General features: G+C 42.9%; 53 protein-coding genes and 3 tRNA genes (1 of these 56 running past the window's edge). 26 read left to right on the top strand and 30 right to left on the bottom strand.

Features of this window, described 5'->3' with window-relative positions; all coding sequences use genetic code 11:
* Together AAW12_RS04955 and AAW12_RS04950 are read left to right on the top strand one after the other, a co-directional pair.
* Positions 1–2,742, top strand: partial view of a SusC/RagA family TonB-linked outer membrane protein gene (locus AAW12_RS04955; protein ID WP_046672498.1) — the 3' portion only. 444 nt of this gene lie to the left of the window's left edge; 2,742 of the gene's 3,186 nt are visible here — the last part of the coding sequence; its start codon lies off the left edge, out of view; the stop codon is at positions 2,740–2,742.
* A gap of 6 nt (positions 2,743–2,748) precedes the next feature.
* On the top strand, positions 2,749–4,089 hold the full coding sequence (locus tag AAW12_RS04950; RefSeq protein ID WP_046672497.1) for a RagB/SusD family nutrient uptake outer membrane protein: 1,341 nt from the start codon (positions 2,749–2,751) through the stop codon (positions 4,087–4,089).
* Positions 4,090–4,179: 90 nt separating this feature from the next.
* On the opposite strand, the gene AAW12_RS04945 is transcribed toward AAW12_RS04950, so the two are convergent.
* The 4 genes from AAW12_RS04945 to AAW12_RS04930 form a co-directional block, all read right to left on the bottom strand.
* Entirely contained in the window at positions 4,180–4,500 is a 321-nt protein-coding gene (locus AAW12_RS04945; protein ID WP_046672496.1) for a hypothetical protein, read from the bottom strand.
* Between the two features lie 109 nt (positions 4,501–4,609).
* Positions 4,610–5,278, bottom strand: coding sequence for a MauE/DoxX family redox-associated membrane protein (locus AAW12_RS04940; protein WP_156167545.1), 669 nt, complete (start codon positions 5,276–5,278; stop codon positions 4,610–4,612).
* A gap of 125 nt (positions 5,279–5,403) precedes the next feature.
* Positions 5,404–6,417 (bottom strand): AraC family transcriptional regulator, encoded by a 1,014-nt coding sequence (locus tag AAW12_RS04935; RefSeq protein WP_046672494.1) that lies wholly within the window; start codon positions 6,415–6,417, stop codon positions 5,404–5,406.
* A gap of 84 nt (positions 6,418–6,501) precedes the next feature.
* Positions 6,502–6,855 (bottom strand): hypothetical protein, encoded by a 354-nt coding sequence (locus AAW12_RS04930; protein ID WP_197083977.1) that lies wholly within the window; start codon positions 6,853–6,855, stop codon positions 6,502–6,504.
* A 215-nt stretch (positions 6,856–7,070) separates the two neighbouring features.
* Between AAW12_RS04930 and AAW12_RS04925 the strand changes: the two genes are divergently transcribed.
* The 7 genes from AAW12_RS04925 (at position 7,071) to AAW12_RS26180 (ending at position 11,206) form a co-directional block, all read left to right on the top strand.
* The gene (locus AAW12_RS04925) at positions 7,071–8,081 is read left to right on the top strand and encodes a hypothetical protein (RefSeq protein ID WP_156167543.1); all 1,011 of its coding nucleotides are present in this window, start codon (positions 7,071–7,073) and stop codon (positions 8,079–8,081) included.
* Positions 8,082–8,182: 101 nt separating this feature from the next.
* The gene (locus AAW12_RS04920) at positions 8,183–8,566 is read left to right on the top strand and encodes a hypothetical protein (RefSeq protein WP_046672491.1); all 384 of its coding nucleotides are present in this window, start codon (positions 8,183–8,185) and stop codon (positions 8,564–8,566) included.
* Positions 8,567–9,015: 449 nt separating this feature from the next.
* Entirely contained in the window at positions 9,016–9,660 is a 645-nt protein-coding gene (locus AAW12_RS04915; protein WP_046672490.1) for a DUF6266 family protein, read from the top strand.
* Between the two features lie 30 nt (positions 9,661–9,690).
* A complete protein-coding gene (locus AAW12_RS04910; RefSeq protein ID WP_046672489.1) occupies positions 9,691–10,287 on the top strand; it encodes a DUF6266 family protein in 597 nt (198 codons plus the stop codon).
* A 14-nt stretch (positions 10,288–10,301) separates the two neighbouring features.
* Entirely contained in the window at positions 10,302–10,745 is a 444-nt protein-coding gene (locus tag AAW12_RS04905; RefSeq protein WP_046672488.1) for a DUF5675 family protein, read from the top strand.
* 46 nt (positions 10,746–10,791) lie between these two features.
* Positions 10,792–11,049 carry a hypothetical protein gene (locus AAW12_RS04900; RefSeq protein WP_046672487.1) on the top strand — a complete coding sequence of 86 codons (258 nt, stop codon included), beginning with the start codon at positions 10,792–10,794 and terminating at the stop codon, positions 11,047–11,049.
* Positions 11,000–11,206 (top strand): hypothetical protein, encoded by a 207-nt coding sequence (locus tag AAW12_RS26180; protein ID WP_156167541.1) that lies wholly within the window; start codon positions 11,000–11,002, stop codon positions 11,204–11,206. The genes AAW12_RS04900 and AAW12_RS26180 overlap by 50 nt, the downstream gene beginning before the upstream one ends.
* Before the next feature lie 574 nt (positions 11,207–11,780).
* Here AAW12_RS26180 and AAW12_RS04895 read toward each other — a convergent pair.
* From AAW12_RS04895 to AAW12_RS04860, 8 genes are all read right to left on the bottom strand, one after another.
* Positions 11,781–12,284, bottom strand: a complete 504-nt coding sequence (locus AAW12_RS04895; RefSeq protein ID WP_046672486.1) for a DUF2938 domain-containing protein — start codon at positions 12,282–12,284, stop codon at positions 11,781–11,783.
* A 9-nt stretch (positions 12,285–12,293) separates the two neighbouring features.
* Positions 12,294–13,304 carry an NAD(P)/FAD-dependent oxidoreductase gene (locus AAW12_RS04890; protein WP_046672485.1) on the bottom strand — a complete coding sequence of 337 codons (1,011 nt, stop codon included), beginning with the start codon at positions 13,302–13,304 and terminating at the stop codon, positions 12,294–12,296.
* A gap of 9 nt (positions 13,305–13,313) precedes the next feature.
* Positions 13,314–14,351, bottom strand: a complete 1,038-nt coding sequence (trxB, locus tag AAW12_RS04885) for a thioredoxin-disulfide reductase (RefSeq protein ID WP_084823077.1) — start codon at positions 14,349–14,351, stop codon at positions 13,314–13,316.
* 34 nt (positions 14,352–14,385) lie between these two features.
* A complete protein-coding gene (locus AAW12_RS04880) occupies positions 14,386–14,679 on the bottom strand; it encodes a thioredoxin family protein (protein WP_046672484.1) in 294 nt (97 codons plus the stop codon).
* A gap of 28 nt (positions 14,680–14,707) precedes the next feature.
* Complete coding sequence (locus AAW12_RS04875) at positions 14,708–15,010, bottom strand: thioredoxin family protein (protein ID WP_046672483.1); 303 nt, start codon at positions 15,008–15,010, stop codon at positions 14,708–14,710.
* A 268-nt stretch (positions 15,011–15,278) separates the two neighbouring features.
* Positions 15,279–16,232 carry a helix-turn-helix domain-containing protein gene (locus tag AAW12_RS04870; RefSeq protein ID WP_046672482.1) on the bottom strand — a complete coding sequence of 318 codons (954 nt, stop codon included), beginning with the start codon at positions 16,230–16,232 and terminating at the stop codon, positions 15,279–15,281.
* A gap of 63 nt (positions 16,233–16,295) precedes the next feature.
* Positions 16,296–16,496, bottom strand: coding sequence for an aminotransferase class V-fold PLP-dependent enzyme (locus AAW12_RS04865; RefSeq protein WP_046672481.1), 201 nt, complete (start codon positions 16,494–16,496; stop codon positions 16,296–16,298).
* A 764-nt stretch (positions 16,497–17,260) separates the two neighbouring features.
* The gene (locus AAW12_RS04860) at positions 17,261–18,196 is read right to left on the bottom strand and encodes a 1-phosphofructokinase family hexose kinase (protein WP_046672480.1); all 936 of its coding nucleotides are present in this window, start codon (positions 18,194–18,196) and stop codon (positions 17,261–17,263) included.
* A gap of 582 nt (positions 18,197–18,778) precedes the next feature.
* Between AAW12_RS04860 and AAW12_RS04855 the strand changes: the two genes are divergently transcribed.
* Positions 18,779–19,759: an Rpn family recombination-promoting nuclease/putative transposase gene (locus AAW12_RS04855; protein WP_046672479.1), complete on the top strand. Its 981-nt coding sequence runs from the start codon at positions 18,779–18,781 to the stop codon at positions 19,757–19,759.
* Positions 19,760–19,890: 131 nt separating this feature from the next.
* On the opposite strand, the gene AAW12_RS04850 is transcribed toward AAW12_RS04855, so the two are convergent.
* From AAW12_RS04850 to AAW12_RS04840, 3 genes are all read right to left on the bottom strand, one after another.
* Positions 19,891–21,303 carry a DHA2 family efflux MFS transporter permease subunit gene (locus AAW12_RS04850; protein WP_046672478.1) on the bottom strand — a complete coding sequence of 471 codons (1,413 nt, stop codon included), beginning with the start codon at positions 21,301–21,303 and terminating at the stop codon, positions 19,891–19,893.
* Positions 21,304–21,395: 92 nt separating this feature from the next.
* Positions 21,396–22,307, bottom strand: a complete 912-nt coding sequence (locus AAW12_RS04845) for a helix-turn-helix domain-containing protein (protein ID WP_046672477.1) — start codon at positions 22,305–22,307, stop codon at positions 21,396–21,398.
* 64 nt (positions 22,308–22,371) lie between these two features.
* Entirely contained in the window at positions 22,372–23,175 is an 804-nt protein-coding gene (locus AAW12_RS04840; RefSeq protein ID WP_046672550.1) for an SDR family oxidoreductase, read from the bottom strand.
* Between the two features lie 424 nt (positions 23,176–23,599).
* On the opposite strand from AAW12_RS04840, the gene AAW12_RS04835 reads away from it, so the two are divergent.
* Both AAW12_RS04835 and AAW12_RS04830 read left to right on the top strand, forming a co-directional pair.
* A complete protein-coding gene (locus AAW12_RS04835; RefSeq protein ID WP_046672476.1) occupies positions 23,600–24,175 on the top strand; it encodes a Crp/Fnr family transcriptional regulator in 576 nt (191 codons plus the stop codon).
* Positions 24,176–24,238: 63 nt separating this feature from the next.
* Positions 24,239–25,246, top strand: a complete 1,008-nt coding sequence (locus AAW12_RS04830; protein WP_046672475.1) for an NAD-dependent epimerase/dehydratase family protein — start codon at positions 24,239–24,241, stop codon at positions 25,244–25,246.
* 159 nt (positions 25,247–25,405) lie between these two features.
* On the opposite strand, the gene AAW12_RS04825 is transcribed toward AAW12_RS04830, so the two are convergent.
* The 3 genes from AAW12_RS04825 to AAW12_RS04815 all read right to left on the bottom strand — a co-directional run bounded on the left by AAW12_RS04825 (position 25,406) and on the right by AAW12_RS04815 (position 31,987).
* Positions 25,406–27,538, bottom strand: coding sequence for an ATP-binding protein (locus AAW12_RS04825; RefSeq protein ID WP_046672474.1), 2,133 nt, complete (start codon positions 27,536–27,538; stop codon positions 25,406–25,408).
* 145 nt (positions 27,539–27,683) lie between these two features.
* A complete protein-coding gene (locus AAW12_RS04820) occupies positions 27,684–30,011 on the bottom strand; it encodes a hypothetical protein (protein WP_046672473.1) in 2,328 nt (775 codons plus the stop codon).
* 170 nt (positions 30,012–30,181) lie between these two features.
* Positions 30,182–31,987, bottom strand: coding sequence for an IPT/TIG domain-containing protein (locus tag AAW12_RS04815; protein WP_046672472.1), 1,806 nt, complete (start codon positions 31,985–31,987; stop codon positions 30,182–30,184).
* Positions 31,988–32,405: 418 nt separating this feature from the next.
* Here AAW12_RS04815 and AAW12_RS25315 point away from each other — a divergent pair, with 418 nt between their 5' ends.
* Both AAW12_RS25315 and AAW12_RS04805 read left to right on the top strand, forming a co-directional pair.
* A complete protein-coding gene (locus tag AAW12_RS25315) occupies positions 32,406–33,167 on the top strand; it encodes a helix-turn-helix transcriptional regulator (RefSeq protein ID WP_197083976.1) in 762 nt (253 codons plus the stop codon).
* Between the two features lie 22 nt (positions 33,168–33,189).
* The gene (locus tag AAW12_RS04805) at positions 33,190–33,810 is read left to right on the top strand and encodes a hypothetical protein (RefSeq protein ID WP_046672471.1); all 621 of its coding nucleotides are present in this window, start codon (positions 33,190–33,192) and stop codon (positions 33,808–33,810) included.
* A 27-nt stretch (positions 33,811–33,837) separates the two neighbouring features.
* On the opposite strand, the gene AAW12_RS04800 is transcribed toward AAW12_RS04805, so the two are convergent.
* Positions 33,838–34,152: a beta-lactamase family protein gene (locus AAW12_RS04800; RefSeq protein ID WP_262506836.1), complete on the bottom strand. Its 315-nt coding sequence runs from the start codon at positions 34,150–34,152 to the stop codon at positions 33,838–33,840.
* Positions 34,153–34,259: 107 nt separating this feature from the next.
* Here AAW12_RS04800 and AAW12_RS04795 point away from each other — a divergent pair, with 107 nt between their 5' ends.
* The 3 genes from AAW12_RS04795 to AAW12_RS04785 all read left to right on the top strand — a co-directional run bounded on the left by AAW12_RS04795 (position 34,260) and on the right by AAW12_RS04785 (position 35,796).
* Positions 34,260–34,589 carry an ArsR/SmtB family transcription factor gene (locus AAW12_RS04795; RefSeq protein ID WP_046672469.1) on the top strand — a complete coding sequence of 110 codons (330 nt, stop codon included), beginning with the start codon at positions 34,260–34,262 and terminating at the stop codon, positions 34,587–34,589.
* 79 nt (positions 34,590–34,668) lie between these two features.
* Positions 34,669–35,142, top strand: coding sequence for a DUF6428 family protein (locus AAW12_RS04790; RefSeq protein WP_046672468.1), 474 nt, complete (start codon positions 34,669–34,671; stop codon positions 35,140–35,142).
* A gap of 18 nt (positions 35,143–35,160) precedes the next feature.
* Positions 35,161–35,796: a low molecular weight phosphatase family protein gene (locus AAW12_RS04785; RefSeq protein ID WP_046672548.1), complete on the top strand. Its 636-nt coding sequence runs from the start codon at positions 35,161–35,163 to the stop codon at positions 35,794–35,796.
* 73 nt (positions 35,797–35,869) lie between these two features.
* Here AAW12_RS04785 and AAW12_RS04780 read toward each other — a convergent pair whose 3' ends face one another.
* From AAW12_RS04780 to pfkA, 7 genes are all read right to left on the bottom strand, one after another.
* Complete coding sequence (locus tag AAW12_RS04780; protein ID WP_053003526.1) at positions 35,870–36,778, bottom strand: SMP-30/gluconolactonase/LRE family protein; 909 nt, start codon at positions 36,776–36,778, stop codon at positions 35,870–35,872.
* Between the two features lie 118 nt (positions 36,779–36,896).
* A tRNA-Leu gene (locus AAW12_RS04775) sits at positions 36,897–36,981 on the bottom strand.
* Positions 36,982–36,986: 5 nt separating this feature from the next.
* Positions 36,987–37,059 (bottom strand) — tRNA-Gly (locus AAW12_RS04770).
* Positions 37,060–37,112: 53 nt separating this feature from the next.
* Positions 37,113–37,185 (bottom strand) — tRNA-Phe (locus tag AAW12_RS04765).
* A 175-nt stretch (positions 37,186–37,360) separates the two neighbouring features.
* Positions 37,361–38,359: a type I glyceraldehyde-3-phosphate dehydrogenase gene (gene gap / locus AAW12_RS04760; RefSeq protein WP_046672467.1), complete on the bottom strand. Its 999-nt coding sequence runs from the start codon at positions 38,357–38,359 to the stop codon at positions 37,361–37,363.
* Positions 38,360–38,363: 4 nt separating this feature from the next.
* Positions 38,364–39,215 (bottom strand): hypothetical protein, encoded by an 852-nt coding sequence (locus tag AAW12_RS04755; protein ID WP_046672466.1) that lies wholly within the window; start codon positions 39,213–39,215, stop codon positions 38,364–38,366.
* 17 nt (positions 39,216–39,232) lie between these two features.
* Positions 39,233–40,213: a 6-phosphofructokinase gene (pfkA, locus tag AAW12_RS04750; protein ID WP_156167537.1), complete on the bottom strand. Its 981-nt coding sequence runs from the start codon at positions 40,211–40,213 to the stop codon at positions 39,233–39,235.
* A 182-nt stretch (positions 40,214–40,395) separates the two neighbouring features.
* On the opposite strand from pfkA, the gene AAW12_RS04745 reads away from it, so the two are divergent.
* From AAW12_RS04745 to AAW12_RS04715, 7 genes are all read left to right on the top strand, one after another.
* Positions 40,396–41,067, top strand: a complete 672-nt coding sequence (locus AAW12_RS04745; protein WP_075992906.1) for an NUDIX hydrolase — start codon at positions 40,396–40,398, stop codon at positions 41,065–41,067.
* 256 nt (positions 41,068–41,323) lie between these two features.
* Entirely contained in the window at positions 41,324–41,923 is a 600-nt protein-coding gene (locus tag AAW12_RS04740) for a TetR/AcrR family transcriptional regulator (RefSeq protein ID WP_046672464.1), read from the top strand.
* 28 nt (positions 41,924–41,951) lie between these two features.
* Positions 41,952–43,268, top strand: a complete 1,317-nt coding sequence (locus AAW12_RS04735; protein ID WP_046672463.1) for a TolC family protein — start codon at positions 41,952–41,954, stop codon at positions 43,266–43,268.
* 14 nt (positions 43,269–43,282) lie between these two features.
* Positions 43,283–44,338, top strand: coding sequence for an efflux RND transporter periplasmic adaptor subunit (locus AAW12_RS04730; RefSeq protein ID WP_046672462.1), 1,056 nt, complete (start codon positions 43,283–43,285; stop codon positions 44,336–44,338).
* A 64-nt stretch (positions 44,339–44,402) separates the two neighbouring features.
* A complete protein-coding gene (locus tag AAW12_RS04725) occupies positions 44,403–47,585 on the top strand; it encodes an efflux RND transporter permease subunit (RefSeq protein ID WP_046672461.1) in 3,183 nt (1,060 codons plus the stop codon).
* Between the two features lie 150 nt (positions 47,586–47,735).
* On the top strand, positions 47,736–49,577 hold the full coding sequence (gene glmS, locus AAW12_RS04720) for a glutamine--fructose-6-phosphate transaminase (isomerizing) (protein ID WP_046672460.1): 1,842 nt from the start codon (positions 47,736–47,738) through the stop codon (positions 49,575–49,577).
* Positions 49,578–49,585: 8 nt separating this feature from the next.
* Complete coding sequence (locus AAW12_RS04715; RefSeq protein WP_046672459.1) at positions 49,586–51,766, top strand: DUF4954 family protein; 2,181 nt, start codon at positions 49,586–49,588, stop codon at positions 51,764–51,766.
* Between the two features lie 100 nt (positions 51,767–51,866).
* Here the strand turns inward: AAW12_RS04715 and AAW12_RS04710 are convergent, their stop codons facing one another.
* The 4 genes from AAW12_RS04710 to lgt all read right to left on the bottom strand — a co-directional run bounded on the left by AAW12_RS04710 (position 51,867) and on the right by lgt (position 55,626).
* The gene (locus AAW12_RS04710; protein WP_046672545.1) at positions 51,867–52,433 is read right to left on the bottom strand and encodes a helix-turn-helix domain-containing protein; all 567 of its coding nucleotides are present in this window, start codon (positions 52,431–52,433) and stop codon (positions 51,867–51,869) included.
* Between the two features lie 398 nt (positions 52,434–52,831).
* A complete protein-coding gene (locus AAW12_RS04705; protein WP_046672458.1) occupies positions 52,832–53,374 on the bottom strand; it encodes a murein L,D-transpeptidase family protein in 543 nt (180 codons plus the stop codon).
* Between the two features lie 93 nt (positions 53,375–53,467).
* Positions 53,468–54,658, bottom strand: a complete 1,191-nt coding sequence (gene trpB, locus AAW12_RS04700) for a tryptophan synthase subunit beta (protein ID WP_231585208.1) — start codon at positions 54,656–54,658, stop codon at positions 53,468–53,470.
* Positions 54,659–54,810: 152 nt separating this feature from the next.
* Complete coding sequence (lgt, locus tag AAW12_RS04695) at positions 54,811–55,626, bottom strand: prolipoprotein diacylglyceryl transferase (RefSeq protein WP_046672457.1); 816 nt, start codon at positions 55,624–55,626, stop codon at positions 54,811–54,813.
* A gap of 272 nt (positions 55,627–55,898) precedes the next feature.
* On the opposite strand from lgt, the gene AAW12_RS04690 reads away from it, so the two are divergent.
* A complete protein-coding gene (locus tag AAW12_RS04690) occupies positions 55,899–57,017 on the top strand; it encodes a M42 family metallopeptidase (protein ID WP_046672456.1) in 1,119 nt (372 codons plus the stop codon).
* A 36-nt stretch (positions 57,018–57,053) separates the two neighbouring features.
* Entirely contained in the window at positions 57,054–57,395 is a 342-nt protein-coding gene (locus AAW12_RS04685; protein WP_046672455.1) for a DUF3467 domain-containing protein, read from the top strand.
* The last annotated feature ends 276 nt before the right edge of the window (positions 57,396–57,671 follow it).

Raw genomic sequence — 57,671 nt, 5'->3', positions numbered from 1 at the left:
AGTGGCTTAACCATTGATTCGCGCTTATCTGGCCGAAATGCACTGATGCTGCGCGGATATGCAACGATCAAGTCAGACAATACGCCGTTAATCATTTTGGATGGTGCTCCATTTGAAGGTGACATCACGGCACTTGATCCGAATGCACTGGAATCTATTACCTTTTTAAAAGATGCTGCTGCTTCTTCCATATGGGGTGCCCGTGCGGGTAATGGCGTATTGGTCATTACGTCCAAATCGGCAAAACTGAACGAGGGCACCAAGGTGAACCTTAGCCTGAACAATACATGGGAAGCTGCTCCTGAGCGCTATTATTCTAAATTTTTGCTCAATAGCAGCGATTTTATCGGCTTTGAACAGTACCTCTATGATAATGGCTACTATAACGCCCAAAAAGCAAATCCGGGTTACCGGAAGTTTACGCCAGTAGTTGAATTGCTGCTCAAACGGGATAAAGGGCTGCTGAGCGCAGAGGAAGTGTCAAATCAGATCGCGGGACTGGCACAGCAGGATGTCCGAAAGGATCTTGATCGTTATTACTTCGGCACAGGGTATAAACAGCAGTACAATGCTCAGATCAGCAATGGGAATGCAAAGGCGGCAAATTTGCTTTCCCTGACTTGGAATAAAGCCAATACTTCGGCTGACAGACAGAAAGACAACAGAATACTGCTGCAGTTCAATTCGACATTTAAACCTGCGGAATGGCTGGATTTCAATCCGACCTTATCCTGGAATCTGGGCAACGAAAACAACAGATTACTGAATTATGCGGATTACATTTATCCTTATGCCAAGCTTGCAGATGAAAATGGAAATTATCTGCCTGTTATACACGATTATAATGGGATATTTTTGGATGCACAAAAGCAATCGGGGCGATTAGATTGGGACTATAGTCCATTGGACGAAATGGACAAAAGACTGTTTGCCAATGAGCATAATGAGTTTATAGCAGGTTTTAATTCCAATATACGGTTGGGGTACGGGCTCACGGCACAGCTCTTGTATAACTATCAGAATATAAGCAATCTGCAGACCTTCAATTATGACCGCGATAGCTATTATGCGCGCAATATGGTCAATAGCTTTGCCTATGAAAATAATGGTCAGCTCCTATTTCCGATTCGGGAAGGTGCTATATTGGATAAGTCGAGGAGCAAAACACAAGCGCATATGGGAAGGGCGCAGCTGAACTATTCGGCGACCATCGGACTATCGAACATCAATCTCTTACTGGGAGCGGAAGTCAAACAGACGACTCAGGTAGGGGATAAGTCTACCGTGTATGGTTTTGATCCCGAAACGTTGACGTATCAGGATATGGATTTCAGTACACGTTTTACACGCTTTCCGACAGGTTCAAAATCCAATATTCCCTCAGGAATTGGCTTTACGGATCGTATCGATCGTTTTGTATCGTATTACTTCAACGGTAGCTATCTCTACAGGCAACGGTATCTGCTTTCCTTTAGTGCACGCAAGGATGCATCCAATCTTTTTGGTGTCAATACCAACCAACGTGCTGTTCCGCTCTGGTCTTCGGGCTTGGCATGGACGGCCTCGGAGGAGCGCTTCTGGCCAAAGGATTTTATTGTCGACTACCTCAAACTACGCACAACCTTTGGTTACAGCGGAAATGTAAATAAATCGCTTACGCGGTACAGTACGGCTAGCTACGGTACATCCTTACTGACGGGTTTGCCTGCTGCACAGATCCAAACTCCACCCAATGAAGACCTGCGTTGGGAAAAAGTAAGCACAGTCAATATAGGCTTGGATCTGGCGACTAAAAACCGAGCTGTCAGTGTTTCGTTTGATTATTATCAGAAGAAAGGCCGTGATCTGATCGGGGAGTCTGCCCTTGACCCGACGACTGGCTTCTTTGTTGGTCAGCGTTTTTCCTTTACAGGCAATACGGCCTCACTCAATACCGAAGGGATCGATCTGCGAATAGATGGCCGAAAGAACTTTGGTGCAGTAGAGTGGATGCCAAGCCTACTCTTCAATTGGAACCGAAATAAGGTCATGAAATTCAGTGGTACCGCACCGAGCAGTTTATTGGCCTCATCATTTGCGGTTCCGGTGGAGGGCAAGCCCATGAGTCCATTATATTCAGTCCCCTGGGCGGGTTTAGATCCGGTAGATGGAAGCCCGCGTTTTTGGTATAAAGGCGAGATCAGCAAAGATTATACAGCCATCCGGTCCAAGATGACATTTGACGACCTGCAATATCACGGCTCAGCACTTCCTTTGTACACGGGGTCACTTATAAATCGCCTGAAATACAAGTCTTTTGATCTTTCTTTTTCAATGCTTTATGCGTTTGGTGGTTACCTCCGTAGACCAACGATTAATTATTCAACATTGGCGACAAATTGGTTTGGCCACGAGGATTATACAAAGCGCTGGATCAAACCTGGCGACGAGCTGGCGACAGATGTTCCAGCTATTCCAAAAGTGGCTGATCTGGACAAATGGAGTATTTTAAACAGCTACTCAAGTGTACTTGTCGAAAAAGCCGATTATATCTTTTTAAAAGATGTACGGTTGGGTATTGACCTCCGTACATTGAATAACACATGGCTTAACAGGTCATTTAAAAATGCTTCTTTCTTTGTGTTGGTCAATAATATCGGGCAGCTTTGGGTGGCCAACAGTGCCAAGATCGATCCGATGACAAATGAGAGTTATTTGGGAAGACCCCGATTGTGGTCTATAGGTATTAACGTAGGATTGTAACATACAATGAAAAGAATTATCGTACTATTGTTGGTCATCACGCTGGGCGGATGCACCAAAGATTTTCTATCGGTCAAATCGGACAAAAAGCTGGTGATACCGAGCACATTGAAGGATTTTAGGGCTTTGATGGACCGAACCGAAACAATGAACGAAGCACTGCCTCATCTTGCTCATCTTTCTGCCGACGATCATTACTTGAGTAAAGAGGTTTACGATGGTCTTACAAGTTTGATCGAGCGTAATACTTATATCTGGAATAAAGATATCTATGAGGGTTCGCTAGACATTGTGTGGAGCAATTCCTACCAACAGATCTTCTACGCCAATAATGTGCTGGATGGTCTGGAAGTATTGGCTAGCAAGCAGAATGAAGCGTATTATCTAAAAGGAACAGCCTTGTTTTTTAGAGCCTTTGGTTATTTTAACCTGTCGCAGATTTATTGCGACACGTATACGGTAGGCGCTGAAAATGGAGGGCTTGGCCTTCCATTACGCCTGAAAAGTGACATCAATGAAAAGGTGGGGCGAAGCACGGTCGGACAGACCTATGCACAAATAGAAAAAGACCTAAAGGATGCTATTGAGCTGCTGTCAACAACGGTATCTGTCAAAACCAGGCCGAGCAAATATGCCGCACAAGCTCTTTTGGCAAGACTATATCTCATCATGGGGCGATATGAAGAATGTTTAGCGTTATGCCAGTCCATATTGCCGAATTTCAAATTGATCGACTACACGAAAGTAAATACTTCCGTTGCTTATCCGATGGTACAATTCAATGAGGAAGTGATTTTTCACAGCATTATGTCTTATGCTTCCCATAAAGATTCAAAAGCCTTGGTCGATACTAACCTTATGCGGGCCTATGCAGATGATGATTTAAGATTGAAGGCATTTTTTGCTCCTCGGGGGGAGAACGCGGCTTTTATCGGTAATTATTCGGGCTCTTTATCCTTGTTTAACGGACTGGCTATTGACGAGGTCTATCTTATGGCGATGGAGTGTTTAACACGAACAAATAAACTTGATGAAGCGAAATCCATGTATCAGACATTTATGGCGTCAAGGCTTCGCGATCACCGAATTGTGGTATTAAAGGAAAGTATCACACAAGCTGAGCTGTTAAATATTGTCTTACTTGAAAGGAGGAAGAGCTTGCTCTATCGTGGAATTCGATTTTCAGATATACGGAGACTGAACCGAAACGAAAAGGCAGAAATAACAATGATGAGAGTGCTTGGTGATAGAAAGATAGAGATCAAGCCCAATTCACCGAATTATATTTTGCCCATCCCAGATAATGTGATTGATCTGTCGGGTATTGAGCAAAATCTACGGGAGTAGCTTGATTAATAGGGGGATCTTTGTTTTAAATCAAAAGGGTGGCTGTCTCGAGTTGAAACAGCCACCCTTTCTTTTTAATAAGCAGTGAATTTACATCGTTTTTGTGCGATAGTCCACGTAATTGGACTCATGGCCCGAAATGACTACTCTTTCGTTGGAAGGAGTCAGTTCAGTATCTTCATCTTTATATCTACGAGCACAATTTGGATTCTCAAGTTTTGGACAATTCGGATCAGGTTGTTCAATTTCCTGTCCCGGCTGACCTCCGGACATTTCAAACCAGTATTCTTCGCTTGCAGTTTGCTTTTTAATTGTACTTGCAGACATTAACGATACAGTGGTTAATCCTGCTGCTATGCCTAATCCTAAGATTGGCAATACATTTGTTTTGATGATTTTAAAGATTTTCATAATCTTCGATTTAAAACGTGATATTAAAATTTGTTATTCTGTTTATGTCTTTTGGCAGACGCGCCCTTCTCGCTGACAACCTAGCATCAGCGTTTCGATGTGTAGGTTATCATTTTATCTTATTATGCCCATGGAAGAGGCTATCTTTATGCTTTGAAAATGATCTATAGCTCAATCGTGGAATTGAACAGGCTATCTTTCCCCGACATGGCATGTATCTACCATGTATAGTAGGTCTTTTTTGAATACAACGTGCTAAAATATAGGGCCAAATGCAGATTATTGTCAAGTAAATATTTAATATGAAATGGGATTTCCAGCCAATTTGAATGATCAGGCCACAGCTACAGGGCAGTTCGTCGCTCCATACATGAAGCAAAGCCAGTCCCACGTATCCGGTGAAAGCGAGCATCATAAGCGATGAAAGTATGAAGCCGATTAATCGCGTCGATTTAATCCCGATCAATACTGCTGCAAGGATCTCACTTGTCGGTATCAAATAAGCTAATACGATGGCTAGAGGCCTTGGTAGTGGCTGGCGCAGCATCGCATCCATATTGCCGTTGAAATCAGAAAATTTATTGTAAGCAACAAATATCCAAAGTCCCATCATAAACGAACCATAAAAAGTAAGGGTTATATCCCGCCAATGCACTAAACAAAAACGGACTACGATCCTAAGCCATCGCAGCAATCGCCGAAGTGTCTTAGGAGAATCGATCGTAGTCCTTTGGGCTAGATAATTATTGGGAACGGTATGTCTATTTGTATTTTCCATTTTGTTACTTACATTGTAAATCAAAGTTCGGCAGTACAATCGAAAGGGGCTGTTCCAAGATGCGGTCAAAGTATTGTCCAAATCCTACCGTTTATGATTAGTTTACAGGCTTTGTTTTCCTTTTCTTACGAATGGCTTAAGTAGTGTATGCTGATGTCTTTGTAATCCGTAGGAGTCATACCAGTTCTTCTTTTGAAAAATTTGCAGAAGGCAGATTCACTATTGAACCCGCATTCAAATGCAGTTTCTTTAGAGCTGAGCCCCGTAAGAAGCTTACGTATAGCTAAAGCTTCTACTTGTTTCATCTTAAATTCCACAAGGCTCTGACCAAAGGATTTTTTATGAACTTCATTGAGATAACCTGGATTCTTTTGCAGTTGGTCTGCAACATCGCTCAACTTAAAATCCTGTCCATGGTCAGTTACAAATATGACAATCAGATCATGGGCATGCTGTGCACAGATGACTGATTCCGAAAGCTGTTCGTATTCTTGATGGACTTTGGTGTTTGACAGTTTGATCAACTGATTGAGCTGTTCATAGATAAAATGATCATTGCCCAAATCGCCTTTTTTAAGGTTTGAAACTAAATGTCGGATGCGGGCTATGGTAATTGGACCAGCCCGAAAATCAATGCTACAGCATGATTTTGTATCTCTGCTGCGATAGGCATCAACCAAATGATGTAAGAATCGGAAAGGACGTTCGTTGCCATTCCGAAAGATACTTCCACGGAAATAAAAGTTAACGATGGTGTACCTGCCAGCAGGTACATGTAATTCATAATCACCTGTGGTTAAATAGATATAACAGCCTCTACTGGAAGATACGCTGTAACTCAAATCTTGTTGTAGGTCTTTGATCTGCACAGCTCCATGAGCTCCCAACAGGTAAAAGATATGGATATCTGCCTGTTCGACACGTAAGGGGACAACAATACCTTTGGATAGCTCAAAATCTAAGAGATTGATATAGCCCATCAGTCCGTCGAATTGCTGCAGGCAGACTTGCCCAACCTGATTGCGATAATACCGGATATCTCCATTCGACATGGCAATTAGGGGTTCAAGTGCTGATACTGAAGGACGGCATGCCGCGTCAAAAACAGCCGTTAGATTAATCTGTAATGCTTTTTTCATAATGGATTATAGGTTATTTTAATCCCGCCGGCCTGGATTTCGGAAAGACCGACGGGATTTGAATCTGGATAACGTAGGATTGGATTAACGTTGCGGATCGCTGTATGAAATCCGTATAAAAAGAGGAGTAAAGGTCACCTTCACGACATCATCCTGCCATTGATCAAGGCCGTGAACGCTAAGTTCCTTGAAATCCGGATCTTCTTCTTTTTGGTCTTTTTGAAACTGCAGCGTATACCCTTGCATGAGATAATTGCTGATAGCCGTGCTAAGTTGTTTCCGAAGCTCAGCAGGAAGATTGTTAAGCTGCACCACCTGATGGGGCTGCAGGTTAAAATGGTGTTCCATCCACGCCGTAAAATTGTCTTTCATCACCTGTAGCTCTAGTGCGCGATCTGCTAACGGTAGCGCGAGAAGGGTGGCTACTTTTTGCGCCACACCTGCATTGTCAAAATTTTCTTTCATACATTTTAAATTTTGACAAATGTTTATGTTACTGGTCGTTAAACCTAGTGTTTCAAAATAACCTACCACATTTAGTAGGTTAATCTTTTTGAAGAGCCAGATATATTTCCTAGAACTTGAAAATTTTGATTAATTTAGATGTTCAAACATGTAGATATAACCTAAATATTGGCGCTTGACGGACTAATATGAAGCATTTTTTTAAGCTATGCCTGGGGAGCTTATGCTTTTCCATGTTGTTTAATTTGATTGGAAATAAAGGAATTAAATTGGAACGGTTCGGGACCTGTACGTATCGCGTCTGGACAGTAACTTTTGCTTTAGCCATTATTATTGCAGGGCTGTTGATCCGCATCTGCCTAAAAATAGCCTGGATCGAATGGCAAAAAAAATATCCTGAATTGGAACTGCTGAAAGAGGGGCGCTTACAGATCAAAGGTATACCCAAGTCGCAGAGAGCATGGGCCGTCCTTTCGACGACAATGGTACTGTTGCTTGTCTACCTTTGTTTTATCTATCTGATCGCGTACGTGCGCCGAAATAACAACAGCACCAATTTATTTCGGAGTTATTTATTGCATTACATGCCTTTGGTGAGTGTATGCTGCTACTGCTATGTCGGCTATGTTTTTAAACAAGGTCATTTATGGTGGTGTACACCTCAAAACGCAATTTCACTATTCGGTAGGCAGCTGCCCGAAAGAATAGTACACGTCGTTCATCCAACTATTTTAGATGAAAAGATCGTCATCGGATCGCTTTACGACATTCTCTATAGCCACGCTAAATTTGAAACCGACTTTACAAGAAAACTGGCCGTGCGCATGTTTGATGTGCCGTTTTACTTTTCGAGCAAAGGGGAGAAGGAAGTCATTTTGATGGACGGGACAAGACGGAAAGCGGACCGGTTTATGGAGAAACTGGAGGCAATCGGACTGGATAAATGGTATTTCCGCATCAGCAGCGGCTGCCGCGTCAACATGATGCTTATCCGCTATCCCGTGCCCCCAAATACATCTAAGCTTGAATTGCGCAAAGAGGCATTTGATAGCCTGCGGAATGCAATGACTGAAATGGATATTGAAAAGCTATTGGTGGCAACGCAATGGGTACGGAAGAGTAGAAATCTAACAAAATTTTTGGATAACGTTAATAAGCTGGAGCATAAGGGATGGGATTACCTTATTCCGCTCAATTGAATCATCCCACTAGTATGAACTTAGATAGACCGAGCGCAATAGACCACAGGTCTGCTGCTGATCTGGATTTCGGCGGTTAGTCGAGCTAACCATGCCCATGTATGTTTTTTATCAAAGGATCTCCTGATCAAAAGGGGATCATTACTCGTTTTGTGTCCAATGCGACAGGTATTCATCTAAAAATCCACTATTCTTTTCAACTAAAACCAAGCGTCGGATATACGCCGCTAGAAACTAAGCTGGACCGTATCCTGGACCTGCTGCAGGAACCGCAGTATACGGAGCTCCACAGGCTGACGGGTACAATGACCATCCACGAAGTCGCTTATTTTTTGAGCAAAAGTGTGCGCACCATCGAGCGCCGTATTGCCAAAGGCCTGCTCAAAGCTACCTATAAAGAGGGCAATGCGGATCTCTTTCTCAAAAAAGATGTGGTGCAGCTGTATGTGGCTGAATATAAAAAATGGCCGCGGCAAATGCCTTAAATCCCTATGCTGTTCGTACCTGCTTCGTATTGCCTTCGGAGATGAACAAGAGAGCAGCCACTGTTGACCCGTTGCTGAACAGTGTTTCCCTGTTCGGCGGCTGGTCAAGGTCTGTTCGGCATCTGTACAGGATCTATTGCTGATCCGAAGCAGGTACGGAGCTGGTCCGAAACAAAGGCCTGAGACGGCAGCTCAACCCCGTAATTTTTGAAGGGCCAGACGACTCCGTCTCTGGGATGTGCCCGATTGTGCAGCTTATTTTATGCCCGCTATCCTATGGTCTCCGACAGCGCGCCGACAAAAGCCGGGATACCGCCGACCAGTCTCCGCCAACTTGTTTTGCGCTATTGACAAGGGGCTGTTTGATGTGGTATGTTTGTCGAAGTAAAGCAATACATACCGGTATAAATGAAAGCTTTATGGTGGTTAAATTTTAAATAAAAAACAACATGGCAACAATCAACAATGGTGTAATCGGAAGAGCAAGTGGTAAAGTCGGCGCGGTGATCGCCTCGTCCTGGAAATCTATCAACTACCTCAAGGGCTTGCCCAAAAAGCGGACGAAAGGGATGTCCGAAGAACAGCTGATCCAACAGGAGCGTTTTCTGAAAATTTCCAAATTCCTGATGCCGATCACGCCAATCCTGCAGGTCGGGTTTGGGCTCTCGAAAACCGAAAAGATGACACCGACCAACGTGGCACTGCAGCTCAATATCGCCCAGGCGGTAACCGGTACTTATCCAAACTTTAGCTTGGATTACAGTAAGATCGAAATCAGTACGGGCTCTTACCTCAACGGCGGTGGCATGGAAGCTGCTGTGAGTGGCGGAATTCTTTCCCTCTACTGGGATACCATCCTCAACAGCCTTTACAAAACCAAGGCCGATGATCAGGTCATTATCTTGGTCTATTCACCCGAAAAGGATGAATTTATGACAGCGCCAACTCCGCCGACCCGTGCCGCCGGTACAATAGACATCGCGATTCCGGCACACTTGCTTGGTAGCAAGGGGCACGTATGGATCTTCTTTACCGACCGCAAGGCCGAAAAAGTGTCCAAAAGTACCTATCTGGGAGAATTTGACCTGGCTTAGCCACTGATGGAGTAATTGAACGGGAGGAGCATGTGGCTCCTCCCGATTTTTAAAACACAAAACGATACGATTATGCTGGTGATTTCTGAGTTTAAAAAGCAGGTTAAAGATCCGACACGTAGGCAGGCGGCACAGGAGCGCTTTCGACTGGCACGCCGGTTTTTAAATCCACTGTATCCGCTTATCCTTAAAGGTTTTGCCCATAGCAAGTGCACGGTGCAGGCGGCTTTTGGCCGGGCCATGTCGCATACGCTGACCAATGTGATACAGGGTGAATATCCGGATTTTCAGATAGCGCCCGCCCTGGCAAAAATCAGCAATGGTATGCTGTCTCCACTCGCGGTGAATACCTGCATACGTATGTCCAATACAATTCGGCTGAGCTGGGATGCAACCGAATCCAACATCAAAGATTATAGCCAATGGGACGACCAGGTCATGCTCTGTGCTTATGATATTATTGGCGAGCAGGCGGCCATCAACGAACAGCAGGTGCTGCGGAAGGATCTCCAGATGACGATCGAGCTGCCATCCATGCTGCATGATAGGCCGGTGCACCTGTACCTGCTCCTACATGATCGTGATGAAAACCTGTACTCCAGAAGTCAATACCTCGGTCTTTTCTAATTTAAATTTTGCGTATGAAATCAACGATAAAAGTACTTCGCACAAAACAGGGCAAGCATAGCACGCTGTCCGAGATTTACGTGAACAATCAATTGATCTGCTACGGTCTGGAGAATATTCCGCGTCCCGTGAAGATAAGGGGAGAGACCGCCATACCAGCCGGGCACTACACCCTGGGATTTAACCGCGAGGGGGCGATGAATGGCCGTTACTACGACGATTACCCCAAAATGCACCGCGGTATGCTTGAAATACGTGATATTCATAATTTTAGCTATGTCTACTTCCACAAGGGGAGTAGCTATAAAGAGACTGCTGGCTGTGTGCTGGTGGGCAATCAGTGTGTACTGGAAGATGGCGACTACCGCCTGCTAGCCTCGGGCGTCGCGTACAAAAAGTTCTATCAACTTGTGGCCGAACTGATGCTGCACGGGCTTGTCGAAGTGCAGGTCGAATGAGCGTCGCCCGATACAGGGCAAGTGAACATTGTTAAATAGAATAAGCATGAAAAAGATCTTCAATAAAATAGGACAGGTGCTGCAGCTGCTGTTGGCTTCACCTGTTAAGCTGCCGGGTAAGGTGGGGAATGCATTAAAATACCTGGCCTTGGGGCTCGGTATCGTGGAAACGGTATTGGATGAAGCTGAGCAGCGGCCGGAGGTAGATGATAAGGATCCCTCGGACGGCACGCGGGAGCATAGGTCCGTAAAAAATGAGACCGAAAATACCGAAGAAAGGAGCGCGATGGATGAAAGTGAATGATATGCGCGTCTCGGCCATCGGCGGTACCATCTGTTCCATCTGGGCCAGCATCTCGCTGGGCGATGTATTGCAGACCGCCCTGACGGCTGCCTTGGGTACCCTGGTCAGTTTCGCGACAAGTAGGCTACTAGCCAAACTGGGTAAACGGAAAAGATGAGTAGAACAAAAAGGTGCACAGGATTGTGCGCCTTTTTGTAAGGCAACATCTTCATTTGTAAGGTAAAATCCTCAATTTTTACCTTCTTTTAATTTCCGAAAACAGCCTATCGACATCTTTCCGCACCTCAATTCACCGACAATTTCACTATACAGAAAGTGTTAGTAGTTGATATTTAGTCTTTTATTTTTCAATAAATACGAATAAGTGTCGATTTTGTAATATTTTTTAGGTTTGTTAAGTCGTACTAAATTTTTAATGAATTTCGTTGTGTAATATAGAGAAACCTTAAAATGTAGCATTTGTCAAATCGAATTATCTTGAACTAATTCCTAAAAGTAACATGAAGTTTCGTGGGGTAGAAATGGTTGAATACGAAAGCTTTTGCTGGATTTTAATCCGCTGCTAAATTCAAATTTGACTTAAAGTATACTGGACAGTATACTAAAAAAGGGTTTAATGGTATTATTAAGCAAAGAGAGTATCCCCGGAGGATACTCAAAATTGTATTTGCAAAGCATAGGGAAAGAAAAGTAGGGCTCTGTCCAACTTCAGCTTGCTCTTTTGTATCATCCTAATATAGGTTTACCGTTTTAAATAAAAGAGCGGCTAAATACAAACCGATTCCGTAAACAGCGTGTGCCTGTAAACTAAGTAATCTTGAGACTGTGGGATTAGGTGTTTTGGATGCAGCAATACCGAAGCCAAATGCGGGTTGCATCATAAACCAAGGTGCTGCTGTTGTGGCTAAGCCAATAAGGATACAAGGTAAAAAAGTAGGATTTCGTGCCCAATCTAACCCACAAATCAGTAAGAGTAAAAACGCAAAAGAAATGCCGATGAAATAATGAGCAGTCCAACCAATGACTTTTTCGCCATTGATTTTTTTGGCCTGTAAAATATTGTTGTGAGCAAATTTCCCATTTTTGAAATTTCCAATCCAACGTCCTACAATGGCAAAATCCAAAGATTGAATATTGAAAACTTTTTTGAGGAAAACCGTAAACAAATCCATCACGATCGTAGCTCCTACGCCGATGAATATGGAATAAATAATGTAATGAATGATCATGTTCATTGGAAATTGTTATTTTAAAAAGTTAAATTTTTCTATTGACAATGCTGCACTGATCGCTGCACCGGCAATGGAACCTGTTGATACGGCTATGGCAATGGAACGAAATGCGGAATTGTCGCCACAAGCATACACACCTGAAATGTTGGTTTGCTGGCTATTATCCAATACCAATAATCCCTGCTCATTGGTGTCACAGCCCAAGGTCATCGGAATTTTGCAATTTTGCTCAAAACCAGGTCGAGCATACAATGCAACCAATGGAAATGCAGTTTGATTGGCTAAATGCAAACATTTTAAATTTCCGTTTTGGTGTTCCAATGCTGTAATCTTTTCTTCCACCACTTTTACATTATTGCGTTTTAATAATTCATTTTGTTCTGCAGAAAAGTCTGATTTTCCATTGGTAAAAACGGTTAATTTTTGGGTTAGGTTGGAAATCAACTGTGCGTAATGAAATGCTAAATTTCCGTTGCCTAAAATGCCTGTTTCTTCGCCCCTCAATTCATAACCGTGGCAATAAGGGCAATGTAAAACCGAAATGCCCCAACATTCCGAATAACCTTTGATACCAGGTATTAAATCCTTTAGTCCTGTAGCAAATAAAATCTTTTTTGCAGTAATTTCTTTTCCTTTTTTCGTTTTTAAAACAAAAATATCATTAGACTTTTTAGCTTCCAAAGCTGTGTCCTGATGATAAAAGACGGTTTCGTATTTCAAGATTTGTTTTCTACCTTTTTCAGAAATACTGCTGGGTACTTCGCCATCTTGCGTGATGAAATTATGAGAACGGGGGGCAAATCTGTTACAAGGTTCTCCATTATCAATGATAAGCACTTTTCGCAAAGAACGACCCAATGCCAGTGCAGCAGAAAGACCAGAATAACTCCCACCAACAATGATAACATCAAAAAACTCCTTGTCGTCTTTTTCGTTCCACCTAGCAAATAACATCAAACTATCCGGTATAAAGGAAGCTGACGCAATTAAGCCGCTTTTGGTAATAAATTTTCTCCTGTCCATAAATATTGATCAATTAATTTCAGAAATAATTAATGAGTCTTCAATACAACGCATTCCGTTTTTTGTTATGATTGTGGATATTTGCAAAGGCGAATCCACACAAGTAATTCCATTTTTCTGAATACGTGAAGATAGAAAACGCTCTGCATCTATCGCTGCCATACAACCGGAACCAGCTGCTGTAACCGCTTGCCGGTATTCATTGTCCTGCACATCGCCACAGGCAAACACACCGGAAATATTGGTTTTGGAACTAGCAGAAATAGTTTTGATATATCCCGTTTCATCCAACAAAATATCTTGTGCAAACAATTGAGTATTGGGCGTATGGCCAATGGCAATAAAAACTCCGCTTACATTTAATTGGGCTTCTTTCTTGGAGATATTGTTATAAATTTTGGCAGCATTCACACCAGATTCATCGCCCAAAATATCTTTGAGTTCGGTATTGAATAAGACTTCTATATTCGAAATATTTTGAACTCTTTTCTGCATAATCAGCGAAGCACGAAAAGTATTTTTCCTTACCAGAAGATAAACCTTCTCCACGATATTGGCGAGAAAAACCGCTTCCTCCATTGCCGTGTCGCCACCACCGACCACAACAACTTCTTTGCCTCGATAAAAAAATCCGTCGCAAGTAGCACAGGCCGAGACACCACGACCATTGTATTTGGTTTCGCTAGGTAAACCCAACCATTTGGCTGAAGCTCCTGTGGCAATGATTAAAGTCTCGGCTAAAAACTCTTTTTTACTTTCCGTAATGGCTCTAAAAGGACGGTCAGAAAAATCGATATCTGTAATTACTTCGTTCACAATTTCAGTACCGAATCGTTCAGCCTGCCGACGTAGATCGTCCATCATGGCAGGACCTTGAACACCATCAGAGTAACCTGGAAAATTATCAACATCAGTCGTCTCTGTAAGCTGTCCGCCTACTTGAACACCTGTAAATAGTAAAGGGTTTAAGCCGGAGCGTGAAGCATATATAGCTGCTGTATATCCTGCGGGGCCCGAACCGATAATCAAGCATTTTGTAGTATTCATAGTTGAAAAATTTAATTGTATATTTTGTTGGGGGCTATTTCAAACGTTCTATTTGTTTTAGCAAATCTTTTTCTGAAATCAGTCCTGAATTACGCCAAAATATATTTCCGTTTTTATCTAAAAGGATTAACGTTGGAACCCCTCTAACATGAAAGTCAACCGTCAACTCTCCTTCCTGGTCGACATCCACACGTTTTACATCGGCTATTTCTTTAATTTTCTCTTCTACTTGATTAACGATTGGAGCAAGTAACTTACATGGTCCACACCACTCTGCGGTGAACTGAAGTAACAGTGGTTTTTGAATATCTTTAAATTGATTTGACATAATTTTACTGTAGTTTAATATTAATAAATTATTTATCGAGCGACTTTAAAATGTCCAGAAAAGCATGTTCAGAGAGCATGCCTGTTTTTCTCCATATTTCTTCATTATTTTTTAATACTACAAAAGTTGGGATTGAACGAATTTGATATTTACCAGAAAGTTCGGAGTTCTCGTCAACATCAATTTGTTTTACGGTTAACCAATTGATTGACTTTTGCTTTATCAACTCTACAATTGGCATCATCATTTTACAAGGCTGACACCATTCGGCGTAGAATTGTAAGAGTTCTAAATTGTTAACTTGCGCTGTATCTTGCATTTCGTTTTTCATTGTTTAAAAATTTCCAATGATACAAAGGTAGGATGGACTTAAACTACAATCCTTAGACTTATCCTTGAGAAAATTGTACAAATCAAAGATTTGATAGATTCATGGAATTCAGAGTTAGATCCAGTCCTTATTTAGAAGGAATAGCTCAATTCAAGAAAATAGCGGTTGATGGGTAAAGAGATATTGTTCTGGTTCCAAAATAATCATTTTCAGTGTGATTAAACAATTTTGGTTTGGCTATTCCCGTTACAGATAAAATTGGTAAAGTTTAATGTTTATGATTTTTACGAAACATCAAAGGAGTTAATCCTGTTTGTTTTTTAAAGAAACGATTCAAATAAGAATCGTCTGTAAAATTAAGTTCCGATGCAATCATCGAAACGGTATCGCTCGTTTGCAATAGTCTTGATTTGGCTTCTTGCAATAACTGTTTTTGGATAAAATGGCTTGCGGTATGACCCGTAACTTCTTTTACCAAATCATTTAAATAATTCGGATGGACAAACAACATGTTGGCATAATCATTCACTTGTTTTTTCTCTATAAAATGCTGTGTTACCAAAAGCTGAAACTCTGAAACAATTAGGTCTTTACGAGACAATGAATAATTTTCCTGTATAGTTTGTCTGTTGTAAATCCGTTCTGCTTCGAGCAAAATTACATTGAGAAACATCCTGGTCAGTAAATCATCATTGAAGGTTGTTTTCATACATTTTTCACTGTTGAGTTTCCAGAACAAATGCTCTATCATTTCCATTTCTCTTTTGGATAGTTGTATGTATGGCTTTTTATCAATTTGGAAAAAAGGGAACTGATTGAGCTTAATCTGATGCTTGATGCAAAGCAAAAAATAATCTGCATCGAACATACAGTAAATGCCTTTCACGTCATCGCTCCAACATTCAATGGCGTGCAATTGACTTTCGCTCACGAAGTACATCGTTTGCGGTTTGAAATTGAACTTTTGGTGTCCGATGGTTTCTATAATTTCGCCTTCCGCCAATAAAATCATTGAATAAAATCTACGCCGAGTTTGCTGTCCTTTGGTATTTTTCTGTTGTTTTTTTAAATCTTCCAATCGGGCAATTTCCAAAAAGCCGCTGCCGTGTTCATACGCAATATTGCCGCACTCTTCACAAAAACTCGCTGGCGCTTCTTTCAGATAAAAATCTTTGAAATCCTGTTGGTTACTTAATAATTTTATGTTGGATTTTTTTATCATTCAAATTTCATTTTCATTAATTTTTCCAATTCATTTATATATTCAGATGTGCATGTATCTTAATTAGTTACGCCCTATTTTTGCTGTAAAATGCTGGCTTGCCCCGCCTGCTAGAAAAAGTACTGCATAATCTTCCGTTACGGAAAGAAGTTCACGGAGCAGCTGTTCGGTTTCCCTAAGGATTTCAGCAAAAGCTGCAGACCTATGAGATGTTTCGAGTAAAGAAAGCCCGGTTCCATTATAGTTTTTGATTGCATCAGCCAACTTGTCCTAGACAAATTGAGGCAAGACTGCGGGACCGCCGCTAAAATTATGAATTTTCATTTCCAATGATGTATTTATTTAAGCAAAATTCGTGAATAGAAATAAATCAATACAGTTACAGTTTTTAATATTTAAATGGTTACAGTTAAATTTACACTATGAAAAAGATTTTCTTTACAATGAAATATCGGGAAATATTGCCGACAAAATAAGGCCGGCGTGCTGAAAGCAGGGGTACGACTGCCTTCTGTTAAAATGCTGCAAACACGGTTTAAGTAGCAATACAGCCAAACGGATTTTTCTTGAACTGGAAATACAATCACTTGTACAGTCTAAACCACAATCAGGCTATTTTGTTAGTCTTTTAAATTATTTAAAACTTCCATTACCCGAAGCAAGTCAGCTTGTCCCCATTGCAAATAACAGAGAGCCTGATGAATTGATGAACAGTATTTACTGCACAATGGGAAGTAGAGATTTGACACTATTTTCAATCGGTGTGCACTCTGGTAATCTTTTGCAGTTAGCAAAGCTGAGGAAATTGTGCTTGCGACTTGGGAACTTAATGTGAGAGGAACGGAATATAAACCCTTACAGGTTAATTTTTTTGGGACGGCTGCCTTGGGCACGCTGGTCAGTTTCGCGACAAGTAGGCTATTGGCCAGATTGGGTAAACGGAAAAGATGAGTGGAACAAAAAGGTGCACAGGATTGTGCGCCTTTTTGTAAGGTAACATCTTCATTTGTAAGGCAAAATCCTCAATTTTATCTTTTTTTTATTTCCGAAAACAACCGGTCGACATCTTTCTTGGCGAATAGCCCGGTTCCTTCTGCCATCGTGGTCGCCGAGCCGCAGGCGATTCCCATCTGAAGGACATGCTCCAGATCGCCTTGCTGAGCTAAAACAGACACCATTCCAGCGACCATACTGTCACCTGCTCCGACGGTACTGCGCACCTTCACCACTGGGGAAGGTAGCTGGATTTTTTCTGTTTTTGAATATAATATAGCGCCCTGGGCACCTAGCGAGACCACGATTAGCGTTGCTTTCCCCTCCGAAATTAGCTGTTGGGCGGCTATATCCAGATCGGAATGCCCCAGTTCTTCTTTTCCCACAAGAGCCGCGAGCTCGCCCGCGTTCGGTTTGATTAAAAAGACACCTTCATCCAGTGCAAGGCGAAGTGCATCGCCAGATGTATCAATTAGTATTTTACTGCCCTTCGTTTTGTACGTGTTAATCAGTGACCGTATAAATTCGGGCGGTACTCCAGCTGGCATACTACCGCTGATAACGACAAAATCCGGGATATCCGTGAGTTCATCAATTGAAGTCCTAATCCCTTCCAGCTCGTTGGATTCAACTTGTTCGCCTGGAAACCCGAATCGATATTGCTGATTCGTTGCGCTGTCAACCACGATAAAGTTTTCGCGGGTCTCGCCATTCACCCGAATAGGATCTATAGCAATATCTTCCAGCTTCAATAAGCTTTCGAGCAGACTGCCGGTCTTTCCCCCGGATGTAAACAGAGCAGTCGAAGCCAAACCAAGTCTTTTCAGGGCACGAGATACGTTAATTCCGCCGCCACCGGGTTCATATACAGGTTTTTCGCAGCGTAATTTCTTTTCAGGAACGATATGTTGTACGCTGGTACTCTTGTCTACGGATGGGTTCAGGGTTATTGTTAAAATAGATTTTGCCATTTGCCTATGTTATAAAGCTGTTCAGAGATAAAATAGTTCATTGTCGAAATGCACTAGTCAGTAATTTAAATAAAGCTAATAATTATTATTGACAGTGTACAGCGCAAAATCCCTACCTGCCTTCGGTTTCGTCAACATTGCTTACCCCGTTATTTGAATCATTCCTGTTAGTAGACGAGGTCTTTGCTCAGACAATGTTCTTCCCAGGGTAGTGTTATAGGACGGCTATGCGCGTTTTCCACTTCTCAAGGTATCGCTTAGATCGGGGATCTTTTTGAGATTGCACTGCAAGGCGGTAAAAAATGCTTTTGCGGACTTGTCCGTTTGCTTCATGATCTGCCGCAGGTGACTCACCACACAACTCAATCGCGTTCCTGATAACCTTATGGTACCAGTTGTTTTTAGCCGGACGCCCAATGGGGATGTACTCAGTGGCAGCCTAAATGTAACGGAAGTTATCAATACAGCCTTTGCATAGTCGTTGACGGTAGCTCTTCGGGAATCTGTATTTTTTTACTAAAAATATTAGTTTTATTAAGTTCTTTTTTCGAAATTTACAGTCAACAACCAATTATTATATTTATGAACGAGCCCGTTTATATAGATCTAGTTTCAGATTATGCATTTAAGCGCATTTTTGGATCTGAACCTAATAAGGATTTACTGATTTCCCTATTGAATGAGTTATTCCGTGGACGGAAAAGTATTGTCGATTTATTGTACGAAAAGAATGAATATGTAGGGGATAGTGAGGAGATCGGGACCGTGATCTTTGACCTGATCTGTACAGCTGATAATGGAGAGAAGTTTGTGATTGAAGTACAGCGTACTGCACAGATAAATTTGAAAAAGCGTATGCTTTACTACGGCAGTAAGCTTATTGCGGATCAGGCTCCCAAAGGAAAACGGCGAGCGTGGAATTATGCGATAACCGAAGTGTATATCGTTGTACTTATGGATGGATTTACTTTTTCACAGGCGGATGAATCCAGCGCTGTTATTCACGATATTTGCTTGTGTAACAGGAAGACAGGTCGCGTTTTTTATGAAGAGTTAGGGTTTATTTACGTTCAATTGCGTAACTTTACAAAAGTAGAGGCGGAATTAGAAACTGATCTTGATCGTTGGCTTTATGTTTTACGTAATATGTCCAAGCTGAACAAGATACCGGGCTATCTGAAAAAGCCTATATTTGAAAAATTATTTAAAATAGCGGAATACGCAAAGTTGAATAAGGAGGAACGAGCAATGTATGATGTAAGTCTAAAACGTAAATGGGATGCTGAAGCAGTGCGCCAATATCAGGAGCAACAGCTTAACGAGGCTATTCAGAAAGGCATTAAACAAGGCATTAAACAAGGCATTAAACAAGGCATTGAACAAGGCATTGAACAAGGTGTCGAACAAGGATTGGAACGGGGCGCTGAGGCAAAAAGCTATGAGGTAGTGGAAAATTTGATTACCGAACTTAAGCTTGCTGATGATGTTATCGTGCGTGTTGCGAAGGTTTCGCTTGCTTTTGTACAGAAAGTACGGGAAGATCTAACCAGAGACATAAAGTAATTATTCCCAATTATACAAACATAACAAACAGCTGTTCATATTTTTGAGCAGCTGTTTTTGCACTAACTAAAGCTGTATCTGCTGGAGCTTTCCGGCAAACAGTTTGCCTACAGCCCGAAAAATCTAAAGGACTAAGCGGCCTTCTGCACTTCTTTTGGTGAAGGCAAACCTCTTAGATTGGCACCGTCACTTGGCTTAATTTTGAAATACTCGATTAAGGATAGCAGGGATAAGCCAGCAATTAACTGCAAGGCCAAGCTAAAATCCCGCATCTGATAAACGGTATCCTGATAATAGCTGCTTGCCAGGTGAAGTGTTACCGCTCCCAGGGCGATACCCATACCCAGTGCCATTTGCTGTGCCGTATTATACAGCGTATTCGCATTGCTGAGCTGTCCATTGGGTACGTCTGCGTAGGCCAAGGTATTCAGACTGGTAAACTGGAGCGACCGTGTAAGCCCCGAGAAAAAGAATACGATGGCCACAAGCCAGATCGGCGTTTGCAGGGAAAGCAGGGAAAGTCCGGCCGTAAAAATTGTTAAAATAATACCGTTCCCAATCAAAACCTTACGGAAGTCAAACCGCCGTGTGATCCAAATAGCTACCGGTTTCATGCTCATACTGCCCAGCATGTTGGCCATATAGAGGAGGCCTGCATGAAATGGACTCAATCCAAAACCCAGCTGTAGCATAAGGGGCAAGATAAAAGGAGCAACATTGATCACCATACGGGTAATCGAGCCGGAATAGACTGTAACCCGGAAAGTCTTTATTTTGAGGATACGATAATCGATCAAGGGGTACTGGATACGTTTGGAGTGCCATACTGCGACAGCCATCAGGGCAAAGCTTGCCAGGATAGTAGCAAGCGGTTTGGTATAATCTCCGTTGGCTGCGCCGATCATTTCGGTGCCCAGCATGATGCCGGCAAGGCCAATTCCGCTGATTAAAAAACCGATGATATCAAGTGGACGGCTATTTTCAGATTCCATTGCCGGGATAAATGTATGCACGGCCCACAGCGCAAATACGCCGAAGGGTATGTTGATAAAGAAGATCCAGTGCCAGCTAAAATAGGTCGTAAAAAATCCGCCCAGTACGGGACCAACAATAGGGCCTAATAATCCGGCCCAGGCAATATAACCGATCGCATCGACCAGATCTTTCTTTGCGGTATGCTTCAGTACGATGAGACGACCAACCGGTACCATAAGTGCCCCGGCTGTACCCTGACAGATGCGCGCTATAACGAAAGATGTCAAGTTGGTACTCAGTCCACAAGCGATCGACGAAAGTATAAATCCTATAATTGCGGTATTGAACACTTTTTTTGCGCCGTAGCGGTCGGCGATCCACCCGCTGATCGGTATAAACACGGCCAGCATGACGGTGTATGAAGTAATGCCCGCACTGAGGTGTACCACATTACTCTCAAAATCATGTGCCATTTTGGGTAAGGCTGTGGATATCGCTGTGGTGTCGAGCATCTCCATAAACAGTGTGCCACCAACAATGAGCGATATGATGCGTGATTCTTTCTTCATTTTGCTCTTCTTCAATCCCGAACGGGATAAATCTGCGACAAAAGTAAAGCTATATTAAAAAAGAAAAGTCATTTAAAGGCAATTAAACGGGATCAATTAAACGATTGCCTGAATGCTAGCGGTGAAACATTGGTTTTTTTCTTAAACAGTTTGTTGAACGATTGTGGATGTTCAAAACCGAGTTTGTAGGCAATCTCTGCCACGGAAAGGCTTGTCGCCGTGAGCTTTTCCTTGGCTTCCTCAATTAACTTGTCGTGGATGTGCTGTTGTGTGTTTTTACCGGTAACGGAACGGAGTAAATCGCTTAGATAACGAGCCGATACATGAAGGCTTTCTGCCAAATACTCTACCGTTGGAAGTCCTTGTTTTAAGGTTTCCTCGCTGTCGAAATAATCATCGAGTAATTTTTCCAATTGAGTTAGCAACGCATGGTTAACGGCTTTCCGGGTAATGAATTGACGCTCATAGAACCGGTTGCTGTATTGCAAGAGCATGTCAATTTGTGACAGAATAATTCCTTGGGTATGTTTGTCGATATGCTGATATTCCTGTTCGATTTTAAGAAAAATTTCTATAATGTCTTTTTCTTCGCGTTCGGAGAGATGTAATGCTTCGTTTAGCGCATACGAAAAGAAATTGTAGTTTTTTATTTTGGTGGCCAGGGGGTGGGTATACAAAAAATCGGGGTGAAATAGCAGCATGTAACCTTTTCCGCATTCGGCATTCATCTTTCTGATTTCAGCAATCGTTAACGATTGGATCTGCTTGGGCGCGATGAAATTCATCGTTCCTTTGTCGAAATCATAATAGTGTTGGCCGTACTTTAATGTTGCAGTAACGTCTTTTTTAAGCGAAATACTGTAGAAATTCACACAGAACTGCTCCCAGATGTCGCTTTCAGCAGGTTTTATTCCAGCGACATCAATTACACTGACGAGCGGATGTAAAGGGGCCGGCAAGGACAATTGCCGGTGAAATTCGGATATGGAATTGATCGTATGCATCCTGTTTTTGTTTTACAAATTTACAAAAAACAACTGCCTTAGCGGCAGTTGCTTAATTAAAAAATCAGGCGCCAAATTGTTTTGCGATTTCTTGCCTGAACGCTTCCTTTCCGATTTGTAGTCGTCTTTCATAGAGTGCATGTGCGTCGTCGCCTGCCAGATAGCGTACTTGATCTTTATTGTCCGTTGCAGCTTCATACACCACTTGGGCAATCTGCTCTGCCGTGGATGCATTTTGCATCATCAGACCCATTTGTTCGAACAGTTTGTCTTCAATGTCCTGATAATCGGAAGTTCGGTTCATATCCAAAGAGCGACCTGCAAAATCTGTCGCTATTCCGCCCGGAGCAACTGTTTTGATAGCTATTCCAAATTGTTTCAATTCAAAGGACATGCTTTCGCTCCAGCCCTCCAAAGCGAATTTTGTCGCATGATACATGGAATGTAGCGGGAATCCCATAAAGCCGCCAATGGATGTGGTCGAAATAAATAAACCACCTTTCTTCGCTCTAAAATAAGGGATAAATGCTTGTGTAACGCGCAATACGCCCAATAGATTGGTGTTGATTTGACGAAGTATTTTTTCGTCGCTCAAGGTTTCAAAGGCACCCATTAATCCATAACCTGCATTATTGAAAACGACATCAATGTTGCTTAAAGAGATCGCTTTATCTACAGTATCTTTGATTTGGGCAGGATCGGTAACATCTAGTTTTAATAGCGTTATGTTTTCGATCTCGGTAAGTTCGGTTTCATTTTCGGGATTTCGCATGGTTGCGATCACATTCCAACCTGCCTGTTGAAAGAGTTTGGCCGTCGCTTTTCCCAATCCGGAAGAAGCTCCTGTAATGAAAATTGTCTTTTGCATTGTTTTATTGTTTGATTCCATATAACAAATGTCTAAAGAAAGCATAGGGTACCTGTTGCCAAATTGAGCTTGATTGTAGCCAAAATGACGAAAGCGAGGTGTGTAGACAAATCATCGACTTTGGTACGATTATTTGGTGATATTCGTTATAAAAATGATGCGATGTTACGCTGATTTTTACGTGATGAGTGTACTTTTTAGCGTATCCGTTTTGGCGAGGCTACTGGCAAATTGGGTCAGCTGAAACGGTGGATAGGATGAGCCGTTTATATAAAGTAAAATTTATTTACTAATTTTATTAGTATTCAGGTCGTTTTTAGTATATTTGTTAGGTGAATGTGGGATTCCCAGCGATGCAACACTTAGACAAGAATATGCCTAATGAACGTATGAGAAAGCTTGGGGGCCAATTAAAACAGATATAATGCACACAAAGTTTATTCAGCTGATCAAACAACACAGTCCGTTATCGGAATCCGAGATTGAACTGTGTAAATCTTATATGGAGCCCGTGCGCTATGCCAAACATCAGCTCATTGAAGAGGAGGGAAAGGTACCGGCTTACCTGTATTTTGTGGTGTCGGGTTTTGTTCGCCTGTTCCATTATAATGATAAGGGCGACGAGCTGACGACACATATCAACTGCCCACCGGGATTTATCTGCTCTTACCAGCATTTCAACCACCAGACCTGCACGGAAGAAAACCTGGAAAGTATCACCGACAGTGAACTGCTGCGCATCAGCAAGGCAAACCTCGATCTGCTGACAAGGCAATTGCCTGCATTTAAGGATTTTAGTATGTATGTGTTTCAGCAGTCCTTGACCTATAATGAGAAGAGAGCAAAAGAGCTTGCCACGCTTACGGCCGAAAAACGTTACCTCAAACTCATGGCCGAGCAGCCGGAATTGCTGTACAACGTGCCCATGCAATATATCGCTTCTTTCCTTGGTATGAACCCCAAAAGTTTGAGCCGCATCCGCAAACAGATCATTAGGTAACATTTGTGAACTGATTTTGAATGGCCAAAGCAGAACTTTGTGCTATCATTTAAAATCAAACACATGACAACAAAAAAATTGGTATTGGTGTCGGGTGCAAATGGGCACCTGGGAAATAACCTGGTCAGACTACTGTTAGCAAAGGGTTTTCGGGTACGTGCTTCGGTCCGGAATCTTGGCAACTGCGCCGCGCTGAAAGGTTTGCCCTGCGATCTCGTGGCGGCAGATATCACCGATAAGGCTTCTTTCGTCAAGGCGCTGCAGGGCGTGGATACGTTCTATGCCGTGGGCGCAGCTTTTAAGCTATGGGCCCGCGATCCACAAAAGGAAATCTACGACGTCAATATGCAGGGTACCCGCAATACCATCGAAGCTGCGGCGGAGGCAGGTGTCAAAAAAATCATCTATGTAAGCTCCATTGCTGCACTGGATTATACGCATACGCCCACAAAGGAGAGCAATGGCTACAACCCCGACCGGAGGGATGCTTATTACAATTCCAAAAACGATGGCGAAAAGCTGGCGTTTAAACTGGCCGCCGAACTGGGCATCGAGCTGGTGTCGGTCATGCCCGGTGCCATGATCGGAAGCGAAGCCGCTCTGCCCCTCAACGTTTCCTACGATGTGCTGCGCCTTATTCTGACCAAGCAGATTCCCGTAGATACCGGTATAGCCCTCAACTGGGTGGACGTCAAAGATGTCGCCGAAGGCTGTTATCTCGCCGCCCTGCACGGAAAAGCAGGCGAACGTTATATTTTAGCCAATGAAAAGTGCATGACGATAACCGATACGACCAAATTGGCACAAAAGTTATATCCCGAATTACGGCTCAAGATTCCGGCAGCTGTTCCCAAAATGTTACTCTATGGAGTAGCAGGGCTTATGGAGCTCGCGGGGCGGCTGAAAGGTACGGCGCCAACGATTACCCGCAAAGATATTGCGATGTTTTCGGGGCTGCAGCAGGATTTTGATATCAGCAAAGCACGCACGGAACTGGGCTTTAATCCCAAAAGCAGCAAAGAGGCGGTACGTGAGGCATTGGCCTACCTAATGGAACATCGCCTGCTTTGAAGCCGGCCGAGGCCAAGGACGCTTGATGTACTGGCTTATCAGGCGGAACATCGAATGGTTTAAAGCGGACTTAGCCCTTGTTTTAAGCCGAATTAAACGTATATCCGATGTGATATCGAATTGCTTAAATCTGGATAAAACCTTGACTCGGGCCTTTGTTTAAAGGCTTCCATCAGGATGCGATTCGGCAAGCGGTATGGTAAACCAGAAATTGCTGCCTTGGCCGGGACTGCTGTCCACACCGATCTCACCGCCATGACGCTTGACAATTTCTGCCGAGATATACAGCCCCAGTCCAAGTCCCGAGTACTTTTTGCCATCGGGATAGACCCTGTAATAGCGCTCGAAGATCTGCTGCTGTAGCTCAGCTGGAATGCCTTCGCCATAATCCCTTACATGGATCTTGACAGATCGGGGGAGCTGCTCGATACGCACGTCAATGGTATGCGAAGCCGGTGCATATTTGATGGCATTGTTGATCAGGTTCGAAACCACCTGTTCGATGCGCTGTTCGTCGGCATGGAGTGTGGCCTCGAGGTCGCCATCCAGGTTGAGCTGATGCTTGCCGATCATATTGATGTCGCGAAAGCAGGATCGGATCATCTTGGCTGCCGCAAAGGTTGTGGTATTCAATTCGAGCTGCCCCAGGCTGATGCGGTGCATATTCAATAGGTCATCTACCAGTGCGGTTATTTTTTTGATACTGGCGCCCGACATGTCAATCAGTTTGCCAATGGTAGCATCGGCCGATTTGTCTTTCAGCATCTCCAGCATCTGTATCGTTCCCCGAAGGCTGGTAATGGGGGTTTTGAGCTCGTGGCTGGCGATACTCAGAAAGTCCTCTTTCTGCGCCTCGTAATTTTTGCGGGTGGTTACATCCACCGTTACCCCGATCAGGTCGATTGGGGTGCCTTCGGCATCATAGTGCGTCAGTCCCGAGGAATTAATCCAATGGAGCGAACCATCAGGCCAGCGGGTCATATATTCGGCTTGGTAGGTGATCTTTTTGGCAATGGCTTCCTCCACTTTTTGCTGCACCATCGTCCGGTGCTCGGGGATAATGGCCTGAATGAAGTCTTCAAATTCAAAGGTTTCGTTTGGCGGCAGGCCAAAATGGCTTTTACAGGTTGCCGAAGCCTGGTTTTTCCAGTTTTGGATATCCAGATGATAGGTGCCCAGTTCGCCGGCCTTAAGCGCCATTTCCAGCTCCTGGTTGAGCCCTTCCAGATGTTTTTTCTGCCGGATACGCTCGGTCACCTCGTTGGCGATCACAATAATGGATTCTGTTTTTCCGTCTTCGCCTTTGACCGGTTCGTAAACAAAATCAAAATAATGAGTGCTTAATTGCCCATCCTCCTCGAATTCCACAGGAGCGGTGTCTCCGATATAGGTCTGGCCGCTGGTGAACACATGGTCGAGCAGATCAAAATAAGGCTGGCCTTCGAGCTCGGGCAGCGCTTTAGCGATGGGATAGCCTAAAATGGCCTCCGTTTTTCCCCAGATGTTGAGCACCTTATCATTGGCTACCTCGATCGTCATTTCGCGGCCCGTCAGAATAGCAAAGGCAATGGGCGCTTTGGTGATAAAGGATTTCAGCCGTTGCTCGTTTTTCTTGAGGTTTTTGTTGAGGAGCAGGGTCACATCATACGATTTGTATAGCATGCTGTTGGTCTGGGTAAGCTGCGCATTGGCGGCTTCCAGCTCGCTATTGAGATCGAGCAGCCGCTGCTGCATATTGGCCAGATGGGTATTGACGGCGGCAACCTCTTCGATCTTCGCTAGCGCTGATTGGCGCAAAGCGACCTGATCCATAGCTGTTTGGGCAAAGGAGGCGAGCTTGTCGCGTTCGGCTTGGCCAAACTCCCGGGGCTGATAATCGGCAATGCTGAATGTGCCGATCAGAAAGCCATCGGCTGTCATAAGCGGAGCACCTGCATAGAATCGAATGGCATGACTGTCGATCCAGCTGCGATCGCCGGTCCAGGCTTTTTCGCGTAATAGATCTTCAATCACCATCACCTGTTGATGTTCAATCGTACTGGAAAATAAACTGTTAGCGCGGTTGAGAGGCTCTGCCTGGCCGATGCCTATGCTGGATTTGACAAAGATACGATCTGCACCGACAAAGGTGAGGAGCAGTGCTGGCACCTGAAAAACCTGGGCAGCTAGCTGTAGCAGACCATCAAAAATGCGTTCGGAAGGGCTATCGATAATGTCGTAGCGTGCTAATGCCGCCAGCCTATCCATTTCCCTACGGTTTACAGCAGCTTCGTTGAATACGTTTTCTATCATATGGCCCGATCAATCTTTTTCTGTAAAGATAACCCAATCTAGGCGAAATTGCTATTGCCATGCAATAATTTTTCCTTATAAAATAAAAAAAAGCGACTGTTGACGTTTCGATAATTGAATCTGTCCGAAATGATTGTTACTGTTTTTATTGTTCCTGAAATTGAAAACCCACGCGGATCGCTTTCAGGCCGACGAGGCCCTGGAGATCTTCCACCTCAAACTGTTCGATGTTGTCGTCCAGTAATCCTTTGTGCTGTAGTAGGTTGATGTAACCCAGGTATTCTGTCTCTTCATGTACATTGGAGTAGACAATAACCAATTTGCCTTTTTGGGTAATACGTTCCGTCGAGCCTTTGATCTTGGCTTTGTCGATCCGTTTCTTGGCAATTTCATAACGCACATTGTAGGAGCCATCAATATCGAACTGCTTCTCGTCCATACGAAAGCGGATGGAAATGGGGGTGGCAAACACCAATATCAGCGAGGTTACTTCGAGCAGGTGGGGCAGCGAGGGTTGCAGCTGTCTAAATTCCTGTTCCATGGCACACATCACCTGCAGTTGCCATAGGCGTAAATTGCGCAGATAATACAGCTCAAAATTCCGGTCCGGAGCAATGGATGCACCGATATACATATTGTGCTCGATACCATCTGTCTTGTAGCGCTCGTAGTAATGTGGAAAGTACTGTTGGGCTTCCACCTGTTTTTCGTCGAGGATGGCCACCAGCTTTTTATTGATCAGCGTGATGGAGTTGTCATAATCCTGGCGGGCCTCATAAAAACCGCCGATGGACAGGTTGATCCGCTCAAAATAGCGGTCTATGGCCTCAGTGGCGAGGCTATTTTTGTTGTTTTTCCTGAAATTCTCGAGAATAGGGTGAATATCCTGATTAAAATAATCGAGCATGAGCTGTTCCGTATCGGTCAGCAGCCCATGTTGCAGCGTCGCCAGATTTCGTTCCAGATCGAATATTTTCTGCTCAAATAGGGGTAATTGCTGCGTTTGGTTGACCGCAGTGAACAGCGCGATCAGGTCCATGCTCTGATTGATCAGATCCTGCCGGATCGCCTGATTGCGGGATTCGGAGGAGCCCTGTACGTCGATTTGTCCATAGAGCGGATACACCTGGTCGAAGACAATTTCCTGGAGGGCATAGTCTTTCCCAAAGGCGCGGTCGTTGAGGAAGTGGATGGCTTCTTCCTGAAACCGCCATTTGACACTCGGATGGATTGACGTATATTCCTTTTGGATCACCGCTTCGATCTGGTTTTCAGTTTCAGAAAATGCTTTGGAGACTTTATCCTTTATAAAGGGCAAGATGAAGTTGAGCTTGTTGGCATTGACCGAATTGAGTTCACGTACCTTGGAGGAAGACATTTCCAGTAAACCAAGCACTTTGTCGCCTTCGATCAGGGGCACAAAAATAAAGCTCTTTACATTTTGCTGCTTCAGCTTATCGATAAAAAAGGCCTGCTTTGGATCAGCAATCGGCAGCTTGTCAATATCCGGTACAACAAGGTATTCGTCCTTGGTGAGCATGCGTTCCAGCGTCTCACTGCAGAGCATGCTTTCACATTCCTCGATGGTCGAATCGTAAAGCAGATGGCTGTACAGCTGTTTTTCGACAATCCGTAAGTTGTATTCGTCCCTGACTTTTTCAAAGGAGGTGAGTCCGATCCGCAGATCATTTATTTTATAAATCGACCTGAAGATGCTTTCTATTTCCGTCATTTGGATCGCACTTTTCTCGCGCAGCAGATTACTCTTGAAGCTGGATACCGCATTTTCAATGGTGGCATCGAAGAGCGTCATAATGGAAAAGCCCTTCAGGATCCAGCTCTGCTCGGGGAATTTGGACTTCCATAGAGCAATATCCGAAAAGTTGTCGACCAGTTCGGTAATATCTTCTGCCGAAAGGTCGATAGCCTGTTCTGTCGGAAGGACATCGATAAAATCGGCATTGAAGAGGACGCGGTAATGATGGATGATGTTATTATTGTCTGGAATATCCAAAAAGAGGGGGGCATCCATAGCATCCACCTTAAAGCCATAATACTGACTGATGATGACGCAGCAATTGAGGATATAATACGTATCGGGCGAAATATCGCGCAGACTAAATTCATAGTGATCGCCGGCGTCCTGTAATATTTTTTCCAGTCTAGCGGTGTGATTGAACGTATAGAGGTGGAAGGGAATGGTAATGGCCTTGATCTCGTTGTGCGTCAGTGAGCTTGGAAACAGATCTGCCAGCAGCACCTTGATGATAGGCTCGTAGCGCAGCAGGTCTTCGGCTTTTTCGACGCCCTCGATAAGTTCGGGGTATTTGCTGATTTCTTCCAGCAGCGATCGGGCGTAAGTAGCCTGAAAGCCAACCGGCGATAGAGCCGCTGCTTCAAAGGATGGTATAATCTTATGAAAAGCGATCAGGGTTTTAAACGGACTGGAATCAAAGGCGAAATTAAACTGCATAATGGTTGTTCCCGACTAAATTAGATTATTGCTGGAAGATGTACAAAAATATAAAATAATCGGCGAAAAGAAAATCCAAAGCGCAAGGCTAAAAACGTTGTGCTTTGGATTTCGGGCAGATGGGTACAATGAATAATTCTTATTTAAATGGCGTCCGTTTAAATCATATACTATTTAAATTGGATTTTTCGGATGGAACCGTCATCGGATGCGACGTAAAGCATATTGTCTTTATCGACTGCAATGGCATTAACGCCATTGAACTGCGCTGCTTTGCCGATGCCATCTTTGCTGCTGTTGGTCGGGTTGTTGCCGCCGGCGATGGTGGTGACCACACCATAGGTGTTGACAACCCGGATGCTATAATTGTGGTTGGTATAGTCGTTATCGCAGACGACAATATACTGATCCGACCAGAGCGCTATTCCCATCGGACTGCCAAATAGCGCAGCTGTGCCCTGTCCATCCTGTGCGGGGATATGGTTTTTATTATTGGCCCCGGCGAGAAGGTAAAGCCCATTTTGATCTTTTTTCCAGATGCGTTTGCCAGCGCCATCAGCAAGATAAAAGGTGTTCGCGTTTTTCATTTTTGTCATCCCCAGTATAGTGGCGGATTGTTGATAGGTAGGGTCGACGCTCAAAAAGTCCATATTATACAACCAGCCCATAATATTATCGCCAGCGATGCGGTTGACCACATATTGCTGCTCAGGGAAATTATTGGCATACAACATCGTCTCGCCATCAGCCAGAAGGGCGATCGGACTTATACCTGTATTTAAGCGACGTCCTTCTAAATTGAGGTCTTTACTACCGGCCCAAAGTTCTGTTTGCTTTGGCAGATTAGGCGTAAAACGGAATATGCCCGGTGTCACTTCTTTGCTTTTCCCTGCCACATATATCTTTCCATCATTACCCAAGGTAATGGCCCAGGGATCCGTAATGATGAGTGGTGCGTCGTTGGCATCGATTCGGCCGTCGCCGTTGATGTCTTTCTCAGGTGGTCCCAGTGGCTGGTAGATGACGGCATGCCCGCTTGCATCGTAGGAAAGCGTGCGGTAGTTGGACGGGTCGGTGAAGTAGAGCGTATTGTTGTTGTCGATAGCGATGCCCTGAATATTCTGGCATCCCAAAGCCGCTATGCCGTTAACCGTAGTAACCGTGGGTAATAAAACCGGTATGGGCGATACGCTGCTTACTGTTTTATTGTTTACCATGACCGTGAGCATTCCCGTTGTGGCCTCGGCAGGAATGGTGATCACCAGCTTATTTTTTGAAGCCTCGTTCACCAGGGCATTTTTGCCATTGAGTGTAACCAGGTTTTGTTCGGGTTTGTCGCCGAAATTTTGACCTAAGATCGTTAAGGTGCCTCCCGGGATGCAGGGGGCTACTTTGGCGAGCGCTTGGTTGTCAAGAGCCAGCATGCTACCATAGTTAATAAAGGACGATAAGGCAAATACAGCAAATGTACTGTTACTGCTGATGGGATTACTGAAGAGCTGTACCCCATTTAGATAGACCATACCATTGACGACCTGAACGGTGATGGTTTTGCCGCTTAGAGTGGTCAGTTTCTTGTCGGGCGTGAAATCGCTCAATGAAAAGCGGCCCTTGACAATATAGTCCTTGATGGAAGAGCCATCCTTAAAATCGGATCCATTGGTTCCATTTGCTGCTCTTAACCGGGGTAGATCCTGACTGCCCTCAGTAGCAGATGGCAGGTTATGCTTTGCTACAGACACATCAGCAAGGACCCGTTCACTCAGGGTAAAGACCGTAATGCCCTGATTAAGCTCTTCCTCAGCAAGCGACGCGCTCTTCAGATCGGCGGTAAAAGATTTCAGTGAATCTATTCCTGTCAGCACATCCTCGAGTTTCGATTTAGTACTTTGTTCCGGTGGATTGTCTTTATCCTTATGACAGGCTTGGATACCCAAAACAATGAATATTCCAAAAAAAATAACGAATCTATTCATGGTATATGTTTTAAATGTAGATCTTTTGTCTGATTGGAAACGGTGGGGTTTTGATGGCTTCATGTGAACTGGTGTTAATGGCTTCATGTGAAGTAGGCGATGATGATAGTTAAAATTACCAGTACTGATTTATTGTTGAAATACCCACTAGTGGGTATTTGTGCGCGGTTGAGTGGTTCATTACAGGGATAGAAAGGTCTCTTGTTCAGTATCTTCGTTTGGGGTGTAGCAAATCCAATAGTATGAAGGAGCTGGTTAGTTGGTCAAGAATGGATTCCTGTATAGCTTATTGGGTAGGCTTTCGGTCTCACGTGTTGCTTTTCTGTTTAACTGTAAGATGTTCAGTGTGTTGTGTTGGAAAAGTAATTTTGTGGGTATTGTAAATAATGGTTAAATTTAAGAAAGTCAATGTTGGCCTATGGAACGTCTTTTCAGATCAGAGAGCCTAGCCATGTATTACGATGAAGATCGTGATATTTTCATGGGTAAATGGGACAACTGCAATGTGGCGGAAAAGCTCATCGCAGGAATCAAGGAGTACAAAGGTATTTTTGAGAAAATAGTACCCGAAAAGGTAATCTGGGATCTCTCTTCGATGAGTTATACAATTCCGCCGGAACTGCAAAACTGGATTCTTGATTTTCTGGATATACCGGCCTGCAGACACGGGATAGACTATAAGGTCGCGCATATCTTAAGTCCGGATATCTACGCGAGCATCAGCGTGATGAACATGTACGTGGACGGGAAAACGACCTTTAGACCCCATTTCTTTTCGCATGAAAATACTGCGCTGGACTGGGTCAACTTAACGACCAAAGGCCCTGTTTCTGATACGGAAATCCTGCCGCCTTTACTGAAAGTGGAGTCTTTGCTTAATGAGAATAAGGGTCGGATTACCCTCGATGTGGACAGTGCGGAGGTTCCGGAATATCTGCTCGATATTCTTAAAGTGATCAAAAACCGACGTTTTTTCTCCGCGGGAATCCGCAATTATATGCAGCTTACCGCAAGGGAGAAAGTGATCCTAACGCTGATCCTACAGGGAAAGCCCAATAAAATTATCGCGGATATCCTGAGCATCTCCTGTGAAACCGTGAAAACCCATCGGCGCAATCTGCTTCGAAAACTGCAGTGCAAGAACATGAACGAACTGATGCGCTTTCAGATATTTTTGTAATCCAATCGATACGACTTATCAAATGAAAAATCGAACCAAAAACCTATTGTTGCTTTTTCTGATCTTTTTTACTTCGGTTACCGTTCATGCGCAAGTCGGACGGACAAGCAGCAATGATACGATTAAACTAAAATCTACTGTACCATTTGACGAGGAATTTGCAAAACTTGCGCTATCCGAAGGCAAAAGCACAATTAAGGGTAGGGTAAGCCTTACGCTTCCGCCTGCAGACGGTGCAAAAACATTTTATGGCAGCAACCTAATCGTATACCTCTTTCCGGTCACCCCATATTTATTGGACTTCCTGGAGCTCAGGAAGCAAGAGGATCCCAAAAGATTAAAATTTGCTTTTCTGAGTCCCACTTCCTGGAAATACCGGTTGGAGGCGACGTCCAATGGACAGGGGGAATTTGCATTTTATCATATGAAACCTGGGAAATATTATCTTGAAGTCTATTTTCCATGGCAGTACACGGGATCTGACAACAAGTATGTCGGTTCGGAGGGGAATACAGATTACTATGAAAAGGAGTATTTTTCCAATAAATATGAACAAATGCTGAGCAAGATGGTGGAGATCAAAAAAGACGGTGCTACGGAGAAAGCAAAGCTGCACAAATTTGTTGTTGGAAGGCGGCGCTAGCCATTTGCTGATCCAATGAAAGATACTTCACTGTGAAAGGGTTTTGGAGCCTGTGCATTTGTATATTCCGCTTAAACGACGGTAAAATTGTTGAACATTGGGATGTGCACTGTCCTGGCCGCTACTATCGTTTACTAGGATGATAATAGCGGTTTTCTTTTCGGGGTAGAGGTAGCATAGTGCAGTGAAGCCACAACCATCGTGCGCCGTGTGCATATGATAAGAGAGACCATTTTCCTCCTTACCCATCATCCAGCCCAATCCTATGCGCATACCGTCGGGTCTTGTAAACGTAGTATTATGGCTTAGTGCGAGGGCAGCATTTTTGGCCTTTAAGCGTATGCCACGTTGGGTAGGTACAAGCAGTAGGGTAGGCTACAATAAATAGGATGCGGAAATTTGGATTGATAAAATTAATATCGTAATATTGCGATATATTAACGGTCGACATGGGAATTACAAAAACAGAAATTTACACCGACGAACAGAATAAACTGGCTTCGTTCCTAAAGGTCTTAGCACATCCGGCGCGGATAGCCATTCTTCAGTACATCATAAACCAAAAGGCATGCATCTGTAATGATTTGGTGGAGGAATTGGGATTGGCACAGGCGACTATATCGCAGCACCTGAAGGAACTTAAACATATAGGCATCGTTCAAGGTACCATAGAAGGAAAATCAGTCTGTTACTGCATTGAGGAAAATGTGTGGAAGCAAACACAAGGTATACTGAATGCTTTCTTTAACCAGGATGTAAAAGTAAAAGGATGCTGTTAATGCATTTTTTTGGGAATACGTATCGTAATATTGCGATATATCATTAATAAATAGCGCGTTCATTTTAAATTGAATTATCATGAGATTATCAGAAATAAAAGAAATCCTTCCAACTTTAACGAATGTTGAGTTTCAATTGGAAAACGGCAATTTTGTCCCGGAGCATTTCCATGTGACCGAGGTCGGTCAAATCACTAAGAACTTTATCGATTGTGGTGGAGTTATCCGCAACGAGAAGGTAGTCAACTTTCAATTGTGGAATGCGGACGATTATGAGCACCGTCTCAAACCCGCAAAGCTGCTCCATATCATCAAGCTTTCTGAGGAAAAACTAGGCCTAGAAGATGCGGAAATCGAAGTGGAATACCAAAGCGATACCATCGGTAAGTACGATCTTGATTTTAATGGGAAAACGTTTATACTGAAAAATAAAACGACTGCTTGTCTGGCGCAGGATGCCTGTGGCATACCATCGGAAAAAACGAAGTTGAACTTGGCGCAGCTACCGATCGCGCAACCCTCATGCTGTACACCTGGATCAGGATGTTGTTAAATTGTTGAGCATCGCATGATATACCCTAAATTAGCAAATACTATTGAGCAGCTCAATTGGACGCGATTGGATAACGAAGATAGCATCACTGTTTTACAACCTTTGATCCTTGCTATTCAGCAGAAGGTTGATCAATTGGAGGCCGTCAACCTCAATTTCATCTGTACCCATAATTCAAGGCGCAGCCACTTGTCCCAGGTTTGGGCACAGGTGGCAAGTGCATATTTTAATATCCCGAATGTATATTGCTATTCGGGCGGTACAGAAGAAACAGCCCTATTTCCTAAAGTAGCGGAAACATTGGCTGGGCAGGGTTTTCGTATCTTTACGGTTTCGGAGACGCGCAACCCCGTATATGCTATAAAATATGATGACAATGCGCTTCCTGTAATTGGTTTTTCAAAAAAATACGATAGCCCCTTTAATCCGGTATCGCAATTTATCGCCATTATGACCTGTTCGCAGGCCGATGGGGCATGTCCTTTCATAGCAGGTGCCGATAAAAGGTTTCCGGTCACTTTTGAGGATCCCAAAATTGCTGATCATACACCCGACCAGAACAGAATATATGCCGAGCGAAGCCTTGAAATTGCAAGGAGCATGTTTTACGTTTTTTCAAAAATCAAACGATGTGATTGCATAAACAAAAGATAGGGAAGTGTGGATTGGCAATTTGCTATTCAATATTTTAGAGGTTTATGAATATTGGTATCAACTACTAAACTCGTTAGTTTACGCCTTTTGTTTTCGTCGGAATGCGGTATATCGCCGTTGAGGCGGTTATAAATAGATCGCTGCGATCTTTGCCACCAAAACAGACATTGGATGTCCATGGTTCATTTACCTCGATATGTCCGATCAGCAGGCCTGTTGGACTATAGATAAAAACGCCTTTGCCTGTGAGGTAAATATTTCCTTTATCGTCCAAAGTCATCCCATCGGATCCCTGGTCAATAAGCGCCATCTGTCCGCTGAGCTTACCATCAGATTCAATGTTAAATCGATAGGTTTTATTCCGTTCGATATCGGCGACATAGAGGTATCTTCCATCGGCCGACCCTACAATGCCGTTCGGTTTGGTGACATCTTCGGCTACTACGATCGGTTTTTTTCCTTTTCCTGGTGGGAGGTAGTATACGTTCTGCCCTGCGATCTCTGGCTTTTTCCTCGTCCAATAATCGCGCAGATAAAAGGGGTCTGTAAAGTAGATGCCACCTTTCTTGTCTGCCCAAAGGTCATTTGGACCATTCAGTTTTTTTCCATCAACAGCTGAGAGCAGGACGGTAACCTGACCATCTGTGCCAATGGACCAGATTTCGTTCCTTTCGTCGGCACAGGCCAGGAGCTGACCCTGATGGTTAAAGTACAGCCCATTTGCGCGGCCTGCAGCATCTTTAAAAAGCGTAAGTTGCCCTTTGGTGCTATACTTCCAGATTTTGTTGTTGGGCTGGTCGGTAAAATAGATGTCTCCGTACTTATCCACTGCCGGTCCCTCGGTAAAGGCAAACTGCCGGGCTATTAACTGCAGGCTGTCCTGATGAAACAATTGCGCGCTGACGTCTAAACCCTTTAAGGAGAAGAGCACGGACAGTAGGAGTGTCGGCCAATGCCGGCGAGAATGAGCTGAATGGTACATATTGTCTAATTTATCAATTTTCGGACAATAAATAATCTTATGGTAGGATTAAGTTTGGATAAAGCTTGGAGGAAAGGCGTATAAACAAGAAAAGCCCATCGTTAGATGAGCTTTCTTGTACCTAGGGCGGGAATCGAACCCGCACTCCCTTAACGGGAACAGGATTTTAAGTCCTGCGTGTCTACCAGTTCCACCACCTAGGCAGGTGAGCGAAAAACGAGATTCGAACTCGCGACCCCAACCTTGGCAAGGTTGTGCTCTACCAGCTGAGCTATTTTCGCATTGGAATTATTATTCTTTCAATCTGTCAGAACCTTGCGTTCTTCCTTTTCGGTGGTGCCAGCTGGATTCGAACCAGCGACACAAGGATTTTCAGTCCTTTGCTCTACCAACTGAGCTATGGCACCTTTTCAATTGAGCTGTCTGCCTTATTGATGATGCAAATATAGACGGATTATTTGAATTACGAAAGGCAAAAGCGCTTTTTTTTGCGTTTAAACGCCAACCTGCTGATTTTTAAGGAAAAAAAATAAGGGGCTATTCGCGTAGAATAGCCCCTTTATTGGATATTGGTCGGGTTGATTACGATAATTTACCAACTTCTAATACCAAGTCAACGATTTTGTTTGAATATCCCCATTCGTTGTCATACCAAGAGACAACTTTAACGAAGTTATCATTCAATGAAATTCCTGCTTTTGCATCGAAGATTGATGTACGAGCGTCACCTAAGAAATCTGAAGAAACAACTTCGTCTTCTGTATAACCTAGGATACCTTTCAATTCGCCTTCAGAAGCTTCTTTCATCGCAGTTTTGATTTCTTCGTATGAAGCACCTTTGTTCAAACGTACTGTTAAGTCAACAACTGAAACGTCTGCTGTAGGAACGCGCAATGACATACCTGTCAATTTACCTTTCAATTCAGGAAGAACCAAACCTACTGCTTTAGCAGCACCAGTCGATGAAGGGATGATGTTTTGGTATGCACCACGACCACCTCTCCAGTCTTTTACTGAAGGACCGTCTACCGTTTTTTGTGTTGCTGTAACGGCGTGTACTGTTGTCATCAAACCTTCAACGATACCAAATTTATCGTTTAATACTTTAGCGATAGGCGCTAAACAGTTTGTTGTACATGAAGCGTTTGAAACGATGTGTTGATCAGCTTTCAATTCTTTGTGGTTTACACCCATAACGAAAGTAGGAGTATCGTCTTTCGCTGGAGCAGACATCACTACTTTTTTAGCACCTGCATCGATGTGTTTTTGAGCCAACTCTTGTGTCAAGAAGAAACCTGTCGATTCGATGATTACTTCAGCACCTACTTCATTCCATTTTAAGTTTGCCGGATCTTTCTCAGCTGTAACACGGATCGTTTTTCCGTTTACAATCAAATTACCGTCTTTTACTTCTACAGAACCGTCAAATTTGCCATGTGTTGAATCATATTTCAACATATAAGCCATATAATCTGGTTCAACTAAGTCATTGATACCAACAATTTCAATTTCTGGACGATTGATAGCCGCTCTGAATGCTAAACGACCAATACGGCCAAATCCGTTAATTCCAATTTTCATATTCTTAATTTTTATTGATATAATATTTAATTAAATTGTGTATCGGTTCTTTTACGACAGTACCAATACTGATATTAAATTCGTCTGTGGCAACTTCCCGGAGTATGTTTTCATAATTAAATGCTACGGAACCCGTAAAGTTCACGTCACTGTCCGGATATTCTTTCATTAAGGGCTTGATGTACGTTTTTATAAAGGTACGAAGTCCATTTTTAACTAATTGATTGATGAACAGATGATCCTTATGTTCGAGGACGAAGTCGGTAAATGAATTCAGAAAATTTGTCGGTTGGGGAGCAATATACACCCTTTCCAGAATGGTTTTCTTATCGATGTTAAATTCTCTTTCCAGTTTGTCCCGCAGATCAATGGGTAGGGTATCTGTCATGTAATGTTTGAGCAACTGCTGGCTGTTCCAGTTTGTCGCCCCCTCATCGGCCAGAATATACCCCAGACCATAATTGTTGTCAATGATTTTTTTCCCTGTATAATAAGCTGCATTTGATCCACTGCCAATGATGCCAATGATGCCTTTTTCATCACCGAAAGTCGAAATAGCCGAAGCAATGACATCATGATCAACCCGGACGCGCGCATTGACAAAAAAACGCTCCAGGACATTTTTTATTTTATCCTTACGTTCCTTCGACGATGATCCCGCACCAAAAAAATAGATCCGTCTGATTTTTTCGGCGTTGTTGATCAGATTGGTGTTTTTATGCAAATGCTGTAGTATGGAGCGCTCGTCCTGAAGATAAGGATTGATCCCGTTCATGCGGAAACCTGTGGTGATCCGTCCCTTGTCAGCCAACCGCCAGTCTGAAAATCGCGACCCACTATATACTACTGCTATCATGTCTGTTCAATTTATGATTATAAAATCTCAGCCATCTCCAATAAATCAGGGCTAAGTTTAATTTCCTTATTGCTGATTGCTTCTTCAATTGGAGTTGTCTTGATTTCATTACCACGGAGCCCAACAGTAACGCGTGTATTTCCGGCCAATAATTCATTGACAGCAGCAAAGCCCAATCTACTCGCAAGCACGCGGTCGAAACTCGTTGGAGCACCACCCCGTTGCAAATGCCCTAATATACTAACTTTCGTGTCGTAATGATCAAACTTTTCTTTTACTTTTTTTGCGACATAATAAGCACCACCATTTTGATCGCCCTCTGCAACAATAACAATAGACGATGATTTCTTTTTGATGGCACCGTCTTCCAGATGACGGATTAGGTCGTCAATGGCCGTTTCTTTCTCTGGGAGTAAAATGGCTTCGGCTCCACCGGCGATGCCTGCATTTAAAGCGATACAACCTGAATCCCGGCCCATTACTTCAACAAAGAAAAGACGTTCATGTGACGCCGCCGTGTCTCTGATTTTATCAATCGCTTCGATGACAGTATTGTTGGCTGTATCGTAGCCAATCGTATAATCAGAACCGTAAAGGTCGTTGTCTATCGTGCCTGGTATACCTATAATAGGTATTTCAAATTCTTTGGAGAAGAAGTTAGCACCTGTAAAGGTACCGTCACCACCAATGACCACAAAGGCATCCACGCCGGCAGCGATCAGGTTGTCATAGCCTTTTCGACGGCCTTCCGGCGTCTTGAACTCCATGCAACGTGCTGTTTTTAATATCGTACCACCACGTTGTATAATATTGCTGACCGAACGCGTATCCATTTCGATAAAATTTGCGTCGATCAAACCTTGGTATCCTTGATAAATACCCGTTACTTGTAATCCTTTATGCAATGCTGTTCGAACGACAGCACGAATACAGGCATTCATACCAGGAGCATCACCTCCCGACGTCAATACACCTATTTTTTTAATTTCTTTTATCACACGCTATATTTTAGGTTTTACGAATATAAGATTTTTATAGTGTATATTCTACACTTTGAATAAATTTTTCAATATTTTTTTGCGCATCACGTTTAGGAAGCGTATAATTGTTACAGATAACCCGATGATTAGTAACCGCTAAATTTAGCTCAGTATATTGCACATAAATAAATTTAGAAGTTTTGTATAGTAATTTTACCGTTGACTGTGTCATATTAGGCTTTCACGAAGGAGAATTAAAAGTTCTTTTGGCCGAAAGAAATGAATATCCTTTTAAGGATTGGTGGGCATTGCCAGGTTTTTTCGTGGATAATGACGAAGAGATGGAAGATGCCGTAAAACGAATTTTGTATGAGAATACAGGTTTGAAAGATGTATTTATGGATCAGCTGCATTCCTTTGCCGGTTTAAAAAGGCATCCAAAGGGACGTATTCTGACGGTGGCTTATTACGCCCTCGTGCAGCTGGATAATACCAAATTGAAAACCAAACCTGTTACAAACTATATGAAGCAGGCAAAATGGTTCCCAGTTCGGAATGTACCTGAACTGGCCTTTGACCATAAGCAGATTTTGGACCTCTGTCTGGAAAGATTGCAACGCCGCCTTGCGTATAAGCCGATTGCTTTTGAGCTGTTACCTGAAAAATTTACCCTCACCCAGTTACAATTGGTATATGAGGGAATTTTGAATAAACCACTCGATAAACGCAATTTTAGAAAGAAAATGCAGAATTATGGCTTTCTAAAAGAGCTCGACGAAGTGCAGACTGGAGTAGCCTATCGTGCAGCAAGGCTCTATAAATTGGATAAACGAAAGTTTTTAAAACATTTTCAGAACACGGTCGCATTCTAATAGATCTGTTCGTATAATAAAAGGCAAACTTTCGAGTTTGCCTTTTTTTTTCTGAAAGTGTCTGATCTTATTGGCCAGAAAGAACCTTCAGTTTGCTTTCATTGCTGCTGGTGTCTGCGAAGTCATGAAGGTTTTGTTGTCAGGTTAATATCAAAATTATTACAATTTCAAAATTTATTTTGCCCAACATGTTACTTTTTATATTTTTGAACAATTTTTGATAAAAGTCAGAAAGTAGAAAGGAGTTTTTTGAAGAATGGAAGATAGAAAAGATCAAATCATTCATGCGGCGATAAGACGCTTTATGCATTACGGTTTCAGTAAGACGACAATGAATGAAATTGCGGAGGATATAAAAATTACCAAAGCGAATTTGTATTACTATTATTCGGAAAAGAATGCACTTATACGGGATGTGATTGTGCGTTTGACGGATGAATATAGGGAAGAGGAGGAGAAGATGGTGGCTGTGCACGTGGGCACCACCTACGAGCTGATCATTAAAATTCTGGAACTGCGCGATGCATTTGTCCGGAAATACTATATGTTGCACATGAACGAAAATCTCGAATGGATCAAGGGACTTTCCATGCAGGATTTTTTTCAATGTCTGCACGACCGCGATGTGAAAGCCTTGTTTGAGATCCTTCAGATCGGTGCCGAAAAAGGTGAAATCGATGGGGAGCATTTATATGAAACGGCCGAAATCTATGTGGAACTGATGAAGAGCTTATCCCTGATGTGCAATATCTCCGATATCATTTCGGGAATTCCGAATCAGGATCGTTTTGATGAAGTGCTGCAAAAGCAAAAGCTGGCTACCAAGCTCTTTTTTAATGGTATAAATAAAAAGTAGATATAAAATTAGGATAAATAAATTAGGAATGAAAACAATCAGAATACTAGCCAGCCTTTTATTAGGTACGATGGTTTTCCAAAGTCATGCACAGCAACAATTGAGCTTAAGTGATGCCATTAAATTTGCATTGCAGAACAAGAAGGAAGCTAAAAAGGCAAAGTTAGATCTCGAAAACTCGCAATACCAGATTGATGAGGTTAGGGGTAGCGCGTTGCCACAAATTACAGCAAATGGTTCCTTAAAATACAATGTGTTGATTCCAGAAATGGTATTGGAAGCCGGTGGTCAGACTCAAAAGATTAAAATGGGACAACCTTGGAATTCAACAGCGGCCATTTCCTTAAATCAGCAGCTTTTTAATCAATCGATCTTTACAGGCTTGAAAGCTGCTAAGACAACAAAAGAGTTTTACCAAATAAATGCGCAGTTAACTGATGAACAAGTAATCGAAAAAGTGGCAAATGCTTATTATGATATCTACCAGGAACATCTGAAACTTCAAACGATAGAAAATAACTTGCAAAGTACCACAAAAACGAAAGATGTGACGGAAGGACTTGTGAAAGCTGGGCTTGCAAAAAAAATAGATTTAGACCGCCTGGTGGTCAATGTGAATAACCTAGAGGCACAAAAACAACAAACCACCAACGCTGTACAGATCAAAGAAAATGCATTGAAATTCGCAATCGGGAAGCCGATCGAGGAAGATATCGAATTATCGGAAGAGACGTTTGATATCAATGCCGCGTTGGCCGTGGAATCGGATAATGTAGAAAATAGAACCGAAGTGCAGTTGATGAAGAAGCAAATTGAACTTTACGAACTGAACAAAAAATCGAAAGTCGCCGACCTATATCCTAAATTATCCTTAGGTGGAGATTTTGGTTTTAACGGATTTGGTAAAGGCTTTCCAATTGGTGGCGATTTTAGCTGGCCAAAGACCTCGAGCATAGGTTTAAATCTTTCGGTGCCAATCTTCACCGGAGGGACAACAAAAGCAAGAATCAACCAGGCCGATATTCAGATTAGACAAGCACAGGTTGATCTTGAGGATACCAAATTGGGCCTTAATCTGGCGAAAGAAAATGCCAAGTCACAGATTAAGATCAGCTTGTTGACGATCGACAATAATCGCCGGAATGTTAAATTGGCCAAGGGTGTGCTAGATGATACAAAAAACAATTTTAACAATGGTTTAGCAACTTTAACAGAATTACTTGATGCTGAAAAAGCACTAGCAGATGCAGAAAATAATCTAAATACGAGTCTGTTGAACTATAAAGTAGCCGAAGTTCAGATTATTAAGGCAAATGGCGAATTAAAATCACTAATTAAAGAATAATTGACTAATACAATATGAAACGCGGAATTATTACCTTACTTATTATTGCTGCTGGTCTAGCAGGAATATTTTTTGTGTTAAATAAAAATAAAAAGAAAAATGAGGCCGAAACGGCAGAGGTAGCAAAGAAAAATGTGGCTATTGCAGTGCGTATCGATACGGCAAAAGTATCTTCCATGGACTTACGCTATACGGTTAACGGAACATTTTCTCCGAAACAAGAAGTAACTGTTTCGGCTGAGACTGCAGGTAGAGTGGTGAAAGTATTGGTTGATGAAGGTTCTCATGTAAGCGCCGGTCAGACTTTGGCGATCATCGAGGGCGATAAACTGAATGTGAACGTAGCGAATGCGCAGGCTGCATTTACCAATGCGCAGGCCGATCTGCATCGCTTTGAAAGTGCCTTCTCTACTGGTGGTGTAACCAAACAACAGTTAGACCAGGTGAAATTGCAATTTGAGAATGCGAAAAATAACTTAAAAGCGTCCAAATTGAATGCTGGCGATGTGACCATCAAAACGTCGGTATCGGGTATCGTCAATGCACGTAAAATCGAACCGGGTACTTACCTAAATGTGGGCGCTGCAGCCTTCGATATTGTCAATGTCGCCACCTTGAAATTGCGTGTCAATGTAGACGAAAAGAATGTGGCTACCTTAAGGATCGGTCAATCTGTTGATGTGACAGCGAGTGTATATGCAGACCAACGCTTTACAGGTAAAGTAACTTTTATTGCTCCTAAATCGGATGGTAGCTTAAACTTCCCGGTGGAAATCGAGGTAAATAATGCATCGAACCAATTGCGTGCGGGTATGTACGGTACAGCCATCTTCGGTGAAGGTGTTGCCAGCAATACGTTGATCGTACCTCGTAATGCCTTTGTGGGTAGTGTGAGCGACAACAAGATCTTTGTGCTGAAAAACGGTAAAGCCATCGAAACAAACGTCAAATCGGGTAGAAACTTTGGTGATTACATCGAGATCTTAGGTGGTTTGCAAAATGGGGATCAGGTGATTGTTTCGGGTCAGATCAATCTATTTGACCAAAGCCCTGTAGAGATTATTAAATAGAGCATACTGTAATCGGTAGCAGATGGAACCTCGGTTGCATAGCTATTAAAAATAAATTATTCGAATGAAAATTACCGAAATATCGATAAAACGCCCCAGTATAATTATCGTATTATTTATAATACTGACATTAGGCGGGTTGTTTTCTTATACGCGATTGGGCTATGAATTGGTCCCTAAATTTGAAATTAACGTCATTACGGTACAAACGGTCTATCCGGGAGCTTCGCCCGCAGAGGTGGAGAGTTCGGTGACCAAAAAAATAGAGGATGCTATTTCATCCTTGGAAAGTATCAAAAAGGTGGAGTCGACTTCCCTGGAAGGGGTATCGATTGTCATGATTACCCTCAACAACGGTGCGGATGTCAACTTCCTGCTTACGGATGCTCAACGGAAAATAAATGCCGTGATCAACGATCTGCCGGATGATGTAAAGACACCTTCACTCTCCAAATTTTCCCTGGATGATGTGGCCATCATGAGTTTGGCCGTCACCTCCAACTTATCGGAGAAAGAACTCTACGATCTTTTGGACAATAAAATCCAGCCGGTCTTTGCGCGGATCAATGGTGTTGCCAAAGTGGACCTGATCGGAGGTGAGGAACGTGAAATCCAGATCTCTGTAGACCCGAAGAAAATTGAAGGTTATGGACTGACAATTTCGCAGGTACAGCAAATTGTAGCGGCATCCAATCTCGATTTCCCGACAGGTAACGTCAGTACTCGTGATAACCGTACAACCATCCGTCTTTCGGGTAAAGTGACTTCGATCGAGGAGCTGCGTAACCTCCCGATCACAACACCGGCAGGAGTGCAGATTTATCTGCGCGATATCGCCGATGTGCGGGATGGTATTAAAGAGATTGAAAAAGTAGCTCGCCTGGACCGTCAGAATACAATCTTATTGCAGGTCTTTAAACAGTCTGATGCAAATGCCGTAGCGGTGTCTGAAGCGGTCAAGAAAACCATTGCGGTACACGATAAAGACGGAAAAGTAATTTCGGGTGTAGAGAAGGATTATGCGGCACAGAATATTAAAATTCTGGTGGCCAATGACTCTTCAGAATTTACCTTGAATGCAGCCGATAACGTGATCCATGACTTAATGATTGCGATTGCATTGGTGGGCTTTATCATGTTGTTCTTCTTACAAAGTTTACGTAATGCGGCGATTACCATGGTGGCGATTCCTTTATCTTTGATTGCTACCTTCATTGGCTTGCTTTTGATGGGCTATACCTTAAACTTGATGTCTTTACTCGGTTTATCCCTGGTAGTCGGTATTCTTGTGGATGATGCGATCGTTGTTATCGAGAATATTCACCGCCACATGGAGATGGGTAAAAACAAGGTGCGTGCGGCCTATGATGGTGCCTCGGAAATCGGATTTACCGTAACGGCGATCACCTTGGTTATCGTGGTAGTGTTCCTGCCGATCGCGATGTCTACGGGTTTGGTGGCCAATATTTTGGCACAATTCTGTGTGACGGTAATCATCTCGACGTTATTATCCTTATTAGTGTCATTTACGGTGGTGCCTTGGTTATACTCGCGTTTCGGTAAATTGGAGCACTTGAGCAAAACTTCTTTCTTTGGTCGTATTATTCATGGTTTTGAAAGCGGTTTGAACAGCTTTACACATTGGGTTGCTGGATTGTTGACCTGGGCTTTAAAAAACGTCGGTACGAAATTGGCTACGTTGTTTTTGGCAATCGGTTTACTTGTTGCATCGTTTTTTTTGGTCGGTATGGGGTATATTGGTTCGGACTTCTTCCCGAGTATCGACCGTAAGGAGTTTTTCATCCAGTTGGAACTCGATAAAGATGCTTCCCTGGAGAAGACCAACTTGTTGACGCAAAAAGCGGAGGCTTATATTAAATCGAAACCTGATGTCAAAGAAATCATTACGACAGTGGGGCAGTCTTCGGACGGTATGGCTTCAACAACGGGTTCGCGTTATAAATCGGAGATCCACGTGATCCTCGACAAGGAAAATTTTGAGGGTAACTCACAAGTGTATTCAGCGACGCTGAAGCGTGAACTGGAAAATAAACTGATCGGTGCTAAAATCAAAACCGTCAATGTGGGTATCATGGGAGCGGAACAGGCACCATTGAAGCTGACCATTATCGGTGCTTCTGTCGAAGATGCGCAGGAATTTGCAGAGAAGGCGGCAGATCAATTACGTAAGATTCCTGGGGCTGCGGGTGTCAAATTGACTTCTGAAGCGGGTAACCCCGAGATCAATGTGAAGATCGACCGTGATAAAATGACTTCTTTGGGACTGAATGTCTCTACAGTGGGTATGACAATGCAGACGGCATTTTCAGGAAATACGGATAACAAATACAGAGCGGGTGATAACGAGTATGATATCAATATCCGCTATGCGGAAAATGGTCGTGCCAATATCGACAACGTACGTGATCTGAAATTTATCAATAATCAGGGTGCCTCTATTTCTCTGGATCAATTTGCCAATGTAACTTTTGGTTCGGGACCTACGTTGTTGGAACGTCGCGACAAGTCGCCGGCAGTATCCATTCAGGGACAGGCAATCGGTAGACCAATGGGTACCGTAGCACAAGAGTGGCAGGCACAGTTTGAAAAACTACCGCGTAAACCGGGAATCGTCTTTATCTGGGGTGGTAATATGGAAAACCAAACCGAAGGATTTGGTACTTTGGGTATTGCCTTATTGGCATCTATTATCCTAGTATACTTGGTAATGGTTGCTTTATACGATAGTTTTATCACACCATTTGTGGTCTTGTTCTCGATTCCATTGTCGTTTATCGGAGCCCTATTGTTCTTGGCGCTGGGAAATCAGACGCTGAATATCTTTACGATTTTGGGTATCATCATGTTGATTGGTCTGGTGGCCAAAAATGCGATCATGCTGGTTGACTTTGCCAACCATCGTAAGGAAGCTGGCGATAACACGCACGATGCGTTGGTGGCAGCCAATCACGCGCGTCTTCGTCCGATTTTGATGACGACAATCGCCATGGTATTTGGTATGATTCCTATTGCAATCGCTACTGGAGACGGTGCCGACATGAATAGAGGTCTGGCGATCGTTATCATTGGTGGTTTGTTATCTTCTTTATTTTTAACCTTGGTTGTTGTACCGGTGGTATACTCCATTTTTGACAGTCTTCAACGTCGTTTTGGAAAGAAAGAAAAGACAAATTATGAAGCCTTGATGAAGGAAGATTATGACCATGTCGACGTGGCAGAACATTAAAAAATAATACATTTTACAATAGAAAAAGGCGGCTAATAAAACATTAGCCGCCTTTTTTGTGTTAATTTTAGGTTAATCAATCGATTGCGTAAATATTTTTTATTACATTGCGGCGCATTAACAAAATATACACTTAAAATTGAGACATACATGTGTGGAATTGTAGGATACACAGGTTATCGTCAGGCGTATGGTATCGTCATTGACGGATTACAAAAGTTAGAATACCGTGGTTATGACAGTGCTGGAGTGGCATTGCATAAAGGTGAACAGATCGATGTTTACAAAAAAACAGGTAAAGTCGCAAACTTGGAAGAGTTTGTGTACGGAAAAGATCTACAGTCGACCACAGGGATAGGCCACACCCGTTGGGCTACCCATGGTGAACCTTCTGATCGGAATGCACATCCGCATTATTCCAATAGCGGACGCATCGCGATGATTCATAATGGCATCATCGAAAACTATGCTTCCTTAAAATCAGAATTAATCAATAAAGGTTATACGTTTAAAAGTGATACCGATACAGAGGTTCTGGTCAACTTTATCGAAGAAATTCAATTGCAGAATGAATGCTCGTTAGAAGAAGCGATCCGTATTGCTTTGAAACGGGTCGTAGGGGCCTATGTGATCCTCGTTTTGGAGGCCGGTCATCCGGATCGTATTATTGCAGCACGTAAAGGAAGTCCTTTGGTGATCGGTATCGGTAAAAATGAGCATTTTTTGGGTTCAGATGCTTCTCCGATGTTAGCGTATACCAAAGAAGTTGTTTACATCAATGACTATGAACTGGCCATTATCACACCGGAGGAGCTGATCCTTAAAAATCTGGGTAATGAGCGCATCACACCTTATGTCCAAAAATTGGATCTGGAACTGTCAGCTATTGAAAAAGGGGGCTTTGATCACTTTATGTTGAAAGAGATCTTTGAGCAACCGCAAACGATTTTTGACTCCATGCGTGGACGTCTGGATCTGCAATCTCATCAGATTACACTGAGCGGCATTGAAAAATTTGCCAATGAGATCAGCAACACCAATCGCATTGTGATTGTTGCCTGCGGTACCAGCTGGCATGCCGGGCTTATTGCAGAATATGTTATTGAGGAATTGTGCCGCATTAATGTGGAAGTTGAATATGCGTCGGAATTCCGCTACCGTAATCCGGTTATTCATCCGGGAGATGTGATCCTGGCGATTTCCCAGAGTGGAGAAACGGCTGATACATTGGTTGCGTTGGAAAATGCAAAAAAACAGGGTGCTATTATATTGGGTGTGGTCAATGTTGTTGGATCTTCTATCGCCCGACTTTCGGATGCAGGTGCCTATACCCATGCTGGACCAGAAATCGGCGTAGCAAGTACAAAAGCATTTACAGCACAGTTGACGGTATTGAATCTGATTGCCTTAAAGATTGCTTCTTTGAGAGGCTCGATCAGTGAAGAGCGTTATCAAAAACTCGCAAAGGAATTAAATGAAGTGCCTGAAAAGGTGGAGTGGATTTTGGATACGCAGGTTGATAAAATCAAAACCATTGCAAAAAAATACAAAGATGCCCGCGACTTTCTTTTCTTGGGTAGGGGATATAATTTCCCGGTTGCCCTGGAAGGTGCGCTTAAACTCAAGGAAATTTCCTATATCCATGCCGAAGGTTACCCTGCAGCAGAGATGAAACATGGACCGATCGCATTGGTTGATGAGAACTTGCCGGTTGTTTTTATTGCTACAAAGGATGCTTATCACGAGAAGATTGTTTCAAATATTCAGGAGATCAAAGCACGTAAGGGAAAGATTATATCGGTAGTTACCAAAGGGGATACCGTTTCTGAAAATCTATCGGATGATTTTATGGAAATTCCGGAGGCCGATGAGATCATAGCGCCATTGATTTCGGTTGTACCATTGCAACTGCTATCGTATTATATTGGTGTAGAACTCGGATTGGATGTGGACAAACCACGTAACCTGGCGAAGTCGGTAACTGTAGAGTAAGGGGGCCTATGAGTGTATTGAAGAAGAAACCTTTGGAACAGCTGGGGTATGGATTTATCCCAGATGAGTTTATTCCAGCAGGACAAGATGAATATACCCTGCGCTTTCAGCAAAACCCGCGTAATGACTACCGTGATCTGACGGAAACGGAGGTTCAACAATTGATTAACAACGGTAACTGGTCCAGCGACTGGACCAAGGTCAAAGTATCGGCAGTCTTTGATCCGAATCAGGTGCAGCACTGTAAGTTTTATGGTCTAGTCCGTATCGGCAATTTGAGTCCGAGTTACCTGGATTACCGCAATCTGCAGCTGCCTATTGGTCTATATCATTCGACGATCATCAGTTCGGACTTTGGCGACGATGTTGCAGTCCACCATGTGGGCTACTTATCCTACTTTATTGTCGGTAATGAGGTGCTGTTGAGCCAGATCAAGGAAATGGAGACCGGTAGTACAGCCAAATTCGGTAATGGTATTCTCCGTGATGGTGAAGAATCCGATAAACGGATCGAGCTGGAGCTCTGCAACGAAAATGGTGCCCGCTCGGTTTATCCCTTTGACGGCATGCAGGCAGCAGATGTATATCTTTGGACCCGCAATCGGCATGATCACGCCTTACAGCGGCGATTTGGAGAACTGACGGATCAGAAATTCGGAACTCAACGCGGCTATTACAGCCAGATTGGCGACCGCTGCGTCATCAAAAATACGTTGACGATCAAGAATGTCAAGATCGGGACTGATGCTTATATCAAAGGGGTCAGCAAGCTGAAAAATGTAACCGTCAATTCTTCGCAGGAATCGTATACACAGATCGGTGAGGGCTGTGAGCTCGTGAATGGAATTATTGGCTATGGCTGTCGTATATTTTACGGCGTTAAAGCCGTGCGCTTTATCTTGGCTTCCTATTCGCAATTGAAATATGGTGCGCGTTTGATCAACTCTTATTTGGGGGACAATTCGACAATTTCCTGTTGCGAAGTGTTAAATTCCTTGATTTTTCCAGCGCATGAACAGCACCACAACAACTCGTTTTTATGTGCGGCATTGGTGATGGGACAAAGTAATATGGCTGCAGGAGCAACCGTAGGATCCAATCACAACTCCAGAGCTGCGGATGGTGAAATTATCGCGGGACGTGGTTTTTGGCCCGGACTCTGCGTCAGCTTAAAACATAACTCCAGATTTGCATCGTATTGCCTGATTGTAAAAGGGGATTTTCTGCATGAACTGGATATCAAGCTGCCTTTTACCTTAGTAAGCAATGACGTACAACATGATCAACTGGTCTTGATTCCGGGGTATTGGTTTATGTACAATATGTATGCATTGGTACGGAATGCCAATAAGTATGCGGCGCGGGACAATAGACATTTCAAAAATCAATATTTTGAATACGATATGTTGGCGCCGGATACGGTGAATGAAATGTTTGCAGGGATGGATATGCTGGCTTTGGCCGTGGCGGATAGTCTCCACGCTGCAGCAGGACAGGAGGAGCACCAACGTATTGTTGCTGGCCGGGCACTGCTTGCCAACAACATGGATCTAAAAGATCAGACCATCGTGTTGCAAGGAGCCGAAAATTCACGCAGGCCGACTGTTATTCAGAAGGTTGGTGAGGCTTATCACTTATATCGTTCGTTTATAAAATACTATGGCGTACTGCATCTGATGGATGCCCTCGAGGAAGGTCTGTCACTGCAGGATATTATGGCCTCCTTGTCGGGTAGATCGCGTACAAACTGGGAGAATATAGGCGGGCAGCTGATTGAAAGCAATGCCCTGCACACTTTCCTGGATGATGTCAAATCAACAAAAATAGATTCATGGGACGAGATTCATGAGTTCTACCACGATAAGAGTAAATCCTATGCCTTGGATAAACGTGAACATGCACTCTTGTCTTTAATCGAAGTCTTAAATTTGGAAGGTATGGTTTTATCAACAGATAAAATTGTATCTTTGTTGGATCAGGCGCTTGGGCACCGGATCTGGATCGGTGAACAGATTTATAAATCCCGGGCCAAAGACTACAAAAATCAGTTCAAAAACATGGTTTATGCCAATGATGAAGAACGTGATATTGTGGTCGGAAAACTGGAGGAAAATTCTTTTATCAATCAACAGCAAAAAGAATTAGAGATATTCAAGATAAGGGTTGCTAATTTGAAAGGGCAATTTTAAAAGAAAGGCTTCCGCTCGGAAGCCTTTTCTTTTTTGTCTGTTTTCTAATCCTGGCAGCCGATGCTGTTATGTAGCTTGCTTTTTTTGTCGTTCCACGCCTTTACTCGTTGATTTTATCCAGAGGTTTGCGTTTATTGTCTTTGATCTGTTTAAAGTGACTAGGTGTCAATCCGGTTACTTTTTTGAATTGATTGCTTAAATAGGCAACACTGGAGTAATTGAGTTTATAGGCAATTTCACTTAGGGTAAGTTCGTCGTACACCAATAGCTCTTTGACATATTCAATTTTCTGGCCGATGAAGTATTTTTCGATGGTGATGCCTTCAACGTCCGAAAAAAGATTGGAGATGTAGTTGTAATCATGGTGCACTTTTGTGCTGATGATTTCGGAAAGATTAAGGCTGGTGTCGTTATGTTGATTACGGATGAGATCCAACACCACATGTTTTACCTGTTCGATGATGACGGTTCTTTTATCGTCAATCAGTTCAAATCCAAGTGCCGAAAAATTTGAAGCAAGTTGTTTACTCTCCGTTTTGGTCAGCTCTTCTTCAATCTCAACCTGGCCCAAAGAAATATGCTTCACATGGAGATTGAGCTTCGCCAATTCATTTTCAACAACCATTATGCATCTATTGCACACCATATTCTTTATTGCAAGTTTCATATCTAAATTATTACTGATTTGTGTCTGCATCCAATAGAATTTATGAATGCTTCGCTTATTTTTTTAAAGTCCATATGGACTATCCTGTTGCTGTTCTGCACGTGTATTTCATTCTTCAATTGCCTGTAGGCTACAAGGTGATCATTCGTATTTATGTTTCTCACATTGCGAAGTCCCATCGGAATTATTTTAAATACAAGTTACTCATGTAAACTCAAAAATCGGTAATTTATTAGACACGAGGTTGTAATATTTAAGGTTTATCTTGTAGTATTTTGAAACTGTGGGAAAAAAGGCGGAACAACTACATCCCTAGCGGATGATCGTAATGGGATGGCTGGCCAGCCCTTAATCCCTCAAGATGCTAGAGGTTTAGTTCAGTCAAGGATTTATTTTCATTAAGGCTTTATTTCAATAGCTGTGCCTATTGGAACAGCGTCAAAAAGCTCGTCAATTTCCGAGTTTGTGAGTGCCATACAACCGAAAGTCCAGTCCATGTGGCGTTGCAATTTACCGATAAAGCCTAGTCCGTTTCGGAGTCCGTGGATCTTGATGTCGCCACCGGCATCTTTTCCTAAACTTTTGGCATGGGCGATATCTTGTTCATTCGGGTAGGAGACACCTAGGTTTTTGTGATAGTCGCTATATGGATTTTTATCGTTGATCGTATAAAGACCCTCGGGTGTTTTTAAATCACCTTCAAATTCTTTGTCGCCCACAGGTTGACCGCCTAGTGAAATACGGTATGATTTGAGGAGCTTTCCCTTGCTATAGGCCAATAGCGTCCTTTTAGATTTATAGACAATCAGTTTGTCCACTTTCGCATGCCGATCCAACGTTGGTTCGGGATAAAGATTATAACCTATCAGGCCCAGGCAAAGTAAGACGAGGAGGCTGATGACTGTTTTTAAAACTATTCGACGTTTTCTAGGTCGTTTCATCTTGGCGATCGTTAGCTAATGGATAAAATGTTTAGCCCGAGCGCCCAACGTAGGCTTGGCGCTCAGGCTATGCATGTATTTTGATTTTGCGGCTTAGAATTCGCGGTCAACATCCTTGTCGCCACGTCCCGAAAGGTTCACAATAGCGACTTGGTTTTTGTCTTTGAGCAATTTAACCGCAAGGGCAACAGCATGAGACGATTCAATGGCCGGAATAATACCTTCCAGTCGGGAAAGCAACTTGTAGGCATCAATCGCCTCGGTGTCAGTCACGGGATGATAGTTTGCACGATTGCTATCTTTTAGCTGGGCATGTTGGGGCGATATCCCTGGGTAATCAAGGCCTGCAGATACCGAGGTTGAGGGGATCGGATTACCTTCATCATCGACCAGACAGTATGAAAATGTCCCCTGGAATACAGTTGGTTTACCAAAAGAAAGTGTCGCTGCTGTTTTTGGATAAGTCCCGGTGCCACCACCTTCACCACCATGAATTTCGACGGCATGATCATCGAGAAAACCCGAAAATAAGCCAATCGCATTTGACCCGCCACCTACACAGGCAAAGATGCTGTCGGGAAGGCGCCCTTCCTGATCAAGAATCTGCTGGCGTGCTTCTTTACCGATAACGCTTTGAAAATAACCGACCATTTTTGGGTAAGGATGTGGGCCAACATGCGATCCCAGCAGATAATAGGATGTGGGATTTTCGACGTAATACATCAAGGCCGCGTCTACGGCATCCTTTAACGTACGGCTACCTAAGTTGGTCGTTACAACTTCGGCGCCCAACAATTCCATGCGTTTGACGTTCAGGGCCTGCCGCGCAGCATCGATTTCGCCCATAAATACTTTACAGGGGATGTTTAACAATGCTGCTGCTGTTGCTGTTGCAACGCCATGTTGACCGGCGCCAGTTTCGGCAATGATTTCTGTAGCGCCCATTTGTTTAGCCAAAAGAATTTGACCGATACAGTTGTTTATCTTGTGGGAACCTGTATGGTTTAAATCTTCCCGCTTTAAATAGATTTTGGAACCTACGTATTCGCTTAAATTCTTCGCGTAATATAAAGGTGAGGGGCGACCGACATAATGTTTTAAGATCGCAATAAACTCTTTCTGGAATTCTTCTTTTTGGACATGACTATCGAAAAAAGCAGCCAGTTTATTCAATTGCTCTTCCAATACTGGTGGGATGTAAGATCCGCCAAATTCTCCATATTGACCATTGTATTGAAGCATCTTCTCATTTGCTTCGACAGATGCAGCTTGTGTTAGACTCATTTTAGGCTTAAGTTTCTTGTTGTAAAAAGATATATTGTTTATTGAAGCCTAATATAGTAATCTTTGCAGGTATAGAAAAAAAACAAGGCATCTTTTGTAGAAAAGATGCCTGTAAAATCTTGTATTTGCAAACAAAAACAATGTCTCCTGTTTTAAGCTTTGGTTTTCCGGAAGATAAAGTAGAAGCCTACCAGAATAAAAGGTATACTCAGTAATTGGCCCATATTTAAAGCCATACTTTGCTCGAAAGGTTCTTGGTCAATTTTAAAATGTTCCAAGACCATGCGTGCACCAAATAATAGGACCATGAATATGCCAAATAATTGGCCTTTTTGGCGATTGGGATTTGATTTGAATAGGGAGCCAATGATAATGAAGATCAAAATATAGGCGATTGCTTCATAAAGCTGCCCTGGGTGGCGCGGTACATTGTCTACACGTTCGAACACGATAGCCCAGGGTAGATCTGTAGGTGTACCAATAATTTCGGAATTGAAGAAATTTCCGATACGGATAAGTGCACCGGCAATAGGGACTACAACGACCAATCGGTCCGCTAGCCACAGAAAATCAGTTTTTGTTTTCCTGCAGAATAAATAGAGTGCGAGGATAATTCCAATGGCGCCACCGTGAGAAGCCAAACCTGCAAAACCAGTGATATGAAATCCTGTTTTATCCCATTTGAATGGAAGAAAGATTTCAAGTATATGATCTTTGTAATAGTCAAAATCGTAAAATAGGCAGTGTCCTAATCGTGCTCCGATCAAAGTGCCCAGAAAAATATAAATTGAAAGCTGATCCAACTGTTCTTGTGTGCGGCCTTCCTTTTTGAATATACGTAACATGATTACGTATGAAACAAAAAACGCTAACAACCAGCATAAGGCATAATAGCGAAGGGCAAAAGCGCCAAAGTTGAACATTTCGGGGTCAATATTCCAATGTATTGCACTTAATATTGAATTCATAAATTTTATAGCTTTTTAAATTACTTTGAAGTAAAGATAAGCTTTAATCTCATTTTTTTATTCCTACAATTTGTTTTTAAGCAGAATATCATTGGGCTGCGGATCTAATTCATTCATCGTGAACAAAATATTGTCTTTTGCGGATCCTTTTTACTAAAAGAGGAGCGTATGACCTAAAATAAATTGCGCAAACAATATTTCAAAAAACATTTTTACTTTTGCATTTCATTGAAATTTTCATATTTTGACGAAAGTAAATAGAAAAGGAAAAGATGGCAGAAAAAAACAAGAAAAAAGAGCCGAAGCACGACGCGGTTGTGACGAAAGATTCGCTTTCATTTTTTGAGAAATATATCAATAATGCTTCTCCTACAGGATTTGAGTGGGAAGGTCAGCGCCTGTGGTTGGATTATTTGAAGCCTTATGTTGATGATACATTCGTTGACAACTACGGTACAGCTGTAGGGGTAATCAATCCAAAAGCGGAGTATAAGGTCGTTATAGAGGCTCATGCGGATGAGATTTCTTGGTTTGTCAATTACATTACCAAAGATGGATTGATCTATGTGATTCGTAACGGTGGTTCGGATCACCAGATTGCGCCGTCTAAGCGCGTGAATATTCATACGGAAAAGGGCATTGTCAAAGCTGTATTCGGCTGGCCGGCAATTCATACGCGTTCGGGAGAGAAAGAAGAAAATCCTTCACTGAAAAATATCTTTTTGGACTGCGGCTGTAGTACCAAAGAAGAGGTTGAAGCCTTGGGAATACATGTCGGTTGTGTCATTACATACGAAGATACATTCTCTATCCTTAACGACCGTTATTATGTTGGGCGGGCTATGGACAATCGTGCCGGTGGTTTTATGATTGCTGAGGTTGCTCGTTTGCTAAAAGAGAATAAAAAGAAATTGCCATTTGGATTATATATCGTAAATTCGGTGCAAGAAGAGATTGGTTTACGTGGTGCCGAAATGATTGCAGATCGTATCAAACCGAATGTCGCCATCGTAACTGATGTGACACATGATACGCAAACACCGATGATCAATAAGATCACACAGGGCGATCTATTTTCAGGGAAAGGTCCGGTATTGTCCTATGCTCCAGCGGTTCAGATTAATCTGAATAAACTGTTGGTTAAGGTTGCTGAAAAGAATAATATTCCTTTCCAGCGTCAGGCTTCTTCTCGTTTTACAGGAACTGATACGGATGCATTTGCTTATAGCAATGGTGGTGTACCGTCTGCGTTGATTTCTTTACCACTCCGTTATATGCACACAACAGTGGAGATGGTGCACAAGGAAGATGTGGATAACGTGATCCGGTTGATTTACGAAACATTATTGAATATTGAGAACGGACAAGATTTTAGAAAATTTACAAAGTAGAATTTAAGAATATATTAACTTATCATTAGAATTATTATGGAAAATAACCAAAATCAAAACGAATTGAGCATCGAGTTGACAGAAGAAGTAGCAGAAGGAACCTACTCAAATCTTGCGATTATCACTCACTCTAATACTGAATTTGTGGTTGACTTTATCCGTGTGATGCCAGGAGTGCCAAAAGCAAAAGTGAAATCAAGAATCGTTTTGACTCCAGAGCATGCAAAACGCTTGTTAGGTGCATTGGTTGATAACGTGAACCGTTTCGAAGCATTAAATGGCCCAATTAAAATGGACTTAGGTGTTGCTGAACAACCTCAACAAGGTGGTGATCCTACAGTTGCATTTCCTTTTGGAACGCCACAAGGTCAAGCATAGTTGATTGCAGCTATCATTGAGATATCAAAAGCGCCAATTGAACATTGGCGCTTTTTTTATGTCCTTGATTTCAGCAAAGTCTTTCCGATGCTCCAATTCGGTTCATGTATGAAAAAGACGATTGCCCTAACTACCTGTTAAGGGATAAGATCATCAAGATCTAATTAAAATTGAAACATCTGCATATCAGGTAGTGCCTATTAATATTTCTTAATCAATGTTTAGACAGTAATAAGTCAGTCTATATTCAGTCTACACTGAGCAAGCACTGAACGA

The sequence above is a fragment of the Sphingobacterium sp. Ag1 genome, assembly GCF_000988325.1.
Classification (GTDB): domain Bacteria; phylum Bacteroidota; class Bacteroidia; order Sphingobacteriales; family Sphingobacteriaceae; genus Sphingobacterium.
This window is presented reverse-complemented; position numbering and strand designations above follow the sequence as displayed.

What these genes read in the sequence shown, in the direction of transcription:
- AAW12_RS04950 (WP_046672497.1), top strand. Translation starts at nt 2,749, where the DNA reads ATGAAAAGAATTATCGTACTATTGTTGGTCATCACGCTGGGCGGATGC.
- AAW12_RS04945 (WP_046672496.1), bottom strand. Translation starts at nt 4,500, where the DNA reads ATGAAAATCTTTAAAATCATCAAAACAAATGTATTGCCAATCTTAGGA.
- AAW12_RS04940 (WP_156167545.1), bottom strand. Translation starts at nt 5,278, where the DNA reads ATGGAAAATACAAATAGACATACCGTTCCCAATAATTATCTAGCCCAA.
- AAW12_RS04935 (WP_046672494.1), bottom strand. Translation starts at nt 6,417, where the DNA reads ATGAAAAAAGCATTACAGATTAATCTAACGGCTGTTTTTGACGCGGCA.
- AAW12_RS04925 (WP_156167543.1), top strand. Translation starts at nt 7,071, where the DNA reads ATGAAGCATTTTTTTAAGCTATGCCTGGGGAGCTTATGCTTTTCCATG.
- AAW12_RS04920 (WP_046672491.1), top strand. Translation starts at nt 8,183, where the DNA reads ATGTTTTTTATCAAAGGATCTCCTGATCAAAAGGGGATCATTACTCGT.
- AAW12_RS04915 (WP_046672490.1), top strand. Translation starts at nt 9,016, where the DNA reads ATGGCAACAATCAACAATGGTGTAATCGGAAGAGCAAGTGGTAAAGTC.
- AAW12_RS04910 (WP_046672489.1), top strand. Translation starts at nt 9,691, where the DNA reads ATGTGGCTCCTCCCGATTTTTAAAACACAAAACGATACGATTATGCTG.
- AAW12_RS04905 (WP_046672488.1), top strand. Translation starts at nt 10,302, where the DNA reads ATGAAATCAACGATAAAAGTACTTCGCACAAAACAGGGCAAGCATAGC.
- AAW12_RS04900 (WP_046672487.1), top strand. Translation starts at nt 10,792, where the DNA reads ATGAAAAAGATCTTCAATAAAATAGGACAGGTGCTGCAGCTGCTGTTG.
- AAW12_RS26180 (WP_156167541.1), top strand. Translation starts at nt 11,000, where the DNA reads ATGAGACCGAAAATACCGAAGAAAGGAGCGCGATGGATGAAAGTGAAT.
- AAW12_RS04895 (WP_046672486.1), bottom strand. Translation starts at nt 12,284, where the DNA reads ATGAACATGATCATTCATTACATTATTTATTCCATATTCATCGGCGTA.
- AAW12_RS04890 (WP_046672485.1), bottom strand. Translation starts at nt 13,304, where the DNA reads ATGGACAGGAGAAAATTTATTACCAAAAGCGGCTTAATTGCGTCAGCT.
- trxB (WP_084823077.1), bottom strand. Translation starts at nt 14,351, where the DNA reads ATGAATACTACAAAATGCTTGATTATCGGTTCGGGCCCCGCAGGATAT.
- AAW12_RS04880 (WP_046672484.1), bottom strand. Translation starts at nt 14,679, where the DNA reads ATGTCAAATCAATTTAAAGATATTCAAAAACCACTGTTACTTCAGTTC.
- AAW12_RS04875 (WP_046672483.1), bottom strand. Translation starts at nt 15,010, where the DNA reads ATGAAAAACGAAATGCAAGATACAGCGCAAGTTAACAATTTAGAACTC.
- AAW12_RS04870 (WP_046672482.1), bottom strand. Translation starts at nt 16,232, where the DNA reads ATGATAAAAAAATCCAACATAAAATTATTAAGTAACCAACAGGATTTC.
- AAW12_RS04860 (WP_046672480.1), bottom strand. Translation starts at nt 18,196, where the DNA reads ATGGCAAAATCTATTTTAACAATAACCCTGAACCCATCCGTAGACAAG.
- AAW12_RS04855 (WP_046672479.1), top strand. Translation starts at nt 18,779, where the DNA reads ATGAACGAGCCCGTTTATATAGATCTAGTTTCAGATTATGCATTTAAG.
- AAW12_RS04850 (WP_046672478.1), bottom strand. Translation starts at nt 21,303, where the DNA reads ATGAAGAAAGAATCACGCATCATATCGCTCATTGTTGGTGGCACACTG.
- AAW12_RS04845 (WP_046672477.1), bottom strand. Translation starts at nt 22,307, where the DNA reads ATGCATACGATCAATTCCATATCCGAATTTCACCGGCAATTGTCCTTG.
- AAW12_RS04840 (WP_046672550.1), bottom strand. Translation starts at nt 23,175, where the DNA reads ATGCAAAAGACAATTTTCATTACAGGAGCTTCTTCCGGATTGGGAAAA.
- AAW12_RS04835 (WP_046672476.1), top strand. Translation starts at nt 23,600, where the DNA reads ATGCACACAAAGTTTATTCAGCTGATCAAACAACACAGTCCGTTATCG.
- AAW12_RS04830 (WP_046672475.1), top strand. Translation starts at nt 24,239, where the DNA reads ATGACAACAAAAAAATTGGTATTGGTGTCGGGTGCAAATGGGCACCTG.
- AAW12_RS04825 (WP_046672474.1), bottom strand. Translation starts at nt 27,538, where the DNA reads ATGATAGAAAACGTATTCAACGAAGCTGCTGTAAACCGTAGGGAAATG.
- AAW12_RS04820 (WP_046672473.1), bottom strand. Translation starts at nt 30,011, where the DNA reads ATGCAGTTTAATTTCGCCTTTGATTCCAGTCCGTTTAAAACCCTGATC.
- AAW12_RS04815 (WP_046672472.1), bottom strand. Translation starts at nt 31,987, where the DNA reads ATGAATAGATTCGTTATTTTTTTTGGAATATTCATTGTTTTGGGTATC.
- AAW12_RS25315 (WP_197083976.1), top strand. Translation starts at nt 32,406, where the DNA reads ATGGAACGTCTTTTCAGATCAGAGAGCCTAGCCATGTATTACGATGAA.
- AAW12_RS04805 (WP_046672471.1), top strand. Translation starts at nt 33,190, where the DNA reads ATGAAAAATCGAACCAAAAACCTATTGTTGCTTTTTCTGATCTTTTTT.
- AAW12_RS04795 (WP_046672469.1), top strand. Translation starts at nt 34,260, where the DNA reads ATGGGAATTACAAAAACAGAAATTTACACCGACGAACAGAATAAACTG.
- AAW12_RS04790 (WP_046672468.1), top strand. Translation starts at nt 34,669, where the DNA reads ATGAGATTATCAGAAATAAAAGAAATCCTTCCAACTTTAACGAATGTT.
- AAW12_RS04780 (WP_053003526.1), bottom strand. Translation starts at nt 36,778, where the DNA reads ATGTACCATTCAGCTCATTCTCGCCGGCATTGGCCGACACTCCTACTG.
- gap (WP_046672467.1), bottom strand. Translation starts at nt 38,359, where the DNA reads ATGAAAATTGGAATTAACGGATTTGGCCGTATTGGTCGTTTAGCATTC.
- AAW12_RS04755 (WP_046672466.1), bottom strand. Translation starts at nt 39,215, where the DNA reads ATGATAGCAGTAGTATATAGTGGGTCGCGATTTTCAGACTGGCGGTTG.
- AAW12_RS04740 (WP_046672464.1), top strand. Translation starts at nt 41,324, where the DNA reads ATGGAAGATAGAAAAGATCAAATCATTCATGCGGCGATAAGACGCTTT.
- AAW12_RS04735 (WP_046672463.1), top strand. Translation starts at nt 41,952, where the DNA reads ATGAAAACAATCAGAATACTAGCCAGCCTTTTATTAGGTACGATGGTT.
- AAW12_RS04730 (WP_046672462.1), top strand. Translation starts at nt 43,283, where the DNA reads ATGAAACGCGGAATTATTACCTTACTTATTATTGCTGCTGGTCTAGCA.
- AAW12_RS04725 (WP_046672461.1), top strand. Translation starts at nt 44,403, where the DNA reads ATGAAAATTACCGAAATATCGATAAAACGCCCCAGTATAATTATCGTA.
- glmS (WP_046672460.1), top strand. Translation starts at nt 47,736, where the DNA reads ATGTGTGGAATTGTAGGATACACAGGTTATCGTCAGGCGTATGGTATC.
- AAW12_RS04715 (WP_046672459.1), top strand. Translation starts at nt 49,586, where the DNA reads ATGAGTGTATTGAAGAAGAAACCTTTGGAACAGCTGGGGTATGGATTT.
- AAW12_RS04710 (WP_046672545.1), bottom strand. Translation starts at nt 52,433, where the DNA reads ATGAAACTTGCAATAAAGAATATGGTGTGCAATAGATGCATAATGGTT.
- AAW12_RS04705 (WP_046672458.1), bottom strand. Translation starts at nt 53,374, where the DNA reads ATGAAACGACCTAGAAAACGTCGAATAGTTTTAAAAACAGTCATCAGC.
- trpB (WP_231585208.1), bottom strand. Translation starts at nt 54,658, where the DNA reads ATGAGTCTAACACAAGCTGCATCTGTCGAAGCAAATGAGAAGATGCTT.
- lgt (WP_046672457.1), bottom strand. Translation starts at nt 55,626, where the DNA reads ATGAATTCAATATTAAGTGCAATACATTGGAATATTGACCCCGAAATG.
- AAW12_RS04690 (WP_046672456.1), top strand. Translation starts at nt 55,899, where the DNA reads ATGGCAGAAAAAAACAAGAAAAAAGAGCCGAAGCACGACGCGGTTGTG.
- AAW12_RS04685 (WP_046672455.1), top strand. Translation starts at nt 57,054, where the DNA reads ATGGAAAATAACCAAAATCAAAACGAATTGAGCATCGAGTTGACAGAA.